The 57671-nt window shown below is 34.3% G+C and carries 52 protein-coding genes (3 of these 52 running past the window's edge); 29 read left to right on the top strand and 23 right to left on the bottom strand.

Features of this window, described 5'->3' with window-relative positions:
• Positions 1–14 carry the 3' end of a DUF4133 domain-containing protein gene (locus ACQUQZ_RS24395; RefSeq protein WP_435357796.1) on the top strand. 322 nt of this gene lie to the left of the window's left edge, so the window shows 14 of its 336 coding nt (coding positions 323–336); its start codon lies beyond the left edge, outside the window; the stop codon is at positions 12–14.
• A protein-coding gene (locus ACQUQZ_RS24390) for a TraG family conjugative transposon ATPase (RefSeq protein WP_435357795.1) crosses the window boundary here: on the top strand, positions 1–2484 show its 3' portion. 9 nt of this gene lie to the left of the window's left edge; only the last 2484 of its 2493 coding nucleotides appear in the window; the start codon falls outside the window, past its left edge; its stop codon occupies positions 2482–2484. The genes ACQUQZ_RS24395 and ACQUQZ_RS24390 overlap by 23 nt, the downstream gene beginning before the upstream one ends.
• 4 nt (positions 2485–2488) lie before the next feature.
• Entirely contained in the window at positions 2489–3622 is a 1134-nt protein-coding gene (locus ACQUQZ_RS24385; protein WP_435357794.1) for a hypothetical protein, read from the top strand.
• 50 nt (positions 3623–3672) lie between these two features.
• The gene (locus ACQUQZ_RS24380) at positions 3673–4698 is read left to right on the top strand and encodes a type IV secretion system protein (protein WP_435357793.1); all 1026 of its coding nucleotides are present in this window, start codon (positions 3673–3675) and stop codon (positions 4696–4698) included.
• A gap of 205 nt (positions 4699–4903) precedes the next feature.
• Positions 4904–5512: a conjugative transposon protein TraK gene (gene traK / locus ACQUQZ_RS24375; RefSeq protein WP_435357792.1), complete on the top strand. Its 609-nt coding sequence runs from the start codon at positions 4904–4906 to the stop codon at positions 5510–5512.
• The gene (locus ACQUQZ_RS24370) at positions 5502–5702 is read left to right on the top strand and encodes a hypothetical protein (protein WP_435357791.1); all 201 of its coding nucleotides are present in this window, start codon (positions 5502–5504) and stop codon (positions 5700–5702) included. Before traK ends, ACQUQZ_RS24370 begins: the two co-directional genes overlap by 11 nt.
• A gap of 1 nt (position 5703) precedes the next feature.
• On the top strand, positions 5704–7065 hold the full coding sequence (gene traM, locus ACQUQZ_RS24365; protein ID WP_435357790.1) for a conjugative transposon protein TraM: 1362 nt from the start codon (positions 5704–5706) through the stop codon (positions 7063–7065).
• A complete protein-coding gene (gene traN / locus ACQUQZ_RS24360) occupies positions 7055–7993 on the top strand; it encodes a conjugative transposon protein TraN (protein WP_435357789.1) in 939 nt (312 codons plus the stop codon). The genes traM and traN overlap by 11 nt, the downstream gene beginning before the upstream one ends.
• A 1-nt stretch (position 7994) precedes the next feature.
• Entirely contained in the window at positions 7995–8564 is a 570-nt protein-coding gene (locus tag ACQUQZ_RS24355) for a conjugal transfer protein TraO (RefSeq protein WP_435357788.1), read from the top strand.
• 7 nt (positions 8565–8571) lie between these two features.
• Complete coding sequence (locus ACQUQZ_RS24350) at positions 8572–9009, top strand: hypothetical protein (RefSeq protein WP_435357787.1); 438 nt, start codon at positions 8572–8574, stop codon at positions 9007–9009.
• 100 nt (positions 9010–9109) lie between these two features.
• Positions 9110–9406: a hypothetical protein gene (locus ACQUQZ_RS24345; RefSeq protein ID WP_421768176.1), complete on the top strand. Its 297-nt coding sequence runs from the start codon at positions 9110–9112 to the stop codon at positions 9404–9406.
• 215 nt (positions 9407–9621) lie between these two features.
• The gene (locus tag ACQUQZ_RS24340; protein WP_435357786.1) at positions 9622–10302 is read left to right on the top strand and encodes an AlbA family DNA-binding domain-containing protein; all 681 of its coding nucleotides are present in this window, start codon (positions 9622–9624) and stop codon (positions 10300–10302) included.
• Complete coding sequence (locus tag ACQUQZ_RS24335; RefSeq protein ID WP_435357785.1) at positions 10290–10973, top strand: ATP-binding protein; 684 nt, start codon at positions 10290–10292, stop codon at positions 10971–10973. Before ACQUQZ_RS24340 ends, ACQUQZ_RS24335 begins: the two co-directional genes overlap by 13 nt.
• Before the next feature lie 126 nt (positions 10974–11099).
• Positions 11100–13814 carry a class I SAM-dependent DNA methyltransferase gene (locus ACQUQZ_RS24330; RefSeq protein WP_435357784.1) on the top strand — a complete coding sequence of 905 codons (2715 nt, stop codon included), beginning with the start codon at positions 11100–11102 and terminating at the stop codon, positions 13812–13814.
• Positions 13811–14872 (top strand): PDDEXK nuclease domain-containing protein, encoded by a 1062-nt coding sequence (locus tag ACQUQZ_RS24325; protein ID WP_435357783.1) that lies wholly within the window; start codon positions 13811–13813, stop codon positions 14870–14872. Before ACQUQZ_RS24330 ends, ACQUQZ_RS24325 begins: the two co-directional genes overlap by 4 nt.
• 1 nt (position 14873) lies before the next feature.
• Positions 14874–17000, top strand: a complete 2127-nt coding sequence (locus ACQUQZ_RS24320; protein WP_435357782.1) for a DEAD/DEAH box helicase — start codon at positions 14874–14876, stop codon at positions 16998–17000.
• Positions 16993–18186, top strand: a complete 1194-nt coding sequence (locus ACQUQZ_RS24315; RefSeq protein WP_435357781.1) for a GIY-YIG nuclease family protein — start codon at positions 16993–16995, stop codon at positions 18184–18186. The genes ACQUQZ_RS24320 and ACQUQZ_RS24315 overlap by 8 nt, the downstream gene beginning before the upstream one ends.
• A gap of 17 nt (positions 18187–18203) precedes the next feature.
• Here the strand turns inward: ACQUQZ_RS24315 and ACQUQZ_RS24310 are convergent, their stop codons facing one another.
• Positions 18204–18326 carry a hypothetical protein gene (locus ACQUQZ_RS24310; RefSeq protein ID WP_435357780.1) on the bottom strand — a complete coding sequence of 41 codons (123 nt, stop codon included), beginning with the start codon at positions 18324–18326 and terminating at the stop codon, positions 18204–18206.
• Between the two features lie 287 nt (positions 18327–18613).
• On the opposite strand from ACQUQZ_RS24310, the gene ACQUQZ_RS24305 reads away from it, so the two are divergent.
• Together ACQUQZ_RS24305 and ACQUQZ_RS24300 are read left to right on the top strand one after the other, a co-directional pair.
• Entirely contained in the window at positions 18614–19159 is a 546-nt protein-coding gene (locus ACQUQZ_RS24305; RefSeq protein ID WP_435357779.1) for an antirestriction protein ArdA, read from the top strand.
• A gap of 206 nt (positions 19160–19365) precedes the next feature.
• Positions 19366–19965, top strand: coding sequence for a recombinase family protein (locus tag ACQUQZ_RS24300; RefSeq protein ID WP_435357778.1), 600 nt, complete (start codon positions 19366–19368; stop codon positions 19963–19965).
• Between the two features lie 312 nt (positions 19966–20277).
• On the opposite strand, the gene ACQUQZ_RS24295 is transcribed toward ACQUQZ_RS24300, so the two are convergent.
• From ACQUQZ_RS24295 to ACQUQZ_RS24265, 7 genes are all read right to left on the bottom strand, one after another.
• Positions 20278–21087 carry an ester cyclase gene (locus ACQUQZ_RS24295; protein ID WP_435357777.1) on the bottom strand — a complete coding sequence of 270 codons (810 nt, stop codon included), beginning with the start codon at positions 21085–21087 and terminating at the stop codon, positions 20278–20280.
• Positions 21088–21118: 31 nt separating this feature from the next.
• A complete protein-coding gene (locus ACQUQZ_RS24290) occupies positions 21119–21757 on the bottom strand; it encodes a DinB family protein (protein WP_435357776.1) in 639 nt (212 codons plus the stop codon).
• An 88-nt stretch (positions 21758–21845) separates the two neighbouring features.
• Positions 21846–22268 (bottom strand): hypothetical protein, encoded by a 423-nt coding sequence (locus tag ACQUQZ_RS24285; protein WP_435357775.1) that lies wholly within the window; start codon positions 22266–22268, stop codon positions 21846–21848.
• Positions 22269–22308: 40 nt separating this feature from the next.
• On the bottom strand, positions 22309–22659 hold the full coding sequence (locus ACQUQZ_RS24280) for a hypothetical protein (RefSeq protein ID WP_435357774.1): 351 nt from the start codon (positions 22657–22659) through the stop codon (positions 22309–22311).
• An 83-nt stretch (positions 22660–22742) separates the two neighbouring features.
• Positions 22743–27020: a 3-coathanger stack domain-containing protein gene (locus ACQUQZ_RS24275; RefSeq protein ID WP_435357773.1), complete on the bottom strand. Its 4278-nt coding sequence runs from the start codon at positions 27018–27020 to the stop codon at positions 22743–22745.
• An 87-nt stretch (positions 27021–27107) separates the two neighbouring features.
• A complete protein-coding gene (locus ACQUQZ_RS24270; protein WP_435357772.1) occupies positions 27108–27428 on the bottom strand; it encodes a LytR/AlgR family response regulator transcription factor in 321 nt (106 codons plus the stop codon).
• Positions 27429–27447: 19 nt separating this feature from the next.
• Positions 27448–27651: a response regulator transcription factor gene (locus ACQUQZ_RS24265; RefSeq protein ID WP_435357771.1), complete on the bottom strand. Its 204-nt coding sequence runs from the start codon at positions 27649–27651 to the stop codon at positions 27448–27450.
• Between the two features lie 196 nt (positions 27652–27847).
• Here ACQUQZ_RS24265 and ACQUQZ_RS24260 point away from each other — a divergent pair, with 196 nt between their 5' ends.
• From ACQUQZ_RS24260 to ACQUQZ_RS24250, 3 genes are read left to right on the top strand one after another with little or no spacing between them, the layout of a single operon-like run.
• Entirely contained in the window at positions 27848–29767 is a 1920-nt protein-coding gene (locus ACQUQZ_RS24260) for a 7TM diverse intracellular signaling domain-containing protein (RefSeq protein WP_435357770.1), read from the top strand.
• Positions 29768–29770: 3 nt separating this feature from the next.
• Positions 29771–31705, top strand: a complete 1935-nt coding sequence (locus ACQUQZ_RS24255) for a histidine kinase (RefSeq protein WP_435357769.1) — start codon at positions 29771–29773, stop codon at positions 31703–31705.
• Between the two features lie 3 nt (positions 31706–31708).
• Positions 31709–33610, top strand: a complete 1902-nt coding sequence (locus ACQUQZ_RS24250; RefSeq protein WP_435357768.1) for a 7TM diverse intracellular signaling domain-containing protein — start codon at positions 31709–31711, stop codon at positions 33608–33610.
• Here the strand turns inward: ACQUQZ_RS24250 and ACQUQZ_RS24245 are convergent.
• From ACQUQZ_RS24245 to ACQUQZ_RS24225, 5 genes are all read right to left on the bottom strand, one after another.
• Entirely contained in the window at positions 33607–34248 is a 642-nt protein-coding gene (locus ACQUQZ_RS24245; protein WP_435357767.1) for a response regulator, read from the bottom strand. The genes ACQUQZ_RS24250 and ACQUQZ_RS24245 overlap by 4 nt on opposite strands.
• Positions 34249–34353: 105 nt before the next feature.
• Positions 34354–37689 carry an immunoglobulin domain-containing protein gene (locus ACQUQZ_RS24240; protein ID WP_435357766.1) on the bottom strand — a complete coding sequence of 1112 codons (3336 nt, stop codon included), beginning with the start codon at positions 37687–37689 and terminating at the stop codon, positions 34354–34356.
• Positions 37690–37911: 222 nt separating this feature from the next.
• Positions 37912–38205 carry an integrase core domain-containing protein gene (locus tag ACQUQZ_RS24235; protein ID WP_435357765.1) on the bottom strand — a complete coding sequence of 98 codons (294 nt, stop codon included), beginning with the start codon at positions 38203–38205 and terminating at the stop codon, positions 37912–37914.
• Between the two features lie 349 nt (positions 38206–38554).
• Positions 38555–38722 (bottom strand): hypothetical protein, encoded by a 168-nt coding sequence (locus ACQUQZ_RS24230; RefSeq protein ID WP_435357764.1) that lies wholly within the window; start codon positions 38720–38722, stop codon positions 38555–38557.
• Positions 38719–38934, bottom strand: coding sequence for a hypothetical protein (locus ACQUQZ_RS24225; protein ID WP_435357763.1), 216 nt, complete (start codon positions 38932–38934; stop codon positions 38719–38721). The genes ACQUQZ_RS24230 and ACQUQZ_RS24225 overlap by 4 nt, the downstream gene beginning before the upstream one ends.
• Positions 38935–39407: 473 nt before the next feature.
• Between ACQUQZ_RS24225 and ACQUQZ_RS24220 the strand changes: the two genes are divergently transcribed.
• The 7 genes from ACQUQZ_RS24220 to ACQUQZ_RS24190 all read left to right on the top strand — a co-directional run bounded on the left by ACQUQZ_RS24220 (position 39408) and on the right by ACQUQZ_RS24190 (position 48814).
• Positions 39408–41312: an AAA family ATPase gene (locus ACQUQZ_RS24220; protein WP_435357762.1), complete on the top strand. Its 1905-nt coding sequence runs from the start codon at positions 39408–39410 to the stop codon at positions 41310–41312.
• A gap of 4 nt (positions 41313–41316) precedes the next feature.
• Complete coding sequence (locus ACQUQZ_RS24215; protein WP_435357761.1) at positions 41317–42870, top strand: UvrD-helicase domain-containing protein; 1554 nt, start codon at positions 41317–41319, stop codon at positions 42868–42870.
• A 363-nt stretch (positions 42871–43233) separates the two neighbouring features.
• Positions 43234–44358, top strand: coding sequence for a ligand-binding sensor domain-containing protein (locus ACQUQZ_RS24210; RefSeq protein WP_435357760.1), 1125 nt, complete (start codon positions 43234–43236; stop codon positions 44356–44358).
• A 206-nt stretch (positions 44359–44564) separates the two neighbouring features.
• On the top strand, positions 44565–45683 hold the full coding sequence (locus tag ACQUQZ_RS24205; RefSeq protein WP_435357759.1) for an OmpA family protein: 1119 nt from the start codon (positions 44565–44567) through the stop codon (positions 45681–45683).
• A 7-nt stretch (positions 45684–45690) separates the two neighbouring features.
• Positions 45691–46938, top strand: a complete 1248-nt coding sequence (locus ACQUQZ_RS24200) for a hypothetical protein (RefSeq protein WP_435357758.1) — start codon at positions 45691–45693, stop codon at positions 46936–46938.
• 5 nt (positions 46939–46943) lie between these two features.
• Positions 46944–47945 (top strand): hypothetical protein, encoded by a 1002-nt coding sequence (locus tag ACQUQZ_RS24195; protein WP_435357757.1) that lies wholly within the window; start codon positions 46944–46946, stop codon positions 47943–47945.
• Positions 47946–48358: 413 nt separating this feature from the next.
• Entirely contained in the window at positions 48359–48814 is a 456-nt protein-coding gene (locus ACQUQZ_RS24190) for a recombinase family protein (RefSeq protein WP_435357756.1), read from the top strand.
• 377 nt (positions 48815–49191) lie between these two features.
• On the opposite strand, the gene ACQUQZ_RS24185 is transcribed toward ACQUQZ_RS24190, so the two are convergent.
• The 10 genes from ACQUQZ_RS24185 to nosD form a co-directional block, all read right to left on the bottom strand.
• On the bottom strand, positions 49192–49557 hold the full coding sequence (locus ACQUQZ_RS24185) for a YkvA family protein (protein ID WP_435357755.1): 366 nt from the start codon (positions 49555–49557) through the stop codon (positions 49192–49194).
• The gene (locus ACQUQZ_RS24180; RefSeq protein WP_435357754.1) at positions 49557–51725 is read right to left on the bottom strand and encodes a TonB-dependent receptor; all 2169 of its coding nucleotides are present in this window, start codon (positions 51723–51725) and stop codon (positions 49557–49559) included. Before ACQUQZ_RS24180 ends, ACQUQZ_RS24185 begins: the two co-directional genes overlap by 1 nt.
• Before the next feature lie 569 nt (positions 51726–52294).
• Entirely contained in the window at positions 52295–52894 is a 600-nt protein-coding gene (locus ACQUQZ_RS24175; protein ID WP_435357753.1) for a recombinase family protein, read from the bottom strand.
• Positions 52895–53112: 218 nt separating this feature from the next.
• Complete coding sequence (locus ACQUQZ_RS24170) at positions 53113–53967, bottom strand: helix-turn-helix domain-containing protein (protein WP_435357752.1); 855 nt, start codon at positions 53965–53967, stop codon at positions 53113–53115.
• A 10-nt stretch (positions 53968–53977) separates the two neighbouring features.
• On the bottom strand, positions 53978–54520 hold the full coding sequence (locus ACQUQZ_RS24165; protein ID WP_435357751.1) for a cupin domain-containing protein: 543 nt from the start codon (positions 54518–54520) through the stop codon (positions 53978–53980).
• Between the two features lie 207 nt (positions 54521–54727).
• Positions 54728–54967, bottom strand: coding sequence for a hypothetical protein (locus ACQUQZ_RS24160; protein WP_435357750.1), 240 nt, complete (start codon positions 54965–54967; stop codon positions 54728–54730).
• 110 nt (positions 54968–55077) lie between these two features.
• Positions 55078–55620, bottom strand: coding sequence for a fasciclin domain-containing protein (locus ACQUQZ_RS24155; RefSeq protein ID WP_435357749.1), 543 nt, complete (start codon positions 55618–55620; stop codon positions 55078–55080).
• A gap of 23 nt (positions 55621–55643) precedes the next feature.
• Positions 55644–56411: an ABC transporter permease gene (locus ACQUQZ_RS24150; protein WP_435357748.1), complete on the bottom strand. Its 768-nt coding sequence runs from the start codon at positions 56409–56411 to the stop codon at positions 55644–55646.
• Positions 56412–56438: 27 nt separating this feature from the next.
• A complete protein-coding gene (locus ACQUQZ_RS24145) occupies positions 56439–57155 on the bottom strand; it encodes an ABC transporter ATP-binding protein (RefSeq protein ID WP_435357747.1) in 717 nt (238 codons plus the stop codon).
• An 8-nt stretch (positions 57156–57163) separates the two neighbouring features.
• Positions 57164–57671: the final stretch of a nitrous oxide reductase family maturation protein NosD gene (nosD, locus tag ACQUQZ_RS24140; protein ID WP_435357746.1), read on the bottom strand. The gene runs 731 nt beyond the window's last position; 508 of the gene's 1239 nt are visible here — the last part of the coding sequence; the start codon falls outside the window, past its right edge; it ends in the stop codon at positions 57164–57166.

Genomic DNA, 57671 nt, shown 5'->3' with positions numbered 1-57671 from the left:
GTAAGAACAGTTGAAGAAATCCAGCCTATCGCAACGATTGATAACCGAGGAATTATCTACACAAAAAATGCAGATTTAGCAGCAGCATTTGAGGTAACTTTCCCCGAAATATTTTGTGTATCCGAACACAACTACCAACTTTGTTTTGATGCACTACTTCAAGCCGTCAAGAATTTAGGAGAAGGCTATTTAGTGCATAAACAAGATTTTTTCATTGAAGATAAATATGAGCCTGATTTGAGTTATAATACTTCTAATGATTTCATCATAACAAAGAACGAACTACAATTTAGAGACCGCTCTTTTATCAATCACAAGGCATTTATCTATGTGATTTTGCCAAGTTCTAATCCGTTGAAAAGAGATAGTTTGGCTTCGGCTATTTTTCGTCGCCATCTTGTCCCCAAAAATGTTTTAGAACAAGAAACCATTGCAGCTTTTTGGCAAAAAGTTAAATCATTTCAGGCTTCGATTAACCAATCAAAGATACTGACTGTCAATCAATTGAAAAGGGAAGACTTTGCAGGAAGCAAGAAAGCAGAAGGTTTACTCAATTATTACTTTTCTTTGGCGTTTGATGATAAAAATTTGTATGATTTGAGTTCGAATGATGGTGTTTTTCGAGTTGGAAATAAGCAAAGTTATACATTCGTTATCAATGACTTAGAGCAGTATCCGCACGAATTGCCTTCAATAGTTTCGTTTCGAGATTATTCTACCGATCGTACTAAAATGCCAGCCAGCTACGGATTAGCTTTTGGATTGAATTTGCAATTTAACCATGTTTATAATCAGGTTATTTATATTCCGAAACAGAACGATTTGAAAACAAAAATGATGGCTGATGCCAAAAAGGCCTATTCGTTTTCAAGATGGAGTAGAGATAATACTTATGCAGTTGAGCAGAAAACTATGATGGTTGATTCGCTTACAACTGGAGCAAGTTTGGCCGTTCATGCTCATTTCAATATTCAGATATTTCATGAGTCGAAGCAAGTATTGGAGCAATACAAAAATGAAGTTTCGTCTGCCATTCAAAATACAGGTTTTATTTCCAAAATGGCCACAACTCATGCCGAACAATTGTATTGGTCGTGTATTCCTGCCAATGCAGTTGAGTTGGGCAAAGATAACTTTGCTACTTGCTTGCTGGATAATGCGTTGGCTCTCTGGAATGTAGAAACCAACTATAAACAAAGTGCTTGGCAAAACGGTGGAATGTTGCTGACCGACCGTTTCGGTATCCCCCGCATTGTAGATTTGTTTTTCGACCCACTCAAACGTAAACTTATTTTTAACCGAAACTTTACTGTTATCGGCCCTTCGGGAAGTGGTAAATCATTTACCATGAATAATATGATTTACTACTTGCTGATGAGCGGTTCGCATATCACTATCATTGATATTGGTCATTCTTATAAGCGTTTGGCCGAGATTTTAGGCGGAAAGTATTTAACGCATACCACTGAAAACCCAATTCGTTTGAATCCATTTTATATAGAATTCAATCCGCTTGACGATAGATTGAAACTTGAACAGGAGTTTAAGCAGGTGATTGTTGATTTATTATCCGTTCTATATAAAAACTCAGGTGATACCATTACAAAAAGTGAAGAAGTAACACTTTTAGCTATGGTTACTGAATACTACAAGTATTTGCAGAAGAATCAAGCGATTTACCCCTGTTTTGATACATTCTACGATTACATCAGAGATTTTTTCAAAAATATTTTTGAAGAATTAGGCGGCAGAAATGGCAAAGAGTTCGACCTCGAACAGTTTTTATTTGTACTGAAACCGTTTTACGCCGATGGAGAATATGGGTATCTACTTAACTCAAAAGAAAATGTAGATTTTTCGCAAGAGCCATTTGTCGTCTATGAATTGGATAATATCAAAGACGATCCGATCTTGTTACCAGTGATTACGCTGGTAATTACCAACACATATGTTACTAAACTAATGGGTGTCAAAGGGACACTTAAAATGTTGGTTATCGAGGAAGCTTGGAGAGCTGTATCCAATCATTTCTTTGCTGATTTTTTACTTTGGGCTTTCAAGACAGTTCGTAAACATTTTGGGGCGTTGGGCGTAGTAACTCAAGAAATTGACGACTTGAAAAAGTCTGAAGTCATCAAAGATGCAATTATCCAGAATACCGATATTAAAATCCTATTAGATTTAAGAAACTACAAAAACGAGCAGGATTTTGTACTTCAAATGTTCAAACTCTCTGACGAACATTTACCCCAAATTTTCTCCATCAATAAGCGATTACCCATCCAAAGAGGCAATTTCAACGAGTTAGCCATCAAATTAGGCTCAGAATTAAAGGTTTATGGAGTCGAAGTTTCACCGTATGCCTATGCTCTTTATACAACTGAGCCAACCGAAGTAGATAAAATCAAGGCGATAGCAAAAGAAAGAAACATTTCACAAAAAGATGCTGCTATTCTATGGGCTGAGCAAACATTAATCAATTAGGAATATGAAAAGGTCAATTCAAAAATTAACTATCACTATTTTATCGGTAACGGTTTTGTTGCCAATCATGGTTCGAGGGCAGTTTATTACCAATGACCCAATCCATACGGCCATTACAACAATGATGAAGTTGTTTCAAGACCCATCGTTTAAGACAATGGTTAAAAATATCGAGCAGTTAAAGAAAGTTTCGGGAGCGGTGCAACAGTTTCATCGTGGTAAGGAAATTATTACCAAAATTCAGAACTGTACGCAAAAAATATCCTCACTTTCTACGGCAGTTTCAAAAGATGGACATATTTATCCAACCGAATATAGTTTAATGGTGCAGGATATTACTAAATTATCACAAGTGGGTACTAATATTTTGAAAGACATGAAAAGCTCAACCACTCAATCAGGTGGAGTCTTAAAAATGTCAGATTCTGAGCGAGTGAAGTGGTTAAATGAAACGTATGTACGAGTTTGTAAATTTGAACAATTACTCAATACGTATTTCTCTAACATTCAAAGTCTTTCTTTGAGGCGTTCGGGTAATCGAAACGACCTAAAATCTACGGCAAAACTATATTCGATGGTCAGTTCTTCAAAAGGCTCGGGCTATGGTGGTGTAAATGGAAACATTGGCGGTAATGGTTATGACGATGATTATAATCAAAAAGAAACTTCTGCTTTAGATTCTGCTTATACGTCCGAGCAAGCAAGGAAACTAAAAGAAATGCAAGAATTATGTACGGTTAGAATGCAGAATTATCAAGATGAATTACAATTAGCTGAGAAAAAAATGGACGGTCAAGCAGTGGATGTTTTGCTACGTGAAGGTTGGGATTATAAAGTAAAACCACCTAAAATTGATTTATTTACGACTACTGCCTTTTCGATTATTGGAAAAATTACCGATGCAATTAATGGTAGTGGTGATGCAAATATTGGTGGTGGGGGAGATACAAATGTTACACAAGTCATAGAAGATAGTATTCAGTGTTGGATAAATCCAAGTGGAAAAAAAGTGTCAAATGATGAGTTTATGACTTACATGAGAATCAAAGCTCGTGAAATGATAATTGAACAAAAACTCTCGGAAACGCTCAGAAAGAAATACAAATTAGATGAATGTCAGTCATTGGGTATGTATTAAACCCAAAATCTAATTATTCACTCTGTCATTAATCAATTTAAAACTAAAAAATGGGCGAAGGCATTTTTAAAATTATATTCGATTTATACACCAACCAAGCCAGCATAGCACAAACCTATGCTAATTTGATAGAACCAAAAGTTCGACTCATTGCAGGTATTGGAGCATTGGTTTACATTTTTGGAAAACTAATTAATCAAATTTCAAATAATCAAGAAATAGATTTCTTTCCGTTTCTAAGACCATTTGCCGTTTTGTTATTAATTCCACTTTCGCCACAAATTTGCTCGGCTATTGATGGTTTTGGTGAAGAAGTAAGAAGCTTAGTAAATAATCAGAATGAAAATATTGCTACTAAAGTACAGAACCAAACCGACAAAATTGAAAAGCTGGTAGAGAAAAAATGGGAAGAAATTGGCAAAAATCCCGAAAAGTATGCCGCCGTTTTTAATAGCAATCTCAATGAGGATAAATCTGGCTTTTTCGGTGAAGTTATGGTCGATTTCAAAATAGGAATGTATAAGTTTTCGGAAGAATTCAAGTTTCAGATTTTGAGTGTGATACAAAGCATTTTACTCTGTTTGATGCAAATTGCCGAATGTTGTTTACTTCTTATCTCGATTAGTTTCCGAATCGTACTAAGAATCGGTTTTCCAATAACCGTTGCTCTCTCGATATTCCCTGGCTTTACATCTTCGTTGGCTTATTGGTTCGGCAAATACATCAACTTTGCACTACTGCCAGCCGTTGCGGCCATGTATAGTTCCATTGCATTCAATTTATGTGATACTTATATCAATAGTTATGATGTAGAATCTGCAATGGCTACTATGGGCGTGGAAACCCAGCAACCTGAGTTTTTAGGTTTAGCCTTTATTGGACTTTTATTCCTTTCACTGATTGGCTATATCCAAGTTCCATCCATGACTGCTATGCTAATCAATGTCGGTGGCGTTGGTTCGATTATTCAAGGAGCAACACGAACCATTCAAAATACAGGAAAAGTTACGACCAATGCCATCAAAAAAAGCACGGAGTCGAGCAGTAGTAAATCAATTCAAAGTGTAAACCGTTAATGAACAACTATTTCAAAAATAACCTATTCGAAGCCTTTCGGCTATTTGTTGGGGTTTGTGCCAGCACCATTGTTTTGTGTACTGTGCTGACAACCTACATTTTGTATCGTTCTTATCATAACTATACCCAAAATACTGAAAATACCTTTGTTTTTAGCGAAAATGGAGCATCCATACACATCTATTCAAAAAAATAATATTTCAGATGGAAGAATTATTTAAACTCAACGCTCACTTTCGTAGGGTGAAGCTCATCACAATTATTGCCTTAGTTAGCCTGAGTATTATCTCAATTACAGCTATATCACTGTCTTACAAACACTCAAAAGAGTTTTCAAAACGCATTTATTTAATCAATAAAAATGAACATTTTGAAGCCATTGCGGGAAACATCCAAACCAATCGTCCAGTCGAAATCAATTATCATGTGAGTCGTTTCCATGAGTTGTTTTTTACAGTTATGCCAGATGCCCAAGAGATAGAAGCCAATATTGGAAAAGCCTTTTTTCTGTGCGATGAATCTGCTAAAAAACTCTATGATGATTTGAAAGAAAGGGGTTTCTACAATGATATGATTCAAGGAAATGTAATCCAAAAAGTAAAAATAGACTCCATAGTTGTCAATACCAAAGAGTATCCTTACCAAGCCAGGTGTTATTCAATCGTAACCCAAACACGTGCAACTTCACAATCAGAGAAGAGTTTGACAACCACTTGCCTTTTAGAAGATGTACCTCGGAGTCTTCGTAGTCCTAATGGTTTATTTATGCGGAATTTCAGAGTGATAGAAAGCAAAGTTATTCATGAAAAATAAACTTATTCGGCAAGACGAATTAGAGCAATTAGGCAATCGAATTAATGGATTTATTACTGATAAGTCAAAATTTTTAGCTCAAAAGCTCAATCGTTTCTACCAATCTAACCGCCAGCAAACTATCTATATTTTGGTGTTATTTGGCTTGTTTGTTTTAGTAATCAATATTTTATCATTTTATATTTTCTGATATGGAAAATCAAGTAAATGTCCCCTTACCGCATGAACAAAGTGTAAGGAAATTGGGTAATAAACAGTATGCCTTAGTGATTATCGGCGGTCTTGTTTTATTTGCCACAGGCTTAATTATGTATTCGTTTGGTGTTTTTAGCAAGGAAGAGCCTCAGAAAAATGTCGATTCTCTTTCTGAACTTACACCCCCTGAATCGAAAAATACTAAGTTAGAAGATGATAAATACAAGCATTCTTCATCAAAACTCAATACTTATGGTGGTGGAACGGAAGAACTGACCGCCATTACAGGAAAAGAGCCAAGTTATCCCAAAGAAAGCAACGAACAGCTCAACGAAGCCGACTTTCAAGAAGTACAAAATGCAAGAAAAGTAAGTTCTAATGCTCGAAATATTCCAAAAACCGAAGCACAACGCAAGAAAGAGAAGCTAAACCAAGATTTTCAGAGAAGGCAACAACTAGAATTTTCACGTCAGCAATATTTAGCCAATTCTGATACACCTTTATACAAAAAATCAAAGCAGGAATTGGAAGATGAACGCTTAGAGCGAGAAGAAAAAGAATTTAATAATCGCACAGCTCAATTAGTTTTATCAAATCTTGAAAAGGCAAATACCAATGTAGCTACTCAGCCCAATCCAGTACTGAATACGCCAGCAATAGAAGTTTTTACACAACAAACTAAGAAAACAACTGCACCAACTGATGAAATTAGTATTCATCCCGAAACTGCTACCAATACAATCGGAATGAAATGGAAAAAAAGTGGTTTTTATGGGTTTTCAAAGAGCGAGAAAAGTAAATATTTTACTGATAACGATGCTTTTTCGGCAGTTATACACGGTCAAGGCGAAGCCATTACCATTCAAGATGGTTCTATTCTAAAACTCCGTTTGTTGCAAAATGTAGTTTTACAAGCCAACGACCAAAAAGTTACTTTACCAATCGGCACACTTATTTCTGGCACTTGCCGAGTTTCGGAAGAACGTGTGTTTATTATAGTTTCAGCTCTTCGTATTGAAAATGCAATTTATCCAATTTCGATTGCAGTTTTCGATTTAGATGGTCAACAGGGTTTATATGTGCCAAATTTGAAGGAAAAGAATGTCTTATCGAGAGAATTAACCGATGCTGCCACTCGACCTTTCAACGGAACGAGTGTATTTGTGCCTGATGGTTCAATACAAAAGCAAGTAGGAACACAAATCGCTTTGCAATCAACCCAAAGTTTGATGCAAGGAGCAAAAGGATATTTCAGAAGCAAGATTCAATCTCCCAAAGTTACCATCAAACCCAACTACAAGGTTTTACTCAAGTCGGTCAATTTTTCAACTACCAATCCATCAATCAATGAAGAATAATTTTAGTGTGGCTGCTTTTTTATTGGCAGCTCAATTTTGCTTCGGGCAAAGTGCCGAACCAAAAGTTTCAAACCCAGAGCAACACCAGTTTGTTAGTCAACACAATCGTTATGTTTTGCCCATAGATAAAGTATCAGTTAAAGGAAGTTATCCGTTGGGTGTCTCCGAAATTAAGACGATTCATGTCATTTTCCCTTCGGAAATTAAAGAAGTTGATGCAGGGACAGCCAATGTAATTGCTCAAATCACTGAAAATTTCAACAATGTTTTGAGAATAAAAGCAAATACTGATAAACATTTTTCGGAAACCAATTTAACCGTTTTAACTGCCGATGGTGGACTCTATAGTTTTCTGACAAATTATAACCGTGACCCCGAAATTTTGAATATCAATATTGGTAATAACCTAAGTTCTGATGTGCTTTCGAGTAAAGGTTTAGGTATCAATCAGTTTTTGAAAAGTAATTATTTGATTGCAGCTCTCAATCAATCGGTCAATGAAATTCAGTTTTCGATGCAAAAATCAATTTCATTGAAGCCATTTGTTAGAAATACGGGTGTCAGAAATCAGAATACCAGTGCTTTTTTGAAAGGCGTTTACACCTATAACGGCATGATGTATTTTACGATTGAGGTAGTAAACGATTCTGAAATTGATTATTCGATTGATTTTATCAAGCTCTACATCAAAGACAAAGAGGTTTTGAAGCGAATGACTATCCAAGAAGAAGAACTCAAAATTGCCGATAGATTTCCTCTCGATAATGTACTAAAAGCTAAGACCAGTAATACGTTTTCTTTAGCCACACCATTGCGTACAATTTCAGACGATAAAGAGTTTGAATTTGAAATTTACGAACAAAACGGTGGTCGTCATTTAAGATTTTCCATTTCTCCAAAGATAATTGCAAAAGCCAAAACCCTGTAATATGAAATATCTTTCGATTCTTTTGTTTTTGGGGACTTGCCAATTCGCAAACGCCCAAGTGCATCTAAAAAAACAAACCTTTTACGAGCTTTCAGTAGGTGGATATGATACCCCCTTTTTATCTAAATCAAATTTGAGCCTACAAATGGGAGTAGGAAAGTACAATCGAAAAGGCAATGCTCATGTTTTAGGCTTGAATTATAATCAGAAAACAGCATCGGTATTCAATACTCAAAACAATAACACATTACCAATTCAAATTCCAGTTCAGCAATTCTATGGTTCTTACAAGACCGATTTTAGGATTTATTCAAATGCCATGAACGATTTTCATCTGAGAGGTATCGGAAGAGTGAATTTTGGTTATGAATCATTGAACCACGAAAAACAAAGCCTTGAAAATCTTTATCAATTAAATCAAAAATCAGATTTTTTGCTCGGAGTAGGGGCTGGGCTTGAAGTTGAGCATAGTCCATTTGTAGCAGGAGTTCATCAAAACATCAATATTTTATCCAATTATCAGAAGTTTAGTAGTATAACATTTCTCGGTTTTCGTTTCCACATTAATTAAAAACAACATGAAAAAGACAATTTTCAAGATTTCAAGTGTACTATTTCTCGGTTTTCTCGTTTCGTGTAGCAAATCTGTTGGTGTAAATCCTAACGAGCAGAGTAGTGATTTCAATTTTGTAGCTACATCGGCCTACGATTTCATTTATCCCAATGCAGATTTTGATTATATCATGCCAGTCGAACTATATGTTCGCCCAGTTGAAAATCTCAATGAAAACACCACACTTTCACTAACGTTTAATTCAAATCAATCTTCAAAATTTGTCATTAATTCCGATACCTTGCTTTCGGGTGATAAAGTGAACCTGAAATATAAAGATTTCAAAAATTATCGAGTTCTGGGGCGTTACATTACTTATGGCAAAGGAAATCAAAATGTGGAATTCCAAATTGCGATTGGGAAAACCACAAAGGCTTCAAAAATCGCTTTGTTAGCAAGATAGTATCCTTATAATATTTCTTATTATTCAGAATTATATCAGTATTATTGCGATATAATTCTGAATTTTTATTTTATATTTGTACTACTAAACATATACATATATGCCTACTCTCGACCGTAGTAAGTTCAAATATAACGCTAAAGTTTTTGAAAAAACTTGTCTGTATTGTGGAACAGTTTATTTTGCCAATCGTTCGACAGCCAAATACTGTTCATCGACTTGTCGTGGTTATGCTAACCAAGCAAAGAACCTCAATGAAGCAGCTCCGTGGAATGAAGAAGACCGCACTGTTGATGCCTTGCTTTCTCAGGTGGCATATCTGAAAGGACAATTGCAGCACTATGTCAATGAGAATGACGAATTGAAAAGAATCATTGCAGAAATAAAAAAGCCTTGACGTATAATAACACGTACAAGGCAATTCTGTATTCCTACAACTTTGATGCTAAGATAGCACTTTCCAGCTTCAAAACACATCTTTGCATCACTTTTTTTGCATCTATATGCCCGTATTTTGCTTGTCTAATTAATTTTTTAACAGGCTTTAATCTATTATCTTTGTATAATACCCACTTATGAAGTTGTGTTCAAAATTGAATTTTAAAGTTTAGTATGACAAAAGAAAACCAAAATACCGAGTGGAAAGAATCTTGGCGTGATGAATATATCAAATGGATTTGTGGTTTTGCTAATGCCCAAGGCGGTACATTATATATTGGTATTAATGATAACGGTATTGTTAGTGGCGTTGATGATGCCGAAAAATTACTGGAAGATATTCCAAATAAAGTGCGTGATGTTTTGGGAATAATGGTCGATGTAAACCTACTTTCTGAAAACAACTTACAATATTTAGAAATCATTGTTGAGCCATATCCTTATCCAATTAATTATAAAGGTCAGTATCATTTTCGGAGTGGTAGCACCAAACAAGAGCTAAAAGGGCTTGCTTTAAATAAATTTTTACTCGAAAAAACAGGCAAACACTGGGATTCTATTCCGATGCCTCACCTCAAAATCAAAGACTTGAATGTTCGTGCTTTTGATGATTTCAGAAAACGTGCTACTAAGTCTAAACGTGTTGAAGATGATATTTTGAATGAATCAGATGAAACACTATTGATTCACTTAAATCTGATTGAAGAAAATCAGCTCAAAAGGGCGGCATTATTACTTTTTCATGAAAGACCCGAACGCTATATTACTGGTGCGTATGTGAAAATTGGCTTCTTCGCTAACCCTGCCGATATACTTTATCAAGACGAATACATGGTACACTCATGCAGCAAGTAGATAAAACAATGGATTTATTACTGAGCAAATATTTGAGTGCCATGATTAGCTATGAAGGTATATATAGGGTTGAAACTTACCCATATCCCGAAAAATCACTCCGTGAGGCAGTATTAAATGCCATTGCTCACAAAGATTATAGTAGCGGTAGCCCAATTCAAATTAAGGTTTTTCCTGATGCTTTATATATCTGGAATGATGGAGAATTACCTCCTAATTGGACACTCGAACGTTTCGTAACTACGCACACATCAAAGCCTCGAAATCCCGATGTTTCAAATACCTTTTTTAGAGCAGGTATGGTGGAATCATGGGGGCGTGGCATCTCCAGAATATTACAGGAGTGTACGCTTGCAGGTGTGCCACAACCTTATTTTGACCTCGAAATGGGTGGTGTTGATGTAAGGTTTTCACCGAGAATAGCACAAAGTGTGTCGGAGAAAATGTCGGAAGAAACTACGGTGAAAACTACGGTGAAAAGTGGGTTGAAAAGTAGGGTGAAGACCTTAGAGTTAATTAAAGAAAATCCATTGATAACGATACCTGAATTAGCAATCTCTTTGAATAAATCAAAAAGTGCGATTGAAAAACAGATTGCAAAACTAAAAGAAAACCAACAATTAGAGCGAATCGGCCCTGATAAAGGTGGCTATTGGCAAATAAAAAACTGAAATGTCATTTACTTCGCCTCTCTTGCCGTACAATAAATAAATAGTACCATCTGACATTAAAACAATTATATTTGTCTTTCGTCAAGCTTTTACAAACAACCCTACAAAACACACCGCCGTTACAGCATGAATATCGCTCAAATCGAACAAAACCTTCAGCAATTAATCACTGATTTTGATAAAGCTACGCCCACAAATTTTATCTATGATTTGTTGCAGACATATGATACACCTAAAAGCACCATCAAACGCTTGCAAGATGGCGGACTGAACCTATCGAAAGTTGAAGGCGAAGTGGCATGGAAAAAGCAATTGTTTTTCAAAGCCGTACAAAACGAAGATTTATACGAGCTTTTTGAGCGAATAAAAACCAGTGAAAGGGCAACAAAGCACAGTCCACGGTTTGTAATTTTGACCGATTACGAAAAGCTATTGGCTCTCGATACCAAAACTACCGATTCGCTTGATATTGCCTTAACCGACCTGCCCAAGCATTTCGATTTCTTTTTGCCTTGGGCGGGCATGGAAAAAGCCCAAGTACAGTACGAAAATCCTGCCGACGTAAAAGCAGCCGAACGCATGGCAAGGCTTTATGACGAAATTACGAAAGACAATGCCATAAAAACCAAAGAAGACGTACACAACCTCAATGTGTTTTTATCAAGGTTATTATTCTGTTTTTTTGCCGAAGATACAGGCATTTTCGAGAAAGGAATCTTTACCAATAGCATAAGTAGCCACACCCAAACTGATGGTAGTGACTTAAACACCTATTTGGATAGGTTATTTGAAACGCTGAATACTGCCGCACGCCCCGAAACATTACCAAAATATTTAAAAGAGTTTCCCTACGTAAATGGTGGTTTATTCCGAAACGCTCACCATGCACCTATTTTTAGCCGACGTAGCCGACAAATTCTAATTAGCTCAGGCGAACTCGACTGGTCGGCCATCAACCCTGATATTTTTGGTTCAATGATTCAGGCCGTTATTACTCCTGAGCATCGTGGTGGGTTGGGGATGCACTATACCTCAGTTCCTAATATTATGAAGGTAATTGAACCACTTTTTTTAGATGAACTCTACCAAGAATTTGAAAGTGCTAAAGGTAATATTAAGAAACTGAATGAGTTGCTAAAACGCATTTGGAATATAAAAATCTTTGACCCTGCCTGTGGCTCGGGCAATTTTTTGATTATTGCCTACAAAGAACTACGCAAGCTCGAAATGGCGATTTTTAAGGAAATTGACAACGTTACCAAAACCTTTAGCACGCAGTTTTCGGGCATACATTTGGGCAATTTTTATGGCATTGAGTTAGATGATTTTGCCCATGAAGTAGCTATTCTGAGCCTTTGGCTGGCCGAACATCAAATGAACCAATCGTTTTTTAAGGAGTTTGGTCGTACTCGCCCCGCATTGCCGCTCAAAGAAACTGGCAATATCGTACACGGAAACGCCTGCCGCGTTGATTGGGAAAGTGTTTGTCGAAAGAATGAAGGTGATGAAATCTATATTCTTGGAAATCCGCCGTACTTAGGATCAAAAAACCAAAGTGATGAGCAAAAAATGGATATGGCACATGTATTTATTGAGTTCTCAAACTTTGCTAAACTTGACTACATAGCTTGCTGGTTCAAAATTTCATCTGACTACTTCGTCAAACAAAATGGTACTTTTGCTTTTGTTTCGACAAATTCAATTTGTCAAGGTGAACAAGTCTCTTTACTGTGGCCATATATTTTTGAGCAAAAGCAAGAAATTAAATTTGGATATCAGTCTTTCAACTGGACAAATAATGCAAAGGATAAAGCTGGAGTTACTTGCATAATCGTTGGAGTATCTCCCACACAATTTATCAAAGATAAAAAAATATACACTAATAATAACTTTTTTTATGTCAAAGGAATTAGTCCATATTTAACGTCTGGCTCCAACCTATGTATATATCCACGGAATAAGCCAATTGCCAATATTCCTTTGATGGTTAGAGGAAGCCAACCGACAGACGACGGTAATTTAATATTATCCGAAGTAGAAAGGTTTGAGTTATTATATAAGCACCCAGAATCCCATAAATTCCTAAAAATATATATGGGTGGAGATGATTTCATAAACGATAAAAAAAGGTGGTGTCTCTGGATTGAAGATTCACAAGTAATAGAAGCTGAAAATATTCCTCCTATTAAAGTAAGAATAGATAATTGTCGAATTTTTAGACTGAACAGTCAAAAAGAAGCTACCGTAAAAAAGTCACAATATTCTTATAAATTTGATGAGATTAAGCATAAAGACACAACATCTATTATTTTCCCAATAATTTCATCGTTTAGAAGATTTTATATCCCTATTGGTTTTTTAGACCAAAATACTGTAATTAGTAATAAGGCACAAGTGATATACGATGCACAGCCTTTTATTTTTTCTGTTCTAACATCAAAACTGCATATGCTTTGGTTAAGCATCACCAGTTCCAGAATGAGAAATGATTACCAATATTCTAATACATTAAGCTACAACACTTTCCCATTCCCACCAATTTCGGAGCGACAAAAGCAAGAACTGGAGCAAAGTGTATATAGGATTTTGGAAGAACGAGAAGCCCACTCTGAAAAGACCCTTGCCCAACTCTACGACCCCGATAAAATGCCCGAAGGCTTGCGAGAAGCCCATCATCAAAACGATTTGGCTGTAGAGCGATGCTACCGCTCCAAACCCTTTGAAAGTGATGAAGAACGATTGGAATATTTGTTTAAACTCTACGAGCAAATGATTGCCGAAGAGAAAGTAAAGGGGACGCTGTTTGAAATGGAAAAGAAAGAAAAGAAGAAAAAGAAATGAACGAGATTTTTAAAGATACCGAATATAAAAACTGGTTGAGCGACCTTAAAACCAAGATACGCTCAAGCCAACTCAAAGCCGCCATTGCGGTAAACAGTGCATTGATAGAGTTTTATTGGGATTTGGGCAAAATGATTGCCGAAAAACAAACAGCATGGGGAGCCAAGTTTGTTGAACAGTTGTCAAAAGATTTAAAGAGTGAATTTCCTAATATGGAAGGACTTTCAAGACGAAATCTATTCAACGCTCAAAAGTTTTATCAATTTTACAACAGACAGATAGTGCAACAGGTTGTTGCACTATCTGAGAACGATTCGCCTAACCAAATAGTGCAACAAGCTGTGGCACAAATTCCTTGGGGGCATAATATTTTGATTATTACAAAGGCCCACTCTATTGCTGAAGCTTATTTTTATATTCAAAAAACCATCGAAAATGGTTGGAGCAGAGATATATTGGGTTTGCAAATCAAAAGTGATTTATACAATCGCCAAGGCAAAGCCATTACTAATTTCAAGCTAACGTTGCCCGATAACAGCTCTGACCTCGCTCATCAAATTCTGAAAGACCCCTATAATTTTGATTTCTTAACATTAACCGAAAACTACAAAGAACGAGAATTAGAAAACGCCTTGGTAGATAACGTAACCAAGTTTTTATTAGAATTGGGTACAGGCTTTGCCTACGTAGGTAAGCAAGTACCAATGATGGTGAGCGGACAGGAATATTTTATTGACTTGCTTTTTTATCACCTAAAACTCAGGGCATTTATTGTTATAGAGCTAAAAGCAACCAGTTTTATACCCGAATACGCAGGTAAATTGAGTTTTTACTTGTCAGCAGCCAATGATTTATTGAGACATCCAACCGATAATCCAACCATTGGCCTATTGATTTGTAAAGACAAAAACGATGTCATTGCCGAATATGCACTAAAAGACATCAATCAGCCAATGGGTGTTTCGGAGTATCAGCTTACAAAATTATTTCCAAACGACTTCAAAAGTAGTTTGCCCTCAATCGAGGAGATTGAAAACGAATTGAAAAACATCGAATAATATGCCCGATATAGTCCACGTAACCTACGCCCAAACAGGGCAAAGTTCACGCACCAATCCTTATGGTATGCGAGAAATGCAAGAAAAAGCATACCAGTATCGTGATGCTCAATACCTTTTATTGAAAGCTCCGCCCGCATCGGGCAAAAGTAGGGCATTGATGTTTATTGCTCTTGATAAATTGGTGCATCAAGGCATCAAAAAAGTAATTGTTGCCGTTCCCGAAAAATCAATCGGTGGTTCATTCAGCAAAACTTTATTGAAAGACGGTGGTTTTTTTGCCAATTGGGAACCCAACGATAATTATAATCTTTGCACGCCTGGCAACGACGGCAGCAGCAGTAAAGTAAAATCATTCAAAAACTTTTTGGCGAATGATGAAAAAATACTGATTTGCACGCACGCCACCCTGCGGTTTGCCTTTGAAGAAGTAGAAGAAACGGCATTTAATAATGTTTTGTTGGCCATTGACGAGTTTCACCACGTTTCAGCCGATGGCGACAGCCGTCTGGGTGAATTATTGCGGAGCATCATGGCACGCTCAACGACCCATATTGTCGCAATGACGGGTTCGTATTTTAGAGGCGATGCCGTGCCAGTGCTAACGCCTGAAGACGAAGCTAAGTTTGCCAAAGTAACCTACAATTATTATGAGCAACTCAACGGCTATCAATACCTAAAGTCTTTAGGAATTGGCTATCATTTTTATCAAGGACGCTATACTTCGGCTATTCTTGATATTTTGGATACCGATAAAAAAACAATCCTACACATTCCGAATGTAAATTCGGGCGAATCTACCAAAGACAAGCACAAGGAAGTTGGAACAATTTTAGATGCCATTGGCGAGATTTTGAAAATAGATTCTCAAACAGGTGTAATTCATGTAAAACGGCATTCAGACGGTAAAATCCTGAAAGTAGCCGATTTAGTAAATGACACGGCAAAAGACCGAGATAAAATTCAAAATTACCTGAGAGAAATCAAGTCAGTTGATGACATGGACTTGATTATTGCCCTCGGAATGGCAAAAGAAGGCTTCGACTGGCCCTATTGCGAACACGCCCTCACAGTAGGTTATAGAGGTTCGTTGACCGAGATTATTCAAATCATTGGTCGTTGCACCCGTGATAGTAATAATAAAAACCATGCACAATTTACAAACCTCATTGCCCAACCCGATGCTACCGATGATTTGGTAAAACTATCGGTCAATAATATGCTGAAGGCAATCACGGCATCTTTGCTCATGGAGCAAGTGCTTGCACCTAATTTTAAGTTTAAAACCAAACTATCAGACGAAGACAAAGCAGAAGCAGGTGAGATAAAAATCAGAGGTTTTCGCACACCATCATCTAAGCGAGTAAAGGATATTGTTGAAGCAGATTTAAACGATTTGAAAGCAACGATTCTGCAAGACCCAACCATGTTGCGAGCAATGCCAGGCAATATCGACCCCGAAGTAATCAATAAAGTGCTGATACCGAAGATTATACAAGAAAAATATCCAACACTCAGCCCTGACGAAGTAGAAGAAGTGCGGCAATACGTTGTGCTTGATTCGGTAGTAAAAAATACGCTAATGATTGACGTAAAAGAACTACAAAAAAGCATCCAAAAAGACGAAACCATCATTCTGGCACTTGCCGAAAGCCTGCCACAATACCAGATAAACAATGAATTGATTCCAAAAATCATTAAAAACATTTACCCCGACTTAACAACTGACGAAGCCAATTCATTTAGTAAAATGGTGGTAAATATGCCACAAAACGCCGATGGTATTCCCGAAGCCGACAAACGTTTTATCAGAATGGCAGGGCAATTTGTAAACATTGATGATTTACACATTGATTTGATTGATACAATTAATCCATTCCAAAAAGCTTTTGAAATTTTATCAAAAGATGTTACACCAAAAGTCTTGAAAGTCATACAGGAAGCCATAGAGGTATCAAGAATCAAGATGGATTTTGAAGAAGCCAAGATTCTATGGCTCAAAATTATCAATTTCAAGAAAACATACGACCGAGAGCCAAGCCTTCAAGCTACCGACCCACTCGAACGACGCATGGCTGAATGTATCATTTATCTAAAAGAAGAAAAACGTAAACGTGCCAATGGATAAGCAAAGTGTACTCGACGAAATATTCGGCAATGACCCTTTTGGCTTATTGAACGTAAAGCCAGCAAATACATCGGCACGCAATGCCGACGAACGCCTTTTGACTTCATTTGAAGAACTGAACACGTTTTTTGAAAAACATAAGCGTGAGCCAAAACAAGGTGGTGGCGTGCAAGAACACCAATTATATGCAAGATTAAAGTCGCTCAGAGAGAGTCCAACAAAGATGGAAATGCTCAAAAGTCATGATAGATTTGGGCTTTTGATTTATGAAGAAAAAGAAATCAATTCGTTGGATGATATTCTTTCTGATGATATGTTGGGCTTACTTGATGATGATTCGGAAGGGCTTTTTGACCTAAAACACGTAAAAGATATTGATGAAAGAGCCAGTACGGATTTTGTAGCAAGACGAAAACCATGCAAAGATTTCGACCAGTTTGAGCAATCACTAAAAGATGTACAGAAGGATTTATCCAGTGGTAAAAGAAAATTGGTAGAATTTAAGATGGGCAATCTACGTGAAAATACTTTTTATGTGCATAATGGCGTGCTGTTTTTATTAAAAGAAATCAATATTTCTAAAAAAGACCATTACAGAACAGATGGTACACGAGTAAGAGAAGATGGACGAACGAGGTGTATATTTGAAAACAGTACAGAATCTAATATGCTAAAACGTTCAGTCGAAAAATTGTTATATGCAAATGGCAAAACAGTAAGCGAAAATGCTGATAGAGTAGCTGATACATTTAAAGAGAAATTTAGCAATATCAATGAAAACGACCAAGAATCTGGCTATATCTACATACTGAAATCAAAGAGCGAAAAGCACGAAATTAAAGAGATTACAAATCTTTATAAAATTGGTTTTTCGACTGTCGAAGTCGAAGAACGCATAAAAAATGCCAGTCAAGAGCCAACTTACTTAATGGCAGATGTCAGAATAATTATGACCTTTAAATGCTTTAATATGAACACTCATAAACTGGAGCAAATGCTACATACATTTTTCGGAAAAGCCTGCCTAAGCATTGATATTTTTGATAAAAACGGCAATAGACACACGCCGAGAGAGTGGTTTATTGCTCCTTTGAACATTATAGAACAAGCCATTGAATTGATAATTTCGGGAAATATCATTTATTATTGCTATGATTCTGAGAACGAAGAGATTTTGAAAAGATAAAGTTATAACCGTAACCCTTATCCAATTGCCAAGCGATTTGCAATAACTTTGTCAATCGGATAAAAGTTACTCTCTTCCAAAACATAAATCACTGAGCCGACCCACACAAAAGGCACATTGCCATCTTGCAGAAAAAACAAACTCTCAAAGAGCCTTTTTTGCTTTGCACAAGCGGGAAGCGGACTTCATTACGTTTTTCCCACGCACATTTTTTCACACTGTGCATCGAAAATTACGAGAAATAGCCTGACAACCGCAAGCCTTCACTACGTCATTTGATTTTTTAGCTCATCACAAAACCCAACGCACCGTAAACCATCAAATGGGTTTGCAATCGAGGAGCGTTGCCCTGTCATTCTATTCTCGTGTTGGAATCGGCGATTGCTCGTGCGAGTGCCGGGCTACTAAATTTTAATCATTTTTTTCAATGAAAACTTCACAAACACCTCAAATTTATGTTGGTACTTACGCTAAATACAACAACGGCTCAATCTTTGGCGAATGGGTAGATTTAGAAATTTATGATACCAAAGATTCTTTCTTTGAATATTGCAAAGAGCTCCACAGTGATGAAGAAGACCCAGAATTTATGTTTCAAGATTACCAAAATATCCCTAAAAAGTTGATTTCAGAATGCTCAGTGAGCGATACATTATTCGACTACGTTGAAGCAATCAAGGATATGGAAGACGAATCCATCGAGGCTTTGGGCTTATTCATTGGAGATAAAGACATTAATAAAGGTACAGATTTTGAAGAGTTGATGCAAGAATTTAACGATGAGTATCAAGGCTATTACGATGGCTCAGAAGGAGCAGAATTAGAATTTACCTATCAATACATTGAGGAGCATGGCATTTTAAATGAAATGCCAGAACATTTACATAATTACTTTGACTACAAGGCTTATGCACATGACTTATTCATTGAGGACTTTGTAGATTATGATGGCCATGTCTTCCGAAGAAGGTAACAATGAAAGGGGATTACCCCTTTTTGTTCAAAATCACATAAGTAGATGTTTCAGAAAAATGATAGGTTTTATAAAATCTCAAATTGAAATCCGCCTATTTTAAAAAATACTCTAAATCAATCATTTTAAATTTTATATTGTTGTTTGCAAAATCAAATTTTATTTTTCTTGAATTGCATCGAGTAAAATGAAATATTTATAGAAAAATGAAAATCGGGTACGTAAGAGTTTCTAAGGAAGAGCAAAACGAACAACTTCAAATTGATGCTCTAAAAAAATATGGTTGTGAAAAAATCTTCCAAGAAAAAATTTCGGAAACTGCAAAACTCAGACCTGAATTTGAGAAGATGAAAGAGGTACTAAGAAGTAGTGATGAATTAGTAGTTTGGGATATTGACAGATTAGGCAGAACTACGCTCGAACTCATTATGTTTGTCTATGACCTAAATCAAAAAGGTTTTTTGTTCAAAAGTCTTTCGCAATCACTCATTGATACAACAACCGAAACAGGAGAATTTGTTTTTAAACTCTTTGCACTTTTGGCAGAGCATGAACGCAAAAGACTAATCCGAAGAACTAAGGCTGGGCAAGAAGCCGCCAGAGCAAGAGGAAGAATGGGAGGAAAGCCAAAAGGTCTTTCACCACATTATCAAGAAATCGCACCAATGGTGGTTGATGCTTACAAACAGCAAAGAAGTATTCGTGATATTATGAAGGCAATTAAGATTCCTTCTACGGTTTATAAAATAATTTCTGAAAATACTGTGAATCCGCAAGGTTATGAAAAAAAGGCAAGTATCCAATGAACAGGCTCATCAAATTATTTGCCATCAAAGACTTTGGTGGTATTGGTATAAAAAAACAAGGTTTTCTAATATGATTAGAAAACCTGTGAATACGGCATGAATGAAAGCTGTCAAACTATTTCAGCAGCATACGGAAAAAGAGGTTCAAAATTGGTTTACATTCAATTATATTGCCATTAACTTTTGCGGTTCGTTTAATATGAAAATCAAAAGCTAATTATAAACAAGTGCATTTAGTAAAATTACGGAGAAAGAACAAAAAGCCTACAAATTTCTTTGTAAGCTATTATTCTGCTGAAAGGTGTTTATCATCTATTTGATGATTCCTAATTGTTGCATCATAGATAAATTATCATTTAGATTCCAACCTTCTATCATTTTACCTTCGGCATTAAAACGATTGACTGTCCAATGCGAAACTTTACCCGATTTTCCAGTAGGTTTTATACCATTGAATTCACCAGTTTGAGTGCCAGTATTTTCGCAGCGAGCAAATACTAAATCTCCTTCAGCAATAATTTCTATTATATTTATTTGTAAATCAGGAAAACCAGTTAAGTTTTTTTTATAAAACTCTTCAAGAGCTTTTGGACCCTTCCCAATACCCTTTATTTCGAAAGAATCAGCGTAGTATTTCCCAAAATCTGAAATTTGTCTTTTGTTAAATGCTTGATTCATTTCTCTATAAATAGCTTTGTTGCGGTCTCTGGGCGTAACCAATGAATGTTGAGCCGAAATCCATTTGACATCATTTCCGTTGATTTGGTAGATATAAGTAAAAGCATCTGTATAGTTGACAGTTACTTGACCAAAGTTCCAACGAGATTTATTTATTCCATTTACTATTGTTATGTTGCCAAAGGTTTTATAGGTTTTATCGCTTAAACGGACTTCTTCTAATTTACCTCTTGAAACCGATTGAATGGTTTTATTTTTGTCCCACGAACCACCTTCGGCATTGATGAATACGAAATCATCAGCAGCGTGTTTTTTAAAGAATGTGGCTGGGTCTTGGCTATATTCTTCTTCTAATTTAGTTAGTAACTGCTCTACACTTGTCTGTGCAAATGAAAACTGAATGGCTGCTATGAAGCAGAGTGTTGAAATAATGAGTTTTTTCATTGTTTTAATAGGTTTATTATGTCTCGAAAATTTATTTTGGATAATTTGGATGAGCTTTTACTTTGTTGATTTGACGAATATGTCGGTCTATATGCCCCCAAACGTAGATATAAACATTGTACATATTTCGAGGATTTGGCATAGCTGTTCGCTCAAAATAATCTCTCATATCAATTTTTAGATTTTCGGCAAACTTGATATTAATATCACGAAATTTTGTAAACCACACAATGGTATTTTGGTCTTTTATAAAGCCTCTTGGGTGCGTTATTTCAGCCGAAACGTGCTGTTTTTCTTCCATGATAAACCCCTTGTAATAGCTATCGGGCAGGCAGGTTGCTCTAAGCTCAGGCTGTGGTTTATTTTGAGTCATTACTTGTAACACTTTATTCCATAAAATTTCCCAAATACTTAAATGTTCAACGATTTCGGCAATGCTCCATCGCTCTGACGATTCTTTGAAATTCCATTGAGCAGGAGTTAGGTTATCTGTTGCTTTTATCAAATCAACTTTTGTACGATTTAAATTTTCAATAACGATTTTTAGGTCGTTGTTTTCAGTGGTTTGAGAGAAGCTTGATAGGCAAAGTGTTAATAATGAAAGTATTAGAATGATTTTCTTCATGATTATATCGTCATTTAAAATGGTATTCTGTATGATTTTTTTCATAATTATATCCTCATTTAAAATGGTATTCTTTTCGTTTTTTTACTACTAATCAGAAATATTGCTACGCACATATATATATGATATGGTTTTACTTTACTCGTACCCATTTTTCTACAAACTGACTCCATTCGGTTTTTGGGTGTTCTTTACCTTCGGGGTCAATAATTCGATTATGGCCAACCATGTGTAGCGTATCTCCTTTTATTTTCCATTCTTGTTCGCCCGTCCAGCCAAACCATTCGGGTTTTGAACCATATTTATAAGTTTCGGTATAGACGTTTCCTTTTATGCTAAATGGACCTGCATAAGCACTATTAAACGTACCGTCGTTTTTTAAAATAATCACTGAGAAATACCCTTGATTATAGGTCTTAAATTGATGATTTTGGAAATTTAATATTTGGCCATTTTTTTCAACCAATATCCAGTTACCATCTATTGGTGATTTTTTCTGAGCGAAGCCCGTTAGGCTGATTGCCATAATTGCGAAAGTGAGAATAAAGAATTTCATATTGTTGATTTGTTTAAAGATTTTTTACTTGTGAAAAGAATTATTTCAACTCAAACCAAGTCCAGACAGCAGTAATAATATCAATACCTGCAAAGAGAATTAAAGCTGGTAGGGTTTGACCCAAAAGGACTAAAATGACAAAACCAATACCAACAGTGATTCTGCCCCAGATAGTATATTTTACAACTTCCGCATTGCCAAATTTTATAATACCGTAATAGACAATAGCAAGAGTAATAAGTACTATACCAAGTACTTTTATCCAAATTTCAGAAGTAGGAGGAAACCCAAACTTGCTCAAAAGCATATTAGGAACAAAAATGAGTTGTACGGCTGTAATAAAAACATAAATAGCCTGTACAATAAGAGAAAGGGAGCGTTTTGTAGGCATTGTTCTTAGAATTTAAAGGTTGATACTATGTATTTTATTGGTGTAAGAGCCTTATTTTTAATTAAAAATAAGGCTCTCTTTATTTAATTACAGCCACTTATTTCTGCCTTGAAATACTTCCTGTTTTCAGGTGTGATTTCAAAACCAGGGTTAAGAAAAATACTTTTTCCAGCATTTATAATTACGGGTACAATAGAATATGTTGTCCCACTCACACTGATAGATTGATTCGCTTGTTTCAAGACTATACTCTCATTGTATGAAGGTACAATGGTTTCCAAAAACAAAGCATTGATACAAGGGTATTCTTGGGAAAAAGATTTACTGTTCCCAGATAAATCTTGTGTTCTTATTTGAATTGAAAACTTTGTGGGGGTAGGATTTGCTCCTACTGGATACAATAAGCTAACAGGTACTTCTATTATATTACTTGTACCATTTCTACTATAAGGAACTTTATATTCATTTGAAAAAATACCTGTTTTGCTCCAATCAATGCCAGACTTATCATCTTGAAAGGTAATATAGAACTTATCATTGGAATTATAATTTGTAGGAGCAACGACTGTCAGTGTTGGGGGGGTATTATCAAATTCAAGATTTACACCTATTGCATAAATCCCAAGTTTATTTGTCATAATTTCACTATTGACATTTCCTGCAATTTCCCATGTTTGACTTCCATTAGGTAAAAAAAGTAACTTTGGAGTTAGATTTTGTGGTAAACCCGCCAACTGTAAATCATAGTTACTAAAAGTAGAATTTATCTTAAAACTACCTAATGGAGCTATTGATAATTCTGTACCATCTTTAAAGGCAGTCAAGAAAAAGACATCTGTTATTAGTTTAAATTTTTCATTATCAATAACTGCGTCAATCTGATTTTCGGGGTAATAATATTGAAATTTTATATTTGTTTGTTCAGAAAAGGCTTGACCTATAGGAGGAATAGTAAAAGAAATGATGCTTGGTACTATGGCAGGAGTCTGTTGTTTTTCATCAATATTTTGATAAACATTTATGGCATTTAAATTTAATCTTTTAAAACCATTATTTGGGGTTTGATTTGAGAAATTAATGTTTGTTTTACCTACCAGCTCTGATTTTTCAGTTACAAATGATTTGGCAATATTTATTGCATTTATAGTCGAATTAGTAAGGTTTTCTTGTAATATATCTATAAATGTAAAGAGAGGGTCGGGGTCTGGTACTTCTAAAATTACGGTCGTATCAGGATAATCTGTTGTAAGAATCATGTGTTCTGATTCTTTACAAAATTTATATTCTTTAAATGGAGTAGTAAATTTATTCCAAGCAGTATAGCTTAGTTCACACTTTGCTCCTGCCCAAGCAGCTACCTCAAAAGAATATTTTCGATTAACAGTTTTAGTTAATTCTTTAATTGAATTTATTTTTACATCGTTTACCTCAAAAGTATTTGCTGGTTGTTGGAAAACTTTTTCGTTATAAGCTAAAATTTGATTAAAACCATTGGTGCGAGCATCATGTGTAGATACCATTGAGATTGGAGCTAAGGTAGTATTTCCTTTAAAAAGGAAATTTGACATGAAGTTTTGTTGAACGTTACCAATTTTCTGGATAGCTTTGTTGCTATACTCGAAGCTATTACTCACGCCTAAATTATAAAACTCCCCACCAATTGTTTCAACTTTTTCGTTTGAAAACGTCACACCTCCATTTCTCAATTCTCTCTCTACGGAGGAAATATTCTTTTTTAGACCTATTTTGTAGGTTTCTGCATTATTTTGCAGATTAAAAGGAGATGTAGAACCTTCATTTAAAAGCCCAATCCCATTGCCTCCTAAAACTAATTGGTTATTGTGGTCATTTGATGCAGTAAAAGTTGTGTAATAATTATTGCCATTCTGTTTGGTTATTTCATAAGCACCTTCTAGATTTATGCCTATTTCTGTAAAAGCACTTGCTCCAATTCCTAATTCAACATCAGTAGTTTTAGCACCATCGTCTTTTATAGAAGTACTAAATCCAGCTACTACATTTGCATTTCCTGAATATTTCATTCCTACGTTATAACCATATTTTTCAGAAACTGGTAAATCAATAAAACTGGAAAGTCTATAAAGAAAATTTGCCATCAGAAGACTGCTTGGAGTAAGACTTGGACTTAAAGCAAATAACTGACTACCCATAAAAATTACATTGCTGGGTTTATTTAAATCTAACTTATAAGCGTATTCTTCTATTGAACCTAACGCTGATTCATTGCTTATCGTGGCAGAGGCATTGACTGCTAAAACTGCAGCTCTTGCTTTTAAAGTGGGACCGAACGAAGAATTGTATTTAATGCCTCGTGGTAAAGAAATTTTTGTATTCCAAATGGATGGATTAGTACCATCAGGTACTATGGTTAATGTAGGATTATAAGAGAGGCCAACACCTGCATTAGCCATTCCAAATTCAAAATTTACATTCTGATAAGTCAGTTTTCCACCTTCTATGAGTTCTACTCCTAATGTTTGACCTAAAGCTAAACCAAATTCTTTTTCTGAAGGAATTGCCTTAGGAGAAATAGAAATTGTAAAATCTCGAAAATCATTAACATATGGAGTTATTTCACTACTCGAATCATCAATGATACCAATGTATTTTACAGTATGAGTACCTGTTGGTATAATATTGGAATTGTCATTATTTTTATTTGCCAAGTTGATGGCTAAGTCAATTACGCCGTCTGCATTGCTCTTTTTTGAGAAGCCAAAATGAGTATTACCTACTTGATATTTAATTTGGTAGTTTGCTAATGGGGTATCAGTATTTTTATCTTTGATTACAAAATAATGATGAATAGTAGCTCCTTGAGGTACTTGATAAGAGGTCTGATTGGTGATTTCACTCAAATTTTGGATTTGTACATCTCCTAAATTTACGTTTATTTTATAATATCTCGACTCTGAAGTAGCTGAATTAAAAGTTATTAAATATACTTTTGAATCAATTCCTTTTATACCTCTAATATATTCATCCTGACCGCCTGAAAAAGGTATGAAACTAACAGTCTGTGTATCGAGGTCATATCTAACAATATTATTTACTTTTTTGCCATAATTAGTCATATCTCTATAACTTTGATAACAGAAAAGAATGTTGCCAACTTTTGTATATGAATAAGGATTACAAAAATTAAAATCGGAGACTGTATCAAAAACTTTTGAACAGGTATCTTCTCCATTAGTTTTAAAAACACCAGTGAAATATGTAGTCTCGGAGTAGAATTGAGAAATTAACAAAAAATAGAAATTTGAATTATATTCAAAAAAATTACTTAATTTTATTGAATCATGATATAATTCTGTTAGTAATGTCAGATTCAATCCATCTGTTGAGTACAATTTTCTACCAACTGTGAAAAAGGTTTTATTTTTGATTGTAAAAAATCCATTATAACGACTTTCATTTTTTAATAGAAATTTCTTTTCATTAGTTATAAGATTTATGTTATATATTCCATTGGTTGTCATAATTAGTAAATGATTGTTTAGGAAAGTATCTGATAATAAATATCCAGGTAGTGTAGTTGAATTACCGTATTTGTAAAGCTCTGTACAATCATTGCCGTCTAAAAAATACGTAAGAGAATTAATTGCTGATACGATAAAGCTGTAAGTTTGATTTTGGGTATTATATAGATAATAATCCATTAAGATAATTTTGATGGGCTCGGGAATAATTGCAGAAGGGCAAAGTTTTTCTCTTCTAATAGTTACTATCGATAATGTATCATTTATTATGCTGATTGGCTGTATGATATTAACATCATCCTCAATTGTCCCTGCAACAGTTCCGTCAGTTGTCCAAATACTTCCAGCAACATTATTGTCATATTGTGCTTTGGTTTTAGTATAAAATGTAATTTTTGTGATTGATTTTATAGGAGAAGAATTACCTTCTAAATATTTACATTGAATCAAACTCAAGTATGGTTCAGGGCTATTTTTCAAACTAATATAGTAATTTTCGTGCAAAACGAAAGTCCTATTGATACTCCCATCGGTTCTCCAAAGTTGATTGTTATCACTATTTTTAGGTCTATAAGTGAAATAGTAAACATTATCTTTTTCATACACAAAGTCAGAAAAATGCCCATTAAGAGTTATGATTTTGGTACTATTTTGTATATCATCCCCTGCATAAAAACTACGAATTTCAGTGTTATAAGGGAAATTAGAAGTATCATAATTGGTTTTAATATAAATATTTTTACCGTTTAGACGTCCAATTTTTTTCAATTTGGCAAATAAACTATCATTGTCAACCTCAATGTTCTGGCAATAGGCATTATTTCCACAAATAATTAGAAATAGTATTATATATTTTTTCATGAGTTTATAATTTTAAGTGGTGCATCAAATTTTATAATAATTTTATATTGACTCGTTCAAATTCGATTTAACGGTAGTATTCTCAATTTATCGGTCATTTAATAGTGATTTTTTCAAACCATTTATTTTTCGCCTTGAAACTATCACTTTTTTATTATCAGTCATGTGTACTTGTTTATGTGGTTCTAAATAACATTCTACACATTTAAGGTTAACCATATAAGATTTGTGTGTTCGGTAAAAATTGTATGGCTCAAACCTACTTTGAAGGCTTTTAAGTGGAGTTGCCACGATAAATTTTTTACCATCTTTAAAGTGTACTACTGTATAATTTATGTCGGCTTCAAGCAAGAGAATCTCTTCTGGCTTTACTGACTTGAAACCACCGATTGCAATTTCGTTTTTCATAGCATTGTTGTTTTGAGTTCTAAACTTTTATCCAATTATTTTTTAGGGCTTCTTTCACCAAACCTACCACCGACTGCACACCGAGCTTACGAAACATATTTCGTCGATGGCTTTCTACGGTCGGGACACTGATATTTAGATTTTGGGCAATTTGCTCGGTTGTGAGTTCGCTGGCTATCAATTCCAATATTTCTTGTTCACGTTTTGTTAGTTCCACAGCCATTTTGTTGAGATTTAGTTTATGTTACAAAGTTGATATTTTGGCAAAAAATAATCTTTCATGGTTTACCATGAAATTTTGTAGTGGTAAACCATGATTTTTTACTCATGGTTTACCATGATATTTGAGGGTGATGTTTGGAAATGTGAGGGCTATTGTAGAAATTTCAAGGAGTTTATGCCTAAATACTCTATTAACTATGAAAAAAAGTATCTTTCTGATTGTACTACTAATATCGTTTGGTGTTTATGCCCAAAAAGAAATTTTTCACATAGATAATCTTTCGAAAGAAGGTGTTTTACTTGATAAAGGTTGGAAATTTCATGCTGGTTATTACCCCAATTTTGCAAAATTTAACTTTGAGGATAGTAAATGGGAGAGTATAGACCCTACACAAGATGTGATGGATTTGCCTCAGATAAAAAAAGCAAGAATTGGATATTTAAGGTTAAATTTTATCATTGACTCTTCAGTAGTAAATAAAGCCCTTGCACTTGAAATTGACCAAACCTTGGCATCGGAAATTTATCTCAATAATGCTCTGATTCATAAGATAGGAGTAGTGAGTCAAGAAAAAGATAAGGAGCAAATTCGATTGCCCAATGGTCAGCTTTATAGTATTGTTTTTAAAAATGCTGGTATGCAAACGATTTGTGTTCGATTTTCATTTGTTAATCCGCCTATTTTGTTAAAACATAAACCAAAAAAATATAATGCTTTTAAAGCACGACTTGTTGTTTTAGATAATTCAATTGAAAGTTTTGCAAAAAATAAAAATGATTATGCCCTGCTTGATTATTTGAAGGTAGGATTATTTCTTTTTTTGTTCTTAATCCATTTTTTCTTTTTCATTTCTTATCCCAAACAAAAATCAAACCTCTATATTAGTCTTTATGCACTTTGTAATGTTATTATTTATCATTTTGAAAACCTTGTCAGTAACTTGCCACTTTCGGCTACATCATTGTACATTGAAACAAGTTGGATAATTATTCTATCGACATTTATTGCTATATTGACTTTCCTTATTATTTATGATTTTTTAAGACTTCCCAAAAAGATAATGTTCTGGGTAGGCATTTTTGTCTTTTTATTAGCATACCCGATATGCTGTTATCGTCCTAATTTTGGTATGTTTTACTTTAATTTAGTACTTGCTGGATTTCTTGCTATTGAATCAATAAGATTATCTATAAAAACAATCGGAAGTGGAAAAACTGCGGCTTGGTACATTTTTGCAGGCTATATACTTTATATCGTATTTTTGGTTGTGTGGTATCTAATAGCATTTCATGTATTACCGTATTCAGAGTTCGGAATTACGTTTTTTGCGAATTTATGTTTGACAAGCGTTCCTATTTGTTTTTCACTCATGTTGGCAAGTGAATATACTCTAACCAGTAAGAGTTTAGCCCAAAAGTTAAATGAGGTAGAGAAACTCTCTATCGAGAAACAGCAAATTCTTAAAATGCAAAACGAAACTCTCGAAAAACAAAACGCCCAACTCCAAGCAGCTCTCCTTCAAGGACAAACCATCGAACGCAAACGTGTAGCTGCTGATTTGCATGATAATCTGGGTAGTACGTTGTCAGCACTTTGGCTGAGTGTCGATTTGATTGATAAGTCGAAGATGAACGAAGAAGAAACTGCAATTCATCAAAGCCTCAGAGAAAATCTCGAAAAAGCCTATAATGATGTACGTTTGCTGTCGCATAATCTCTTGCCTGAAGAATTTGAAAAACAAGGACTTGTGCCAACACTGCAAAGTTTTGTAAGGAAAATAAGCAAAAACTCTAAGATTCGATTCGATTTACAAATTGCTGAAGGTTTTGGGAGGGTTGATAATAAAATTGAGTTTGAACTATACAGCATCTGCCTCGAATTGGTCAATAATATCATCAAACACTCAAAAGCAACCGAAGCAAAAATCTCACTTTCTCGCACTGAAAAGAAAATTGAAATGATAATTTCCGACAACGGAATTGGTACTTTCAACAACGAAAGCGATGGCAAAGGAATGAAAAATGTAAAAGCAAGAGTAGAGTCATTGAATGGTGTTTGGGAGATAAATTCAAAAGAAAATCAAGGGACGACTTCACAAATAAATATACCGATTTAGTCTATGAAAAAACTACTATCGTTGATTTTATTGGCTATTTTTCATTTAGGAGTTTATGCTCAAAATGAAGTTTTTCGCATAGATAGCATACCACAACAAGGTATTTTACTTGATAAAGGCTGGAAATTTCATGCAGGTGATAATCCTGATTTTGCTAAACCTGATTTTGATGATAGCAAATGGGAGAGTATTGACCCGACGAAGGATATAGATGAGTTACCTGAGATAAAAAAGGCAGAGATTGGGTGGTTTAGAATAAAACTAAACTTTGATTCAACTTTAAAAAACACTATTCTAAGCTTATATACCTATCAAAATATTGCAACTGAATTTTATCAAAATGGACGTTTTATAGGAAATTTTGGTAAAGTCAGTCAAAATCCCAATGAAGTTCAAGCATTTTTTTCATTTAATTATTTAAAACCAGTAATTCATTTATATACAGGAGACAAAGGTAAACATATAATAGCTGTTAGATTTGCAATTAAAGATATTGCTATATATCAAAAATCACAACTTCACAAGTCAGATTGTTTATCTATCATTTTGAATATTTCAGACCCTAAATTGCCTATCATAAGAAATGCGTTTCATGGTAATAATTATGAGCAATTTGGTAATTTTGATGCTCCAACCTTAGATTATTTCAAAGCGGGTCTTTTTTTTATTTTAAGTATTTTACATTTTAGTTTTTATTATGCTCATCGTTTGCAAAAAGCAAATATATTTTTTGGTTTAGGATGTTGTTTCCTATTTGTTTTTTACATTTATCAAGCAACGGTTAATAGATATTTTTATGACCTCTCTGACATTGCTACCTTCGCAAATACCTACTGGTTTATTAGACATCCAGCTTACATTTTTCAACTTACGGCAGTTTATATAATTTTCAATATTCGATTTGGAATTGTCTATAAGGTATTAATTCTAATAGTGGCGATTACATTAATTTTACCTTTTTTTGATTTTTTTATTGTATCGCAAAGTCGAATTTATATTTCTACTGTAATTTTTTTTGAAGTGGCAAGGATTTCAATTTTAGTATACAGAGATGGAAAGGATGGAGCAAAAATAATTCTATTTGGTTCGACTTGTTTCGTATTTTTGATAATCATAACTACATTCAATGCATCATATTTAAATCAACACGATACAGTTCGACATATTTTAACAAATCTTGGCGTACTCAGTATCCCGATAAGTATAACTTTATATTTAGGTAGAGAATTTGCTCAGATTAGTAAATCTTTAATGTTGAAATTGTCTGAAGTCCAACGTCTTTCATTTGAAAAACAAGAAACCCTCGAAAAACAAAACGCCCAACTCCAAGCAGCTCTCCTTCAAGGACAAACCATCGAACGCAAACGTGTAGCTGCTGATTTGCATGATAATCTGGGTAGTACGTTGTCAGCACTTTGGCTAAGTGTCGATTTGATTGATAAATCGAAGATGAGCCAAGAAGAAATCGCAATTCATCAAAACCTCAGAGAGAACCTCGAAAAAGCCTATAATGATGTGCGTTTGTTGTCGCATAACTTGCTGCCGGAAGAATTTGAAAAACAAGGACTCGTACCAACACTGCAAAGTTTTGTAAGGAAAATAAGCAAAAACTCTAAGATTCGATTCGACTTACAAATTGCCGAAGGCTTTGGTAGAGTAGATAATAAAATTGAGTTTGAACTATACAGCATCTGCCTTGAATTGGTCAATAATATCATCAAACACTCAAAAGCCAGCGAGGCAAAAATCTCACTTTCTCGCACTGAAAAGAAAATTGAATTGATAATATCTGATAACGGAATTGGTACATTCAATAATGAAAGCGATGGAAAAGGAATGAAAAATGTTAAGGCCAGAGTGGAGTCATTGAATGGTGTTTGGAAGATAAATTCAAAAAAAAATCAAGGGACAAATTCACAAATAAATATACCGATTTAGTCTATGAAAAAACTACTGTCGTTAATATTATTGGCTATTTTTCATTTAGGAGTTTATGCTCAAAAAGAAGTTTTTCGTATAGATAGTTTGCCAAAAGAAGGTGTTTTACTAAATAAAGGCTGGAAATTTCATGCAGGCGATAACCCCGATTTTGCAAAACCCGACTTTGATGATAGTAAATGGGAGAGTCTTGACCCTACACAAGATGTTATGGATTTGAAATCATTAAAAGTAGGTAATATTATTTGGATGAGACTTAAATTATTACCTAAAATTGAATTTGACAATAAATTTTTGGCACTCATTGTAAAACAAACAGGAGCAAGCGAAATATACCTAAATGGTAAATTGATTCATAAATTTGGACATATATCAAAAAATACAGAAGAAATAAAAGGCTATGACCCTATGGGCAAGCAAATTTCATTTCCATTAATCATTCAACAAAATAATAGTTTAGCAGTAAGATTTTCGTATCCTAATACTTTTTTAGTATCCGATTTGAATTTTCCAAATCCCGCATTTAAGGCAGTTATTAATTACGTAGAAAATGCTGTTATTTCCAGTGATATAATAAATAGCCTATCACTAAGAGCTCATAATTCAGGTCATATAAAAACGGGGATTTTCCTTTTCATTGCTGCATTCCACCTTTTATTGTTTTTTCAGTATAGGCATAAAAAAGCCAACTTATTTTTTGGAATCTACACATTGCTTACTACATATACGCTATTCTCTTCGAATATTACCTATTTTATCAATGATTTATATTATCGTAATCTTCTAACAATTACCCATCTTTTGGTCAGCCCAATCGCTGATTTATGTGTGTTGATTGCCTTATATTTTTTATTGGAATTGAAGAGAGATAAGTTTTTCTATATCATTGTAGTTTGTTTTTTGATTACTGTTCCGACAATGATTTATCCTTATAAAACAGGTCAGTTATTTGGCTTTGTTTTAACCAAACTCTTTCTATGTTTTTACATACCTTTTATTTCATTGAGAGCCTATCGAAATGGGAAGAAAGAAGCAGTCAGTATAACAATTGCGGCAATATTGTTTTTCGTTGGTATGACCATTTATATTCTGATTAGAGATTCTGCAAATAAACCTTGGATACTTCAGGAAATGGCTTTCGATATAGCATTATTGGCTGTCCCGATGGCAATATCATACATATTAGCTACCGAATATAAGAGGAATTATTTACAACTATCAGATAATCTGACTGAATTTCAACGTATTGCCAAAGAAAAACAAGAATATCTTCAAAGTCAAAACTTCAAACTTCAAGCTGCTCTTCTTCAAGGCCAAACCATCGAACGCAAACGTGTAGCCGCCGATTTGCATGATAATCTGGGGAGTACGTTGTCAGCACTTTGGCTGAGTGTCGATATGATTGATAAATCAAAAATGAATGACGACGAACGAGCAATTCATCAAAACCTCAGAGAAAACCTCGAAAAAGCCTATAATGATGTGCGTTTGTTGTCGCATAATTTACTGCCAGAAGAATTTGAAAAACAAGGACTCGTACCAACACTACAAAGTTTTGTCAGAAAAATAAGCAAAAGCTCAAAGATTAAATTCGATTTACAAATTGCTGAAGGTTTTGGCAGAGTTGATAATAAAATAGAGTTTGAACTTTATTGTATTTGCCTCGAATTGGTCAATAATATCATCAAACACTCAAAAGCTACTGAGGCAAAAATTGAAATCTCGAAAAACGAAAACCAACTCAAACTTACGGTTGAAGATAACGGAGTTGGTATTTATGAAAATAATTCTGATGGAAAAGGAATGAAAAATGTTAAGGCAAGGGTAGAATCATTGAATGGAATTTGGAATTTGCAAAATATTGAAAATAAGGGTGTTAGGAGCGAAGTGTTGATTCCTGTTTAATCTACTAAACCATGTTTGATGGCAAATTTTACCATACCAATGGCACTTTTAACATTGAGTTTTTTCATTAAATTAGCACGATGTGTTTCAACTGTCGAAATACTAATAAAAAGTTTTTCGGCGATTTCGACAGTTGATTGTTCTTGGGTAATCAATTTTAAAATCTCAATTTCCCTTGCTGTCAAATGTTCAATCGTTTCGGGTCGAGCATCGTTATAATCTTCATCAGCAGTGGCTGCCAATTCTTCAATAACAGCTTCGCTATAATATTTTTTGCCATCCATCAGTTTTAGAATAGCCATGTGGAGTTCTTCTTTACCTGTTTTTTTCAAAATATAGCCATGTACACCCGCCCGCAATGCTTCTCGGATGTGCCGTGCATCTTCTGCCATTGTCAATAATAAAATCTTAAGATTTGGATGAGTCTTTTTGAGTTGTAATGCAAGGTCAATTCCACTAAAAAAAGGCATGTGTAAATCAGATACTAAAATATCGACATCTACATCGTTAAGAAAATGAGGCACTTTTCTGCTATCGTTTAGCGTACCGACAACTTCAACATTCTCGATAGAATTAAATAATAAACGCAAACTATCAAGCAAAACTTGGTGGTCATCAATAAGTAAAATTTTTATCATAATAGGGTGGTGGAATAAACTTTTCTACAACAAACATCTCATTTCTCAAAGGTATTCTTTTTTAGTAAAATGATAAATCATTTTTATTAACATAAAGTTTTATTTTCAATCACACCCCCCAATCTCTGCTTTAAAATACCCACCAGCTGTTGGTTGGGCTTTAAAACCAGCATTAAGTAAAATACTTTGGTTTGACAGATATGTAGCTTGAGCAGATGCTGTTACTATATTGATAGCTGTGATGGTTTCGTTAGTTTTCTTTAGTTGAATTCCTGAACTATAATCATCGGCGGTGCTTACTAATACTATCGGTGTGCTACAATCATTTATTACAACTACCACAGGTTTAATGTCAAAACAGCCGTTGGTGGTTGTTGCTTTGATAAAATATGTACCCGAAGTCGTTACCGCCGAAGAATTATTTAGTGTAATAGTGGCATCTGCATCAGTGTAATATCTCAAAGAAGTATTAGGCGGTAGTGTACTACCTACGGTTATTGCCAAGAGCGTTATGTTTATTGTATTAGGTGGCGAAACAGCTGCTGGATTTGTAATTACTAAAATAGGTTTTGGATTTACGGTAATTAATAAAGTACTCGATGCTCCGCTGGTCAGATTTCCCACCGTGCAAGTAGCAGATAGACTTATTGAAGCATTAAAAATAACGTTTGCTCGACTTGTTCCGCTACCGCCATCGCTCCAGTTGACAGTTCCTGAGCATCCAGTAGCCGATAAATTTATTCCACCTCCTGCACAAATAACTGAGAGGTTCGATGAAATTACAGGGGCATCGGGTGGGCAAAGAACTGTAATTGGAACAGGTACACGAGAAGTTTCACAGTTACCATTAGCACAGGATACATAGTAGGTTGTGCTATTCTTCAAGATTGGGGTCACGAAGTTAAGACCAGTACCAATTGGTTCCGAAGAAACATTATCTTTATACCATTTTACATTGAAATCATATGGCGTAAAGGTATTACAACCTGTAGCAAATAAGGTGGTAGAGGTATTACAATTGATTACCGAGGGATTAGCCGCTATTGTCTTAGGGCTACGAACAACGTAAAAATATGCTTCTTGCCTACCGCTTTTGATACCACTAAGCTCGCATTCTGCATAGTAACGATAGCCATTGCCACCATTTTCATTATAGCTTAAAACAGGGGTATTAAAAGTTTGTCCAGTACCTACCAAGTTTCCGTCAAATTGTGAATCATACCAACGAACAATTCCATTTGAACAACCATGAGCGAAAATAGTTTTTGAATTGCCGCTGCAAAGGATATTGGTTTGGTCAAAGACAATGGCTGGAGCCATAACGTCATCTTTATAAATAAGAAATCTTGAATACAGCCTTTCACTTTCACATCCATTTACTTGGCATGAATAGTAGATTTTATAATCTGCGATATTGTTTGTGGTGTTATTAAATAAGTTGGGTGTAGTGTATGAGGCTCCTGTTGAAAGGGGGGTAATAGCAATATCGCTATCATACCATTTTACGGTTCCATTACATCCTATGCCATCAAATTTTATATTACTACCATTATTGATGCTGAGAAAATTGCCAGGATTAGGCGAAATATTTGGTGGATTTGGAATTGATTTATTTATATACACCATTTCGCTCTTTGTTGAACTCAAGACACCATTTACTCTACAATCTGCATAATAATAAAGAGTATCTTTTCGAAAAATTTGGTATATACCGTCAGAGATTGTTATTTGGTGTGGGGCTTGAGTAGTGGTTTCAAAAAGGTAAAAATTTGCATTTCTCTCATATGTACTGTACCATCTGACAGTCCCTGAACATCCAGAAGCTGTAATAGTAGGGTAGTTTGATATATCCCTGCAGTAATTATTGGCTGAGATACTTAGAGCAGGTGCATTGGGCGGAATATGACTCGTCAAACTAATAGTTAGAGGTGTGCGAGGACTTTCACATACGGTGTAATTCATACCTTGGTAATATTCGCAAGCAGCATAATAAGTGGTTGGTTGCGTAATTTCGGGTGTAAGGAAACTACCTGATTCAATGGCATCTTGAGCAGTTGCAGAACTATACCACAAGATGTTTCCCGAACAGTTGGAAGCAGTCAATGTTGTGGTGCTACCACTTATTACAGTAACTGGACTTGTAGTGGGAGCCGGAATAGGTGTACTAATAGGTAAATACAAAGGGTCTGAGGTGGCAGTACAACCATCTTGTTTTCTTGTTAATGTAAAAGAATAATTACCTGCATCGCTGCTTTGAGCAATATTCCTACTGTAATACACCAATCCTTCGTTTAAAAATTGAGTAGTTTGGTTTTGTGAGTCAATGTTTAAGTTATCCTTTTTCCAATTAAAAAAATAGTTCTTCTCTGGTATTGGTAAGTCGCAAAATATTTCAAACCTACCACCTCCGCAATTGCTATTCAAAAGTATAGAGGGTTTAAGTAAACCTACATCAAAACCATGTGAAGTAGAACTTTCATAAATACTTCCGTTAATGTTACTGACACGTAGCTTTAGATAATAATAACCAGTGGGAACATTATTTGGAACAACGACTTGCATAGACTCTGCCGTTTGAGATGAAATATTACCAAGTGGGTAAGATACTGTATTTAAATTATCTGATAGCTCGGCGGTAAAAACATTATTTAATCCTATTGTTCCATTATTTTTCCAAGTAATAGTGTGTGTATTACCTTGACAAATAGAATAGGAGTTTGATATTGACAAAGAATTTATAGGCTCACAGTTAATGGAATGATTAACGGTAAATTGGGTAGAAATTGTAGAATATGGTTCTGACGAAGTTACCCGTATTTTATAATTTGAGCTGGTGGTTATACCTTGAGGTATGGTAATTAATTGAGACTTTAGTCCGTCACTATTGCTGCTCGACAATGTTCCTAATAAGGTTGGGTTGGAAAAAATACCATTGGAGTTCGATAGCTCTATCCTAAATACATTATTTTCTCCTACTCCACTTGAATACCACCTTACGCCGGCAGTCCCATTCTCACAAGTTTCATTAGGCGTAACGTTTAAACCAAAAGTATAATTGGCAGTAGGATATAGCAGAATAGAGTAGTTTTGGGATACTACATCATTATTGCTAACTCTTAAATAATATTTATAATCTATCTCACAATTTCCGTTATTGACAACCCCTGTTTTGAAACAGCAAGGAATAGTTAATGTAACAGAAGTAGTATTTGAGATTATTGAGGCCTTAGTTATCTCATTAATCTTTGAATCACAGTATCTTGCCTCTTTTTCAATCAACTCAATAGTATAGGGTCCCAGTGCTCCAGCAGAAGGAATAAAATTAACAGAAATATCTTGACCGCTAAAAGTTGCGTAGGGTGTGTTTGGTGAAATGCTTATACCTTGTCCATACGTGTTCAGATAAGTAAAAAAGAGTAATAGGTGAATGTATTTTTTCATTCTTCTTGATAAAATTTAAAATTTCATCTGAAATATGAATGAAGTATCTGAAAAATTCTTGAAGATTCCATTTAACGGTATAGTTTTCGATTTAACGGTTCTCAAATGTTAGCCAGATGAACTTTTAACTGGGTTCGTTTTCTTCGAGATACAATTACTTTATGATTATCTGTCATCAGGATTGTGTTAGTCTGCTACGAAAGATAGCTTAACAGCTTTCATTCATCCCGAATTTACAGGTTTTCTAATCACATTAGAAAACCTTATTTTTTTATACGGATACCATCTAAGTCTTTGACTACCAATAGATTGACGAGCCTGCTTAGGTGTTTTGTAATCTAATGAGGCATGTGGACGGTAATCATTATAAGTCTTGACTACTTGTTCAATTACCTGTGAAGCCTCACAAAAAGAAATAAACCCCTTCACATTAAAATCTTCTTTCAACGTACGATTTAGGCGTTCAGCCATCGAACTTTCATTGGGTTCGGCCGACGAGCACATACTAATTTTCACATTTGCATCCCTCAATAAATCCACGTACGCCCATAAGCAATACTATACTGTACGCCTCTGTCGGACCGGGTCGCCGGAGCGATGGTGGATAAATTGTGAGGCTTTAGTGCGGGACTGCAACACCATTTTCAGAGCTAAAATAGGACCCTTAGCATCCAACTTCTTTTGTAAAGACCAACCAACGATTGGGCGGCACTCCGCTTTCCGAGAAAAAGCATCCATAATCAACGATAAATAAGCAAAGCCACGACCACAAGAAAGATAAGACTGAGCGTCCCCGTCATCTCGGACACCCACAGCGATTCTGTCTCGGTTGGAATAATAACTTTTACTAAATTTGGATACTTTTTCAAGCAATGGTCAGAATTGGCCGTAACCACTCTACTGGCATTCGCTTACGAATAGCCAATATTTCAGCCAAAACAACGTCAAATTCAAATGAAACCTTTTCTTTTTGCTTGATAGCCGCATACCAAGCTTGACGACTAAACCCAAACAATGAACAGAGCAAACTCATACCCAGCAAGGGATAGCAGTCAGCTTTTCAACCGTTTGGGTGCGAACTTTTTTTTGATGGAAATATTCATCTGTAAGGACAGCCCCGGTTTCTTCGGCCACATCGACCAAAGTTTCCCAAGCAACAGCCTTCAATTTGAAGAATTCTTTTTCTTTTTCAAGTAACTTGATTTTTGCTTCAAGTTCTTTGATTCGGGCATTGTCTGATTTCATTTTCTTAGTTTTTTAGGTTTAAGAAGGAGGAAAATTCGATGCTTAAAATACCATCTGTTAAGCTGCCGAACACGCTTAAAATCCATCCACAAACCAGTCTTCAATTCGGTAGAAGAGACCAGCCCAGTACGGTAACTTTCCACTACTTTTCGTAAGTAGGGTATGAAGTTGCATTTTTTTATTTCTTCGTAAGTCCTTGATTATCATATATTTATAAGATATATGTCAAGTTAAAATAGTAGCATATGTTCGGTTCAATAAGTTCTTTTATGTTAAATAGAAACCTAAAAGTACCGTATAATAAATATAACTGCTTTTTAAATAGTTTTTAAGAAAAAGATGTATTGATAAAAGTATATTTGGGATTATCTGGCTATTATGTTGAGAATTATATTACTTGTTTATTTTCATACACTTTTTTATCACTTCCGTTGCCATACTTTGTTTTCAAAATTAAATCCTCTGTTCAATAGATGTACATTTCTAAAATTACTGTTCAAAACTACCGCAATTTTTCAAGTTTAGAACTTGACTTACAGTCTTTTACGCTTATTATTGGGGAGAACAATGTAGGGAAAACTAATTTACTTAATGCCATAGGCTTGATTCTAAGTCCAGATATTTCCTTTTTCCAAAAGAGAGTGTTAGAAACAGATGATTTTCATTATCAAACTGTTTTAAATTTTAAAAAGCAAGTAGTTGCTGAAAGTGATTTTTCTAAACTTATCTTTCCCGAAATTAGAGTTGATTTAGTTTTTGAAAAAATGTCGCATGACCAAAAAGCAGTTATGAATGACTGTTTTATAAATGACGGAATGGTAAAAATTGGAGAAAAAGCACAGGTTACGTATTTGAGCAGTATTTCTCAAAAAAGTGATTTAGAAAAAAAATGGTTTTCAGAGATTAAAAGAAACCTATCAAGTCTTTCAATAATAGTTACGGAAACACTTGAACAATTTGAGCAAAGACAAATACAAAGTATTTCTTTCCCTATCGAGTATTACAGATATATCTTATTTGGTGGAAACAATGAAACTCAAAAAGTAGATTTTTCTTGGTTGAGTTTTTTGAAAATGGAACTCTTAGATGCTTTGCGAGATGCTAAATCCCAACTTTTGGCAGGAGGACGAAATACGTTGCTTTTCTCTATTTTGAATACAAGAACAACTGAACAAACGACAACTTCAAAAAAAGATATTGATTCGATTAAAGAAAAATTAGCTGAATTAAATCAAATTATCAGTAAAGAAACTTCTGTATTTACTGATATAAAAAAGGACATTGAGAAATTTTTAAAACAAATTTCTGAAGAAGATGAAAACGGCTTGATTAATTTCCAATTTTCGGGTGTCGAGGAAAGTGAAATTTTGAAAAAACTAAGCCTCATTTATGGTTCTGAGCCTATTAGTATTGAAAGAAATGGCTTAGGACGGAATAATTTACTTTACATTTCTCTTTTGTTGTCGCAACTTGTAAAAAATGCTGATAAAAAGAAGGTATATTTTCGCTTGATTGGAATTGAAGAACCAGAAGCACATTTACACCCAACTTTGCAAGTGCATTTGTCAAGAAATACTAAAGAAGTCAATGAAGAGCGACAAGTGATTATTACTTCTCATTCCACACATATTACTTCACAATTAGATTTGGATAATACTATAGTTCTTTATAAGGACAGTGGAAATATAAAACCGCATTACCTACTAAAATCTATTCCTAAAGATTCAAAAAAATATTTGCAAAAATATTTAGATGCTACAAAATCAATTATGTTTTTTACTCGCAAAATCATCTTGGTAGAGGGCATTTCAGAGCAACTTGTAATTCCTGAATTTTTTAAAATTCATACAAAAGAAACATTGGAGAAAAAGAATATTACGATTGTAAATGTTCAAGGAGTTGCTATGAAACATTTTTTAGAAGTAATTAAAGCAGGCTACTTTATCAAATGTTTGGTTTTTACAGATAGCGATGATAATACAAGGGCAGATAATTTGAAAGAAAGATATAAAGACTGTTCTGTTATCAAAATAGAAAAAACAAGTACCTATACTTATGAAACTGATTTAATTTCATCGAATCTCAGAGAAGATGGTAAAGATATTCTTTTAGAGGCTTTAATTAGAACGAGACGAATTAATGGTGAAAAATTAAAAAATAGCTTAGGAAGTAATCCTATTGATTCGGACAATTTCTTCAATGAAATTTATTTAAAAGAACCTGACAGCAGTGGTAAAATGACTTTAAAACACAATCATAAAGCAGATTTTGCAGTAAATTTAGTCGAAGTTTTACAAGACAAAAGTTTTACAAACAAAACCCCAAAATTCAATATCCCAATTTATATCAAAGATGGTTTCGACTTCTTAATTTCATAAATCTATGGAAAATCTTAAAATAGTTATTGCGGGTGCAGGTGCTGGCAAAACGCATAATTTGAAAGAAGAAGTTGTGAAATGCTTACCAGAGTTAGATGCTTGTCGTACTTGTGCAGTAATCACCTTTACCAATGCAGCAACTGAAGAACTGCGGAAAAGAATTTCGCAAGAGGTAAAATTGATGCCTAATATTTATATTGGGACAATCCATAGTTTTTTGATTCAATATGTTTTAAATCCTTACGGAAAAGTATTAAACCTAATGCCTGAAGATAAAATATATGTTGACGGTATTAACTCAAATTGGAGCGATAAACCTTTCCGAATAGCGAAGGCAAATGAATGGGAACAGAAAGGGGTTTTAGTTTTTGACAAAGTTCTTGAATTGGCGGAAAGAATTTTAGAAAATGAATCCGTTTTTAATCTTCTATTAAACAAAATTCAGTTTCTTTTTATTGATGAATACCAAGATAATCGTTTAAAAATTCACTTGCTTTGGAAGAAAATAATCGAAGCAAGAAAAACAAAAGTATATTTAATTGGCGACCCTTTGCAGTGCATATTCAAGTTTTCTTATGATTTGACACATATCGACCCTGAACAAGTCCCAGAAAGTTTTGACAAAACCCCTTTAAATGATTTGAAAATCAATCACTCACATTCTGTTGTTTCTACAAATATAAATTACCGTTCTCGAAAAACAATTGTAGATTTTGCTAATCATTTTATTTTAGAAGAAGAGTATAAACAAACAACTGAAAACTTGGCTTGTGATATTCCTATTTATTTTATTGAAGAAAAAGAAATAAAATGCTTAATCGACAAGTACCGAAAACTAAAAAAGAAACATTCTCTTCATGATTTGCATAGCAAAAGAAAGAAGGATTTGAGAAAAGATTTTTTTGCAGATTTAATATTGACTCGGAATTGGATTGATAATAAGCCACAAAAGCCAATTTACAATATTTACCTGATGATTAAATCTAAGGTAAGCCGACTTGAAAAAGGCGAAAGTAAATTAACCAGTCCATTAAAAGAGTTGGAACGTTGTATATTGGCCATTATTGGAATTAAAAAAACTGAATTTATCAAAGATATTTATGACGAAATTGAGTTTAGGAAATTTTGCCTTGAAATTTTTGAAGTAATCAAAGAGTGTAATGAAAAGAGAAAATTTATTGTTGAAAGTTTTAACTCTAAATTTGGAATAGAGGCAAAGAATGAAACTGAAATCAATCAAGACAGAAGTTTAAATGATATTTTTACTACTGAAATGAATTGTAAAACATCCAATACAGAATCTTTTTTCTCAACTATACATAGCTCAAAAGGTTTGGAAGCCACATCTGTTTTATTAATTGCGGAAAATAACCAAGAATTATCCGAATGGTTAGATTTTGAAAAGGCAAATTCACAATTAGATGATAAATATCGGCTTGGATATGTGGCTTTTACTCGTGCACGTGATATGCTTGTAATTGGTTGTTTAGAGGACATAAATGAAGCAAACAAGCAAAAATTATCAAATCTTGGGGTGGAATTATTAAGTAAGGAATAATAAAAAACACCTAATAAGATATATGCAACAATGTGTCCGCTATCAGTCGCACCACGCATATTCAGACTCTTGTTGTAATCCAAAAATATCTCCTTTAGTTACTTATATCTTACTTTTAAATATATTGAACAATCCTTTCCTTATAACAAACCAATATCGGTCGTTTATGATATTGACATATTAAGCTATATTTGTAAGTAAAGAATGTTTGACAATTTATAAGTACGACAAGAATAGTTTAATTTTACATTTGAAATGTACTAAACAATACAAAAAGTACGACAAAACTTTCGTATATTAAAGAGTTACCTGCTATGCTACGAGACCACTAACATTGAAGCAAAAATGAAACGAATTGACAAAATGAAAAATACAATCTTTACACTAAACACAGTTTTATTTTTTAGTTTGTTATTAACGTTGACATCTTGCAATGGACAAACTCAAACATCAACTTCAAAGGATATTACTAACAATCCTAAGACGGAAACGAAAATCAGTTTGCCAAATGGAGTTAGTTCACAAACAATGTTTCGCTGTTCTATGAAAGACAAAGATGGCAATCTTTGGTTTGGTACAACTGGTGCTGGTGTATATAAGTATGACGGACAATCATTTACCCGTTATTCAGAAAATGAAGGGCTTGCAAGCAATTTTGTTGTTGGTATTGCCCAAGACATAAAAGGGAGTATTTGGGTTGCTACAAACGATGGACTATTTCATAATGACGGAAATAGTTTCAAGCGTTTAGAAATCCCCAACTTTGAACGCCCAAAATCTGACATTGGCAGTAGCAATTCATCAGATAAAAAGTTACAAGTTTTTTGTGTTACTGGCGACAAAAATGGCAACATTTGGTTTGGAACAGAAAGTGATGGTTTGTGGAAATATGATGGACATCAATTCACCAATTTTAGATACGCAGATAGCAACTGGAAAGAGGCAACTAATAAAGGCTCATTCAACAACCAACATCAAGGTTTTGTATCGACAATTGTAGAAGACAAAAAAGGCAATATCTGGTTTAGTTCATCAACAAATGGCTTAATCTATTATGATGGAAAATCATTTATGGTAGTTGGTCGGAATACCTCTGCTATACATATATTGCAATTAATAGAAGATACTAAAGGTTATATTTGGATGGCAACAAGACTTAATGGTATCTGTCTTTACAACGGAAAGACAATAGAAAGTTATTTAGAAAAAGATGGCGTTTCCGATAATATGGCAAGTTGTTTATACGAAGCCACAAACGGCAATATATGGTTTGGTAGTTTAGGCAAAGCTGGAACAAGTGGCGATGGCTTAAAAGGTATAACAGTCTATGACGGAAAAAAATTTACACCAATTGCATCGACAGGTATGAGAAACAATCAAGTTTGGACTGTAATCGAAGATAATATTGGGAACATTTGGGTTGGAACAAAAGAATTTGGACTATATAGCTATGATGGAAAAACATTTACAGAATTTACGACACAATAGAAAAAGCATTGACGACCAAAAAAAGCACAGCAGGTAACAGCAGTTTGGCAAAATGGCGGGTTTAGTGCTAAAATCAACGGCAGTTCTTCGATTGAACTTTTGTGCAAAACTGAACCTTTGTGCTTTGATTTCCGCCACTTCGCCAAGCTGCAAAACGTTAGCTGTGATTTTACCGAAACACCCTAATAACAATAACAGACAATAAAATGAAAAAAATCATCATTTCAATTTTAGGAATGACAATGAACATTGCACAAGCACAGGTCAGCGAAAAATCCTATGCAAAATTTGACTTTGTGTCTGGAGACAAAGTGCTTTTTGAAGATAACTTCCTTTCTGAAAAAACAGACGAAATACCATCTTACTGGTTAGTAAATTCAGGAATGGTAGAAGTTTCTAAAATAAACAATGAACTGGTTATGGGATTTTTAGATGCCGAACCATCGGCATTTCCAAGACTGAATGCCAAATACAAAAAATTATCTGCAAGCCGCTACACCATAGAGTTTGATTACTTATGGCGGTTTGACAATAGTACTTTTATTGACGCTGCAAAAGAAGGCAAGTTGAAATTTCCATCTATTCAAATAAAATTTCAAACCGACCAACAAGAGTTGGCTGGCAATGTGCCAACCATTGGCGATTTTGCCAAACCAATTTTAATACAGGCATTAGGCAAAGCCACTTTTAAAACCTTTGAAGGCAATTACAAAGCAGGCAAATTATTAGAAACTATTGACGAAGTACAAGTGTCCGAAGACCTTGCAGATAAATGGGTACACGTTTCTATTGCTATAACCGAAAAATCGTTGAAAGTGTATCTCAACAGCGAACGTATTTTAAATGCACAAATCGCTTCAGGACTACCTGAAACCTTTATGCTATATGCTTATGGGGTTTCAAAAGAATACGGACCACAAGTGTTTTTTAAAAATGTAAGAATTGCTGAAGGTGGAGCAGACCCATACAAAACCCTGACCACAGATGGAAAATTTATAGCAAGAGGTATAAACTTTGACGTAAACAAAGCCACCATTAAACCTGAAAGTATGGGAACGTTAAATACTATTGTGAGTATTTTAAAAGAACACCCCGAATTGACATTTGAAATTGGTGGACATACCGACAGTGATGGCGATGATGCCAGTAATCTTAAACTTTCTCAAGACAGAGCTGATGCTGTAAAAGCAAAATTAATTTCCTTAGGTGTGAATGCCTCAAAACTTATTGCCAAAGGCTATGGCGAAACAAAACCTATTGGCGACAACAAAACCTTTGAAGGTAAGGCCGAAAATCGTAGAGTTGAATTTGTAATCCTTAAATAAGTAAGTTATGAAAAACTTGAAAATTTTATTGGTCTTTATTATTGCACTTCTTGCCACAAAATCTTATGCCCAATTACCGGATAGAAAGATTGATTACACTCAAAAAAAATTAACCTACAACACATTTTATGTCATAAAAGTTAGAAATAAAACGAGCAACTATTCTCTTCACAAAGAAAAAGAAGGATTGAGTAATCCAAATTCTACCGCAAATGGATTAGTAGAAGCTACATCAAAATTAGTAGACGAAAGTAATTTGTTTTTTGCTGGCAATTTATTTCTTTGGGGTATTGAAAAAAATATTGACCCTGAAACTGGGGTTATAAATTTTTACAAAACCGATAGTACTATTGCTGATTACCACTATGATCCAGCATTTAGCACAAGAGCAGAATACAAGCAGGTAGGCAATACAACCCAAACTTGGCAACAACATTTAAGCAGTACCAATACAATTGCCGAACAAAAAAATGACAAAAAACGATATACTTGTAGCGAAGGCACCTTAGTATTTGGGAAAAATCTTGATGACGAAAAAATGAATGAACCGTTAAAACAATTTAGTCCTAAAATAAGATACAACCCCAAAAACAAAAGAGCCGAACTAATAGATTGGTTTGTGCCTTTGCAAATAACCAATATGGATACTACTTGTATTCGTAATTTTGTAAAAGGTGGCGATAAAGAAAAGTGTACACTATCCTCTTCAACAAACGATGCTACCGATGAAGTGAAACAAAAATTGGAAGCCATGACAACAATTATCAATAGCTGGACTACGCTATTAAATTGTGAAACGGCTTTTGCCGATGGCGAAATGCGGATACCCCCCTACAAGCCACAAGAAGATTATACCAATGCTGGTGAATTTTTAGCCAACGCAGTATTAACTTCAAAAATTTTTAGATTTTATAGCTACAGTTCTGACACAACACTCACTGATTATTTTAGAGGAAATATAGAGAAAATTCTGACTAAAAAAGAGGTAAAAACCAATCAAATCAATCAAGATGCTTATTGGCAAAATGTGTATGAAGATCAAAATGTTAGGATACAAATTGATTTGAATATAGAAATTGGTCTAAAAACATATAAAGAGGCAAGTGATTTAACTAAATACAGTTTGAAAAACTATGGGTATTCTGACGATTTGAGAAGATATACAACTTTGCCATCTGAAACTAAAAATGAGGAAGTAGGAATTACCGATCTTCCTAAATGGATTATTGATGCTTTTAATATTAATAGAAAATAATAATTATGAAACAATTAATTTTTGTAACAATTTTATTTCTTGCAATTAAAAATGCAAATGCACAAAAATGCGACACCTTACGAATTGATGGAGCACCAAACCCGTATGGTTGCCCAACAAAAGCACTCAACATATATAAGGATATTCATAAAAAAGTTGGTGAGGCTATCTTTGAGCCATTAAGCAAAGTAACTATTAATTACTGCGATAATTGCCCATTGCAAGACTGGAGTTATTATAATTACGAGAATAAATGGTCAAACAATCCTTTTCAATTTGACCAAGAAGGGTATTCCAAATGGAAAGAAATACCCACAAGCGTACCTTGTACAGAAGAACAAGAACCAGCATTTTTTTTAGGCAATGTGAAATCAGACCTTTTAATTGGTATTTATGCAAACCTACCATCAATCTATTTAGAAAGTGCAGATAAACTTAATAGTATTTATCAGCATAAAACAGACAGTTTAAACGAAACATATAGGAAAAAGGGATTGAATTTTGGAGATATGAACCACCCATTGTATAAGGGATATGGGGCAGCAAATCTATTGCTTTTTGATGAAGGGACTTTTCATAAAACACAAAGTAATTTTACAATAGTATTTGAATATAATAGAACATCGCTTGATTACCCGACTTCTGAAAGCGACATTTTGAAAAAGACATCCTTTAAGCTATCTGCAAAATATACAATACCATATACTGCAACAGACAATTTGAAAGACATATCTGCCTTTCAAGAAAATGAAGATATGAAGCAGGTAAATGATTACACAAAAAAGCCAAATATTAATAGCAAACTGGGAAAACAATACGAAACAATTGTACAAATAGGACAAAACATTGAACATAGCAAAACAGAGCCTTTAAGATTAAATGCAGATTATAGTGTTTATAATTTTGTAGTAAAAATTACAGGCATTTCATTTGAAAAAAATCACGAAATATTAAATACAATTGATTGGAATAAGCTATATACTTTCATCAATACAAAAAAACTCTAACAGAGAAAAAACCACAGCTAACAAGGTATTGGCAAAAGCAGGGCTGATGGAAGTAATTGAAGATTAGTACTTCTATAAACATTTGTAAATAATCCAAGCTAACGTATTTCAAATACCCTACCTTCGCCAATACCCGAACCGTTGGCGGTAATTTTGACAAAAACTGTTGTATTTTCAATGACTCCCCAATTAATATACTATAGATTATAGTTAGCCCTTGTCTTCATCTCAAAAAATCTTATATTTGCAACAAAGCAAGAACGGTCATTCTTGTTTACTTCTTCCTGCAAATTTTAATATATTCATTCTTTAAATAGTAATTTCTCAAAATAGAGTTGTTATTTCTTTTTGTTCGGATATAAACGGACGTATGTATCCGAACAAATTTGTAATTTTGAGTAAAATTTTACTATATGAATAAAGCAATTGCCTATTACAGAGTCTCAACCGACCGACAGGGAAAAAGTGGTTTGGGTTTGGAAGCCCAAAATGCAACAGTCCAACAATTTGCAATTTTTAAGCAATGGGAAATTGTTGGAGAGTTTACTGAAATAGAAAGTGGCAAAAAGAATAATCGTCCGCAGTTGCAAGAAGCTCTAAAACAATGTCTAAAACAAAAAGCAATCTTAGTCATTGCCAAACTTGACCGCTTAGGTCGAAACGTAGCCTTCATATCGAGTTTGATGGAAAGCAAGGTTGAGTTTGTTGCCGTTGATAATCCACACGCTAATCGCCTGATGCTTCATTTATTGGCAGCGTTCGCCGAGCATGAGAGAGAACAGATACGCACCCGAACAAAAGAAGCTCAAAAAGCGGCAAAAAAACGAGGAGTAATTTTAGGTGTCACTTTTAGCGACATTTTGCCCTAAAATTTTAACATTATTTTGCCTATGAAAAATAAAGAGTCACTAACATTCAAGGCTTTGTGCAAGTGAGCAAATAGACTTCGGTTAACCTATTTAATGACAACTCTAAAAAACTAAAATTGAAGATATGTAGCGGTCCAAACGAAATCTGGCAATTGATATTTCAAAAAAACTGGAATTTCTGGTATTTTAAACTTATTAACCTTATTTTAAAAATAAATCAATGTTGCACATTAACTATTTGTACTGCTGGAATAATTCCAGCAGTACAAATTTAGTAATAGGGCTGAATAGCATTACTAATATTTAGTTTATTTACGCAAGCTCAATTGCACAAAACATCTATTTTGTGCGTTACTTTTTGTTGAACGCTTTTATAATCACTTAAAATGTTTAACTGTCAACACGATTAGTGCCACATAAATTAAAATGATTGGTATGGCATAATACCATTTTTGAGGTAATCTTTGTTGGCTGTCAATTTTGTTCTTTATATCGTCAATGATATGTGCCGGAATTAGTGTTAGTGTAAATTTTATAAGTAATGGCACAATTATTAAGTCGTCTAATAGTCCAAGAACTGGTATAAAATCGGGAATTAAATCTATTGGACTTAATAAATAACCGACTGTTATCCCCGCAAATATTTTTGCGATGATTGGTGTTCTCTTGTCAAATAACGCATAGTAAAGCGGAACAATTTCTTGCTTTAATTTTCTTACAATTTGTTTCAACTTTTCAAACATTACATATTGATTTTAAAACCACCATTTATAATAATTCCGTCAGTCGGTGTATAAACTTCTCTAAATTGCGGGTTTTGAATTGTGCCTGAATACATACTTTCCCACCGAGATTGTCGCTTGTCTAAAAAGTTTTCAAAGTTTGCAAAAGCACTAATGTATTTATTCAATTTATATTCACCTGAAACACCCATAACCCAATAATCTCTTACCTTTTCTCTATTGTTAAGTTGTTGTTTTCCTGTATAAAATAATTCGTAAGCAATTTTCAATTTGTTTTCCAATTCATACATTAAACTTGTGTAAAGTCGGTGTCTTGAAGTCAATGGATTTATTGTTGAGTTACCGTTGAAATTTCTGTTTGCATCTATATAGGTATAACCAACGTATAAAGCGATTTCGTCATAACGTAGTTTTAAATTTGTTTCAAAGCCTTTGGTATCTATATTTCCATTGGCATTTATAAACAAAAAAGTGCTGTTTGAAATTTGATTTAAGATAATGGGATTATTTATTTTGGTATAGAAAAACATTTGATTAAACGATAAGCTTATGTTCTCAAAAATGGTTGTTTTATAGTTGATGTCAGCATTTAAGCCATAAGATTTTTCAGCAGTTATTTTTGAAAAATCAAGTGGCATTATATTTTGAAAAGCAAGTTCTTCGGCTTCTTCCGAAAAAATTGTGGGTGCTTTGTAGCCCAAACCGCCACCAAATCTTGATGTTAGTTTTTCATTTATTTTGTACAACAATGATAAACGAGGCAGTACAAAAAGATTTTTTCTACTACTATAATCAAATCTCAAACCACTTTCTACAATAAATTTGTCTGAAATCTTTAAATTATTTTGAGCAAAAAAACCAAAAACAGCATTTGAATAAACTAATTTATTGGGAACTGAATTGACTTGATTAAAATTATCAGATACAACATTCGCACCTAAATTCCACTCTGATTTTTCATTGGGGATAAGATAATTTACTTCGCTAAAAGTCGCTATTTGTTTTCCTTCAAAATTATAAGTTGCTCTGTCAATTTTACGATTAAAATAGCCAATACTATTTTTAAGTGTCAAAATGTTTTTGTTGGCAAATGTTTTCTCAAATTTTGTTTGGGTAGAAAACCGATTTGTTATATTGGTTTCAAAAAAAGTATGTGTTGCATCAGCTTTGTTGTTAATTACTTGTAAGTCGCCACCTTTACGCTTTTCAAACCCTGCATTTATGCCTGCACTAAAAGTGGTTTTGTCGTTTGGATAATAAAAAAACTTTGGATTAATTGTATATCTGTCAAATTTTGGAATGTCCGAAAAGCCGTCTTTATTAGCATCGTATGCTTTTTGAAAATTGCTTGAGGCAAAAACTGTCAAACCTGTTTTTTTGTACCTTTCTGAATAAAATCCGCTCAAATCCAAAGCACTTGTTTGATTGGTATTTGTTAAGAATGAAATCTCTCTATTAATGGTTGGTTCTTTTGTGATTAAGTTTATTAAGCCAGCAATTGCTCCACCACCATAAAGAGTAGAAGTTGAGCCTTTGATAACTTCTGCTCTTTTTAAGTTTAAAGGTGGGATTTGTAAAATACTTAAACCGCCTGCAAAACCTGAATACAAAGGAAATCCGTCTTGTAAAAGTTGGGTGTATTTTCCGTCTAACCCTTGTATACGTATGCTTGCACTTGCTGAAACCTGTGAAGTTTGTTGAGTTTGAATACCAGTGCTTTCGGTTAATAACATCTTTATATTTCCTGGTTGCATCACCGCTTTTTCATTCAACTCATCACCACTTATTGTTTCAATTCTGGTAGGAATATTTTTAATATTTCGGCTACTTCTTGTCGAAGCAACGATTTTAACTTCATCTAATTCACTGGACGATGTTTCTAATAAAATATTAATAATAGTGTCTTGCGGAAAAGAAATATCTATTTCCTTTTTCTTGTACCCAACAGACTGAAAAATGATTGTTTCTTTTCCATTAGGAATATTTTTTAGTTCTGCAAAACCTTTTTCGTCAGACGTTGTACCATTTTGAGTACCTTTTAAAAATACGGTAACACCAATTAGAGGCTCATTGGTTTTTTCGTCCTTGATGATAGCTTTGATATTATTTTGTGCCATAACAGTTTGACAAATAAATATGCCAAAAGTTATGAAGAGTAAATACTTCATTTTCTTGATTTTTTTTAAAATAATTTTTTGATTTTTTTTGTTAAAATTTATCAAAAAATCAAATTCGCCAAACGGAATGAAGTATAGTTAATTTGCACTTGTGTAGTTGTGAATAAAGGCTTGAGTAATTTTTAACTTGTACTAAAAATGTGGGATTTATAAAATGGGTATTTGCAACGGAAAACAAAGGTAGTGAAGTTTCTTTATCTTTTTTCGGTTGCTTAATAGTTGCTTTCTCAAATACTTGTTCTTTGCTTTCAATATAAGTGTCAAATTCATCAAAGAATGTATTTTGAAAGCCATAAGCATTTACTTCTAATGCCGATAGCAAGTAGAAGAAAGTTAACAAGTAAAATACTATATGTTTTGTCAAATCTTTCACTGTGCAAATATACTATTCTTTTTTATGTTTTGTCCTTTCCTTTCTCTTTGCACTGTCAGTGGTTGTATTGCACACAACTGATTACTATATACAACTTTTGAATAAACTCTGGGTCATTCCCAAATTTTTATAAAATAAGGGTTCATTTCGGCTTCTCTTTGTCTTAATGTTGATATTTAGAATATATTTAAGTCAATTTATTTTTCTGCAACCAGTTAAAAAGATTCGACTCAGAAGAGTTATATCTTTTAGCAATGAATTTTTTAGTTGAGCCATTACTAAGAAGTGCTTCAATTTCAACTTTATATTTATCCAACTTACTTTTCCCTGCACCTATCGGTCTTCCGAGTTTTACCCCATTGTTTTTTTTAGTTTGAAGAGCCTCTTTTGTTCTTTTTGAAATCAAGTCTCTTTCTATTTCAGCAACCATCGAAAAGACCATTGCCATCACTTTACTCTGAATGGTATCGTCTAATTGCCAGTTTCCTTTAACAGTATAAATCTTGATTCCTTTCTGAGTGGCTATCGAAATTATTTCCATACACTCAAGCATGCTTCTTCCCAATCGTGAAAATTCACTTAATAGGATGGTATCTCCCGAAGTAAGCGTTTCAACAATATCTCCAATTTTTCTTTCTCTCCAATGAATTCTGCCCGAAGCCTTTTCTTCAACGAATTCCACTTTTCCTAAATTTTTATCATTGGCAAGGTGTAGCAGTTGAGACTTGTTTTTTTCAAGGTCTTGGTCAATGGTTGAAACCCTTAAATAAGCGACATTTCTTGGCATAATTTTTATTATTCGATAAATAGGTATTTATTTTAATTATAATGGATTAAAACATTATGTAATATTAGGTGTTTTTATCTAATTATTCAAGTGGTATAAATGAACATTTTAAATGGAGCGTTTTCTTAAATTTATTCGATAAAATTGGTCTATTAAACCACCATTAACTCAGTTATTGCCTGTGCCAAATTTAAGATTGAGAACAAACGTCGAGTCTCTCAAACTTCAATCATCCCAAAAGTCCGTTCCGGACCGTTTTCTTCAGCATCCAGAAATTGATTGGGTGTAAGAGTTGTAAATTCTTTAAAGTCCCGAACCAAATGTTGGTAATCGTAATAACCTAATTCAATTGCAACGGTAAGCCAATCTTTATTTGTGTTAAGGTGTTTTAGTTTGATGGCATACTCAAAACGAGTTATTCTGGTGAATAATTTGGGACTAACGCCGTGTCTTTCAATAAATTGACGATGAAATTGCCTCGTACCCAAACTGGCTTGGCTGGCCAACCAATCGAGCGAAACAATACCTTTCTTTTCTAATATGAATTGATTAACTCGATCAATTGGAAGAAGATTGTTTTTGTAGCGATTCTTTGATTGCCTTTTGATAAGATAAACCAAAAATTCTTCAACAATCGGAATCATATCTGAATAGTGTTTCGTATAACTCAATCGCTCATTTACTGTTCTAATTTCCTTTGAAAAAATAGTTTCAGCATCTACAAATGTATTGGTCAAGTCGTTGACAGGCATACCTGTTAGCCGAGCCAATGCACCGGGCTGAAACTGCACCTGAAACACCATAAAGTCTTGTCCTACGTGTCGATTCGTAACGATACTATGCTGACCATACAAGCGTGAAGTGGCACTTTCAATAGGCTTTCCATCAAAACCATATTCTACTTTTTCGGGGTCTTTAGGAAAAAACGAAAGGCAGTTCTCCGCACGAGGCCAGTAAGGTTTCACTGGCAAGTTTGTCATCGAACTTGGAAACGTACATCCCACAATCTGGAATAGCCTTACGTATTCACGCAAGGCTGGATGAGGCAGACGATAATCGTAAATCCCTTCCATAGTTTTATTATCAATCTAAAGATAAGGGTGGACCAACAACTTTCATGTCATGATCGGCAAATATTTTTGCCCCTTCTTGCGGCGATGGAGCAGATTTAAGTTTACCCAATTCTCTGAAATAATCTTCCATTTTACCTGAAGGTTGGAATAAAAACATCATTTTACCTGTATCGCTTAGTTGAGCAAATGCATGGGGCACATTACGAGGCAAAAAAATGGTATCGCCTGCTTCTAAATAATGGGGTTCGCTTCCCACTACAAATTTATATTTACCTTCTTGAATAAAAAAAACTTCATCCTGATTTGGGTGAATATGCATGGGTGGACCGCCTTTTGCATAACCGATAAACTCAAAAACCGACAAGTTTCCATTAGTATCTTTTGAAGAAATTTTGATGTCGTTGGGGCTTATTCCATTTAGTTTTGTAGTTTGCCCAAATCGACTTTTGGCATTTTTAACCACAAAGGATTTTGGGCTTTCATTCTGGGCAGTTGTAACTACAGAGGTAGCAGCTGTTGCCAATGATACTGTTAAGAATTTTCTGCGTTGCATAATCATAAATGTTTATATTGTTATGCAAAGATTCGGCAATTCTGAAAATGTTTGGTGGTAAAAATCAGTCGTTTTTTCTTTAACTCCGACCCTACTAGCATTTTATTTATTTCTTGAAAAGGAAAACTTCAATTTAACTTAAATTATAGAACAAAATCATATGAGATGGTACACAAAATCGTTACAACTTTTTATGCTAGATTTGTATCACAAAACGACCATTTCAGGGCTACCATATTGACCAATGTCAATTACCGAAACTTTTAATACCATTTTCTTTTTTTGAAACAGTGATGGCAGTTCTCCAATAGATACAAACATGGCAATGCCTGTGGCTTGTCCCTGGGGGAGTTTTTCTTTGTTACTTGATTTTTCAGAAAGTATTTTCAAAGCATTTTTATGACATTCTTCTAAAAGTAAATCCAAACGGGCAGTACCAAAGAACAAGAATATCAGTTTTAACGTTGGAATATATATTTTGTATGTCTATTTAAGGACAAGACATTTAAAAGTAATAAAGCGGTGCAAAGTCAAATATCCAGCACCGCTTTTTGTTATTATTTCGGTAAAATAACAGTATCAATGACGTGAACCCAGCCATTTGAGGCTTTTATTGACCCTAATATTTTGTTACCATCTACAAATACATCAGTTCCTTTCACTGTAAAAGTTACATTTGTGCCGTCAACCATTCCCATAGTTTGTCCATCCTGAAAAAAGTCGACTGCAAGTGCCGAGGTCATCACATGGTGTTGCAGAATTGTTTCTAATTTACTTTTATTTTCTGGCTTTAATAAGTCTTCAACTGTTCCCTTCGGCAATTTATCAAAAGCGGCATTTGTAGGGGCAAAAACTGTAAAAGGGCCTGCATTTGATAAGGAATTTACCAGATCGGCAGCTTTAATGGCAGCAACTAAAGTGGTGTGGTCGGGTGAGCCAACGGCAACTTTTACAACATCTTTTTGTGAAACATCGTCTGCAACAGCTGATTGTCCACCCATTGCAGGAGTTTCTGATGTTGCTGTTTCGGTCGATCCAGTTTTGGTTTGGCAAGCTGCCAATAATACAAATAAACTAAGAGTAGAAATTGCAGTTTTCATAATTGATAATGATTAAAAATTGGTTATAAATCTTTTTTGTTAAATAATTTGAAAGCCCAAGAAATCGGAATGATTATCCACAGAATTAATAGAAAAAAAGCGATAGAAATGCCCATATTTGAGCTAAAGAAATTTTGAAAAACTGCACCCGTAATGCCCATCAATGCCGAAACATCGAGTTTCATCAAGACCAAAATTCTTGCTAAATCAGTAGGGTTGAATGCCGTAAAAACCAAAGATGCTTTTTCCATCGGGTAGTCGCTCAATGTTAATAAAGCCGACAAAACCAGTCCGTCGTACAACAGACATAAGTAAAACCAAAGTGCCAACGCAATGCCAATTCCTTTGGCTTTATCACGGGTAAAAACTGAGGCAAAAAAAGCGATTGAAACAAAAATTAAAGTCAATAAAAATCCGCTACTAATGAGTGTAAAACCTCTTTCAGAACCTTCAAAAATATAAGTAGGCAAGCCTACACCAAGCAAAAAAGCTAAACTCAACGAAATACAAACCCCAAAATATTGACTGAAAAATATAGTTTTTCGGCTCATAGGTTGGGCAGAAAGCAGCTCCAAAAATTCATAAGAATTATAAAAATGAATGGTAGAAAAAATGATACTTACGAGCGGCACTACCATCAAAATGATATTCAACATGCTCAATAAGCCTTTATTTGGGTCAGATTCAAAGCCAAAAAAGCTCAAACTCATCACCAACAGAAGAAGCGTATAGCCAATCACAAAGCGGTTGCGAATGATGTCATAGACCACATATTTAATAACTTTTGTCATGGTTTTGATTAAGGTTAGGCATAAATTTTAGTTTTTTTTTTGCATGACCATAGCAATGATTTTATTCAATCGCTCTTCGTCAAATTCTATTTTCAAAAACTCTAATTCCTTGAAAAACTGCAATTTTCCATCTTGCAAATACATGATATGGCTCGCCAATTCTTCCAAGTCCGACATGATATGCGAGGTTATCAAAATCAGTTTTCCATTTTGTTTTTCTTTACGAATTTTTGCTTTCAAAATTTCGCTCGAAAGTGGGTCTAAACCGGCTGTTGGTTCATCTAAAATCAGAACTTTTGGATTGAATAAAAATGCCAAAGCCGCACTTACTTTCTGCGTTGTTCCGCCAGAAAGTATCCCCAAAGGCTTATTATCAATGGATTTTAGCTTAAATGCATCAATTAATTCTTCGTCTAATTTGATATTATTTTCTTTTGAACCTCTAATATCAATCATCATATCAATCAATTGCTTGATTTTTAAGTTTGGCGGATAATGACCAATTTGTGGCATATAACCAATCTCGTTTCGATATAAAAAAGCATTTTTAATTGATTTTTGCTCAAAATAAATTGTTCCGCTATCGGGTACGACCATGCCCAAAAGTGTTTTTATCAAGGTAGTTTTTCCCGAACCATTGGGGCCAAGAATCGCAACCGATTGTCCTTCCTCGAAGCTCACCGAAATATCTTTAAGCACTTGAAGTTTGCCAAACGATTTGCTTATATTTTCAAATTGAATCATTTTTTTGCTTATGCTTTTATAGGTTGAATCAAATTTGGTTTCATTCGTGGATTTTCATCTTTTAAATTTTCAGGTGTAAGGCTCGGAATAATTTTTTCGATTTTATCGAGTAACGTTGCCGTAAAACTTCGGAGCAAAATCATGGCTTGAGGCATTCGCTCAATGAGTGTTGAAAACAAACTTACGGGACGGTACGGAACATCGCCTTTACCATCATGGTTCAAATCATAACCTTCGTATTTGTCCCAATAATTTTCTTTTAAGTAATTAAAAACCACATTTCCGTTGGTCGCAACATCAAATGTATTTGCCAAAAAATTATTGTTCTCAATAATATTTTCGTCGCAATTGGCCTGGATTCGGAGGCCAATGCCATTTTGATTAAAAATATTTTCCTTAAAATTCAAGCGGCTGCAACCTTCCATATAAACCCCAACAGTGTTAGAATTAAAGACATTATGCTCGATTTCGCTGTCTGAAATATCTTTGAGCAAAATCCCAAAAGCCGAACCACCC

The organism is Emticicia sp. SJ17W-69, from assembly GCF_051209875.1.
Taxonomy (GTDB): domain Bacteria; phylum Bacteroidota; class Bacteroidia; order Cytophagales; family Spirosomataceae; genus Emticicia.
The sequence above is the reverse complement of the archived record's forward strand: the minus strand, read 5'-3'. Positions and strand labels throughout refer to the sequence as shown.

Bases quoted from the DNA above. Each gene is read 5' to 3' on its own strand.
- ACQUQZ_RS24385 (WP_435357794.1), top strand. From the start codon at position 2,489: ATGAAAAGGTCAATTCAAAAATTAACTATCACTATTTTATCGGTAACG.
- ACQUQZ_RS24380 (WP_435357793.1), top strand. From the start codon at position 3,673: ATGGGCGAAGGCATTTTTAAAATTATATTCGATTTATACACCAACCAA.
- traK (WP_435357792.1), top strand. From the start codon at position 4,904: ATGGAAGAATTATTTAAACTCAACGCTCACTTTCGTAGGGTGAAGCTC.
- ACQUQZ_RS24370 (WP_435357791.1), top strand. From the start codon at position 5,502: ATGAAAAATAAACTTATTCGGCAAGACGAATTAGAGCAATTAGGCAAT.
- traM (WP_435357790.1), top strand. From the start codon at position 5,704: ATGGAAAATCAAGTAAATGTCCCCTTACCGCATGAACAAAGTGTAAGG.
- traN (WP_435357789.1), top strand. From the start codon at position 7,055: ATGAAGAATAATTTTAGTGTGGCTGCTTTTTTATTGGCAGCTCAATTT.
- ACQUQZ_RS24355 (WP_435357788.1), top strand. From the start codon at position 7,995: ATGAAATATCTTTCGATTCTTTTGTTTTTGGGGACTTGCCAATTCGCA.
- ACQUQZ_RS24350 (WP_435357787.1), top strand. From the start codon at position 8,572: ATGAAAAAGACAATTTTCAAGATTTCAAGTGTACTATTTCTCGGTTTT.
- ACQUQZ_RS24345 (WP_421768176.1), top strand. From the start codon at position 9,110: ATGCCTACTCTCGACCGTAGTAAGTTCAAATATAACGCTAAAGTTTTT.
- ACQUQZ_RS24340 (WP_435357786.1), top strand. From the start codon at position 9,622: ATGACAAAAGAAAACCAAAATACCGAGTGGAAAGAATCTTGGCGTGAT.
- ACQUQZ_RS24335 (WP_435357785.1), top strand. From the start codon at position 10,290: ATGCAGCAAGTAGATAAAACAATGGATTTATTACTGAGCAAATATTTG.
- ACQUQZ_RS24330 (WP_435357784.1), top strand. From the start codon at position 11,100: ATGAATATCGCTCAAATCGAACAAAACCTTCAGCAATTAATCACTGAT.
- ACQUQZ_RS24325 (WP_435357783.1), top strand. From the start codon at position 13,811: ATGAACGAGATTTTTAAAGATACCGAATATAAAAACTGGTTGAGCGAC.
- ACQUQZ_RS24320 (WP_435357782.1), top strand. From the start codon at position 14,874: ATGCCCGATATAGTCCACGTAACCTACGCCCAAACAGGGCAAAGTTCA.
- ACQUQZ_RS24315 (WP_435357781.1), top strand. From the start codon at position 16,993: ATGGATAAGCAAAGTGTACTCGACGAAATATTCGGCAATGACCCTTTT.
- ACQUQZ_RS24305 (WP_435357779.1), top strand. From the start codon at position 18,614: ATGAAAACTTCACAAACACCTCAAATTTATGTTGGTACTTACGCTAAA.
- ACQUQZ_RS24300 (WP_435357778.1), top strand. From the start codon at position 19,366: ATGAAAATCGGGTACGTAAGAGTTTCTAAGGAAGAGCAAAACGAACAA.
- ACQUQZ_RS24295 (WP_435357777.1), bottom strand. From the start codon at position 21,087: ATGAAAAAACTCATTATTTCAACACTCTGCTTCATAGCAGCCATTCAG.
- ACQUQZ_RS24290 (WP_435357776.1), bottom strand. From the start codon at position 21,757: ATGAAAAAAATCATACAGAATACCATTTTAAATGACGATATAATCATG.
- ACQUQZ_RS24285 (WP_435357775.1), bottom strand. From the start codon at position 22,268: ATGAAATTCTTTATTCTCACTTTCGCAATTATGGCAATCAGCCTAACG.
- ACQUQZ_RS24280 (WP_435357774.1), bottom strand. From the start codon at position 22,659: ATGCCTACAAAACGCTCCCTTTCTCTTATTGTACAGGCTATTTATGTT.
- ACQUQZ_RS24275 (WP_435357773.1), bottom strand. From the start codon at position 27,020: ATGAAAAAATATATAATACTATTTCTAATTATTTGTGGAAATAATGCC.
- ACQUQZ_RS24270 (WP_435357772.1), bottom strand. From the start codon at position 27,428: ATGAAAAACGAAATTGCAATCGGTGGTTTCAAGTCAGTAAAGCCAGAA.
- ACQUQZ_RS24265 (WP_435357771.1), bottom strand. From the start codon at position 27,651: ATGGCTGTGGAACTAACAAAACGTGAACAAGAAATATTGGAATTGATA.
- ACQUQZ_RS24260 (WP_435357770.1), top strand. From the start codon at position 27,848: ATGAAAAAAAGTATCTTTCTGATTGTACTACTAATATCGTTTGGTGTT.
- ACQUQZ_RS24255 (WP_435357769.1), top strand. From the start codon at position 29,771: ATGAAAAAACTACTATCGTTGATTTTATTGGCTATTTTTCATTTAGGA.
- ACQUQZ_RS24250 (WP_435357768.1), top strand. From the start codon at position 31,709: ATGAAAAAACTACTGTCGTTAATATTATTGGCTATTTTTCATTTAGGA.
- ACQUQZ_RS24245 (WP_435357767.1), bottom strand. From the start codon at position 34,248: ATGATAAAAATTTTACTTATTGATGACCACCAAGTTTTGCTTGATAGT.
- ACQUQZ_RS24240 (WP_435357766.1), bottom strand. From the start codon at position 37,689: ATGAAAAAATACATTCACCTATTACTCTTTTTTACTTATCTGAACACG.
- ACQUQZ_RS24230 (WP_435357764.1), bottom strand. From the start codon at position 38,722: ATGAGTTTGCTCTGTTCATTGTTTGGGTTTAGTCGTCAAGCTTGGTAT.
- ACQUQZ_RS24225 (WP_435357763.1), bottom strand. From the start codon at position 38,934: ATGAAATCAGACAATGCCCGAATCAAAGAACTTGAAGCAAAAATCAAG.
- ACQUQZ_RS24220 (WP_435357762.1), top strand. From the start codon at position 39,408: ATGTACATTTCTAAAATTACTGTTCAAAACTACCGCAATTTTTCAAGT.
- ACQUQZ_RS24215 (WP_435357761.1), top strand. From the start codon at position 41,317: ATGGAAAATCTTAAAATAGTTATTGCGGGTGCAGGTGCTGGCAAAACG.
- ACQUQZ_RS24210 (WP_435357760.1), top strand. From the start codon at position 43,234: ATGAAAAATACAATCTTTACACTAAACACAGTTTTATTTTTTAGTTTG.
- ACQUQZ_RS24205 (WP_435357759.1), top strand. From the start codon at position 44,565: ATGAAAAAAATCATCATTTCAATTTTAGGAATGACAATGAACATTGCA.
- ACQUQZ_RS24200 (WP_435357758.1), top strand. From the start codon at position 45,691: ATGAAAAACTTGAAAATTTTATTGGTCTTTATTATTGCACTTCTTGCC.
- ACQUQZ_RS24195 (WP_435357757.1), top strand. From the start codon at position 46,944: ATGAAACAATTAATTTTTGTAACAATTTTATTTCTTGCAATTAAAAAT.
- ACQUQZ_RS24190 (WP_435357756.1), top strand. From the start codon at position 48,359: ATGAATAAAGCAATTGCCTATTACAGAGTCTCAACCGACCGACAGGGA.
- ACQUQZ_RS24185 (WP_435357755.1), bottom strand. From the start codon at position 49,557: ATGTTTGAAAAGTTGAAACAAATTGTAAGAAAATTAAAGCAAGAAATT.
- ACQUQZ_RS24180 (WP_435357754.1), bottom strand. From the start codon at position 51,725: ATGAAGTATTTACTCTTCATAACTTTTGGCATATTTATTTGTCAAACT.
- ACQUQZ_RS24175 (WP_435357753.1), bottom strand. From the start codon at position 52,894: ATGCCAAGAAATGTCGCTTATTTAAGGGTTTCAACCATTGACCAAGAC.
- ACQUQZ_RS24170 (WP_435357752.1), bottom strand. From the start codon at position 53,967: ATGGAAGGGATTTACGATTATCGTCTGCCTCATCCAGCCTTGCGTGAA.
- ACQUQZ_RS24165 (WP_435357751.1), bottom strand. From the start codon at position 54,520: ATGCAACGCAGAAAATTCTTAACAGTATCATTGGCAACAGCTGCTACC.
- ACQUQZ_RS24155 (WP_435357749.1), bottom strand. From the start codon at position 55,620: ATGAAAACTGCAATTTCTACTCTTAGTTTATTTGTATTATTGGCAGCT.
- ACQUQZ_RS24150 (WP_435357748.1), bottom strand. From the start codon at position 56,411: ATGACAAAAGTTATTAAATATGTGGTCTATGACATCATTCGCAACCGC.
- ACQUQZ_RS24145 (WP_435357747.1), bottom strand. From the start codon at position 57,155: ATGATTCAATTTGAAAATATAAGCAAATCGTTTGGCAAACTTCAAGTG.